At 48.3% G+C, this 57,671-nt stretch carries 52 protein-coding genes and 1 pseudogene (1 of these 53 running past the window's edge); 33 read left to right on the top strand and 20 right to left on the bottom strand.

The features are described 5' to 3' along the window. Window positions 1-120 precede the first annotated feature (120 nt). Window positions 121-1,014 (bottom strand): annotated as a pseudogene (locus EWH91_RS08535) (sugar porter family MFS transporter); the annotation flags it as partial. A gap of 465 nt (window positions 1,015-1,479) precedes the next feature. Here EWH91_RS08535 and EWH91_RS08540 point away from each other — a divergent pair. Then, complete coding sequence (locus tag EWH91_RS08540) at window positions 1,480-1,851, top strand: ArsR/SmtB family transcription factor (protein ID WP_129929624.1); 372 nt, start codon at window positions 1,480-1,482, stop codon at window positions 1,849-1,851. After that, window positions 1,844-3,967, top strand: coding sequence for a heavy metal translocating P-type ATPase (locus EWH91_RS08545; protein WP_129929625.1), 2,124 nt, complete (start codon window positions 1,844-1,846; stop codon window positions 3,965-3,967). The genes EWH91_RS08540 and EWH91_RS08545 overlap by 8 nt, the downstream gene beginning before the upstream one ends. A gap of 64 nt (window positions 3,968-4,031) precedes the next feature. On the opposite strand, the gene pdxR is transcribed toward EWH91_RS08545, so the two are convergent. Next, window positions 4,032-5,426 (bottom strand): MocR-like pyridoxine biosynthesis transcription factor PdxR, encoded by a 1,395-nt coding sequence (pdxR, locus tag EWH91_RS08550; protein ID WP_129929626.1) that lies wholly within the window; start codon window positions 5,424-5,426, stop codon window positions 4,032-4,034. Window positions 5,427-5,533: 107 nt separating this feature from the next. On the opposite strand from pdxR, the gene EWH91_RS08555 reads away from it, so the two are divergent. After that, the gene (locus EWH91_RS08555) at window positions 5,534-6,085 is read left to right on the top strand and encodes a pyridoxamine 5'-phosphate oxidase family protein (protein WP_129929627.1); all 552 of its coding nucleotides are present in this window, start codon (window positions 5,534-5,536) and stop codon (window positions 6,083-6,085) included. A gap of 68 nt (window positions 6,086-6,153) precedes the next feature. Here EWH91_RS08555 and EWH91_RS08560 read toward each other — a convergent pair whose 3' ends face one another. The 3 genes from EWH91_RS08560 to EWH91_RS08570 form a co-directional block, all read right to left on the bottom strand. Beyond that, complete coding sequence (locus EWH91_RS08560; protein WP_206184313.1) at window positions 6,154-6,816, bottom strand: DNA-3-methyladenine glycosylase; 663 nt, start codon at window positions 6,814-6,816, stop codon at window positions 6,154-6,156. A 148-nt stretch (window positions 6,817-6,964) separates the two neighbouring features. After that, window positions 6,965-8,593: an ABC transporter permease gene (locus EWH91_RS08565; RefSeq protein ID WP_129929628.1), complete on the bottom strand. Its 1,629-nt coding sequence runs from the start codon at window positions 8,591-8,593 to the stop codon at window positions 6,965-6,967. Between the two features lie 6 nt (window positions 8,594-8,599). Further along, window positions 8,600-9,517, bottom strand: a complete 918-nt coding sequence (locus EWH91_RS08570; protein WP_240697307.1) for an ABC transporter ATP-binding protein — start codon at window positions 9,515-9,517, stop codon at window positions 8,600-8,602. A 179-nt stretch (window positions 9,518-9,696) separates the two neighbouring features. On the opposite strand from EWH91_RS08570, the gene EWH91_RS08575 reads away from it, so the two are divergent. Then, entirely contained in the window at window positions 9,697-10,329 is a 633-nt protein-coding gene (locus EWH91_RS08575; RefSeq protein WP_165364282.1) for a TetR/AcrR family transcriptional regulator, read from the top strand. A 183-nt stretch (window positions 10,330-10,512) separates the two neighbouring features. On the opposite strand, the gene EWH91_RS08580 is transcribed toward EWH91_RS08575, so the two are convergent. Beyond that, the gene (locus tag EWH91_RS08580; RefSeq protein WP_129929631.1) at window positions 10,513-11,037 is read right to left on the bottom strand and encodes a DUF6944 family repetitive protein; all 525 of its coding nucleotides are present in this window, start codon (window positions 11,035-11,037) and stop codon (window positions 10,513-10,515) included. Between the two features lie 534 nt (window positions 11,038-11,571). On the opposite strand from EWH91_RS08580, the gene EWH91_RS08585 reads away from it, so the two are divergent. Then, window positions 11,572-12,885, top strand: a complete 1,314-nt coding sequence (locus EWH91_RS08585; protein ID WP_129929632.1) for an MFS transporter — start codon at window positions 11,572-11,574, stop codon at window positions 12,883-12,885. A gap of 228 nt (window positions 12,886-13,113) precedes the next feature. Here the strand turns inward: EWH91_RS08585 and EWH91_RS08590 are convergent, their stop codons facing one another. Both EWH91_RS08590 and EWH91_RS08595 read right to left on the bottom strand, forming a co-directional pair. Then, on the bottom strand, window positions 13,114-13,965 hold the full coding sequence (locus EWH91_RS08590; protein ID WP_240697308.1) for a hypothetical protein: 852 nt from the start codon (window positions 13,963-13,965) through the stop codon (window positions 13,114-13,116). Continuing rightward, entirely contained in the window at window positions 13,958-14,893 is a 936-nt protein-coding gene (locus EWH91_RS08595) for a WD40/YVTN/BNR-like repeat-containing protein (protein ID WP_240697309.1), read from the bottom strand. The genes EWH91_RS08590 and EWH91_RS08595 overlap by 8 nt, the downstream gene beginning before the upstream one ends. 207 nt (window positions 14,894-15,100) lie before the next feature. Between EWH91_RS08595 and EWH91_RS08600 the strand changes: the two genes are divergently transcribed. From EWH91_RS08600 to EWH91_RS08610, 3 genes are all read left to right on the top strand, one after another. Beyond that, a complete protein-coding gene (locus EWH91_RS08600; protein WP_129929634.1) occupies window positions 15,101-15,667 on the top strand; it encodes an NAD(P)/FAD-dependent oxidoreductase in 567 nt (188 codons plus the stop codon). A gap of 179 nt (window positions 15,668-15,846) precedes the next feature. Then, window positions 15,847-16,068: a helix-turn-helix transcriptional regulator gene (locus EWH91_RS08605; protein WP_129929635.1), complete on the top strand. Its 222-nt coding sequence runs from the start codon at window positions 15,847-15,849 to the stop codon at window positions 16,066-16,068. Beyond that, window positions 16,049-16,483 (top strand): branched-chain amino acid ABC transporter substrate-binding protein, encoded by a 435-nt coding sequence (locus tag EWH91_RS08610; RefSeq protein WP_129929636.1) that lies wholly within the window; start codon window positions 16,049-16,051, stop codon window positions 16,481-16,483. Before EWH91_RS08605 ends, EWH91_RS08610 begins: the two co-directional genes overlap by 20 nt. Before the next feature lie 24 nt (window positions 16,484-16,507). On the opposite strand, the gene EWH91_RS08615 is transcribed toward EWH91_RS08610, so the two are convergent. Further along, window positions 16,508-18,040: a multicopper oxidase family protein gene (locus tag EWH91_RS08615; protein ID WP_129929637.1), complete on the bottom strand. Its 1,533-nt coding sequence runs from the start codon at window positions 18,038-18,040 to the stop codon at window positions 16,508-16,510. 274 nt (window positions 18,041-18,314) lie between these two features. On the opposite strand from EWH91_RS08615, the gene EWH91_RS08620 reads away from it, so the two are divergent. Further along, entirely contained in the window at window positions 18,315-19,676 is a 1,362-nt protein-coding gene (locus EWH91_RS08620) for an aspartate kinase (protein ID WP_129929638.1), read from the top strand. 91 nt (window positions 19,677-19,767) lie between these two features. Here EWH91_RS08620 and EWH91_RS08625 read toward each other — a convergent pair whose 3' ends face one another. The 6 genes from EWH91_RS08625 to EWH91_RS08650 form a co-directional block, all read right to left on the bottom strand. Further along, complete coding sequence (locus tag EWH91_RS08625; RefSeq protein WP_240697313.1) at window positions 19,768-20,265, bottom strand: shikimate kinase; 498 nt, start codon at window positions 20,263-20,265, stop codon at window positions 19,768-19,770. 5 nt (window positions 20,266-20,270) lie between these two features. After that, window positions 20,271-21,386, bottom strand: a complete 1,116-nt coding sequence (locus EWH91_RS08630; RefSeq protein WP_129929640.1) for a prephenate dehydrogenase — start codon at window positions 21,384-21,386, stop codon at window positions 20,271-20,273. Beyond that, complete coding sequence (gene aroA, locus EWH91_RS08635) at window positions 21,383-22,693, bottom strand: 3-phosphoshikimate 1-carboxyvinyltransferase (RefSeq protein ID WP_129929641.1); 1,311 nt, start codon at window positions 22,691-22,693, stop codon at window positions 21,383-21,385. Before aroA ends, EWH91_RS08630 begins: the two co-directional genes overlap by 4 nt. 289 nt (window positions 22,694-22,982) lie before the next feature. Further along, on the bottom strand, window positions 22,983-23,519 hold the full coding sequence (locus EWH91_RS08640) for a hypothetical protein (protein WP_129929642.1): 537 nt from the start codon (window positions 23,517-23,519) through the stop codon (window positions 22,983-22,985). Between the two features lie 15 nt (window positions 23,520-23,534). Then, entirely contained in the window at window positions 23,535-24,701 is a 1,167-nt protein-coding gene (gene aroC, locus EWH91_RS08645; protein WP_129929643.1) for a chorismate synthase, read from the bottom strand. A gap of 35 nt (window positions 24,702-24,736) precedes the next feature. After that, the gene (locus EWH91_RS08650) at window positions 24,737-25,948 is read right to left on the bottom strand and encodes an MFS transporter (protein ID WP_129929644.1); all 1,212 of its coding nucleotides are present in this window, start codon (window positions 25,946-25,948) and stop codon (window positions 24,737-24,739) included. Between the two features lie 473 nt (window positions 25,949-26,421). Between EWH91_RS08650 and nagZ the strand changes: the two genes are divergently transcribed. Both nagZ and EWH91_RS08660 read left to right on the top strand, forming a co-directional pair. Continuing rightward, the gene (gene nagZ / locus EWH91_RS08655) at window positions 26,422-28,116 is read left to right on the top strand and encodes a beta-N-acetylhexosaminidase (RefSeq protein WP_165364283.1); all 1,695 of its coding nucleotides are present in this window, start codon (window positions 26,422-26,424) and stop codon (window positions 28,114-28,116) included. 253 nt (window positions 28,117-28,369) lie between these two features. Continuing rightward, window positions 28,370-29,071: a YczE/YyaS/YitT family protein gene (locus tag EWH91_RS08660; protein WP_483315830.1), complete on the top strand. Its 702-nt coding sequence runs from the start codon at window positions 28,370-28,372 to the stop codon at window positions 29,069-29,071. 59 nt (window positions 29,072-29,130) lie between these two features. On the opposite strand, the gene EWH91_RS08665 is transcribed toward EWH91_RS08660, so the two are convergent. Continuing rightward, window positions 29,131-29,451 carry a helix-turn-helix domain-containing protein gene (locus tag EWH91_RS08665; RefSeq protein WP_129929646.1) on the bottom strand — a complete coding sequence of 107 codons (321 nt, stop codon included), beginning with the start codon at window positions 29,449-29,451 and terminating at the stop codon, window positions 29,131-29,133. Between the two features lie 115 nt (window positions 29,452-29,566). Here EWH91_RS08665 and EWH91_RS08670 point away from each other — a divergent pair, with 115 nt between their 5' ends. The 9 genes from EWH91_RS08670 to scrK all read left to right on the top strand — a co-directional run bounded on the left by EWH91_RS08670 (window position 29,567) and on the right by scrK (window position 40,620). Further along, window positions 29,567-30,556, top strand: a complete 990-nt coding sequence (locus EWH91_RS08670; protein WP_129929647.1) for an asparaginase — start codon at window positions 29,567-29,569, stop codon at window positions 30,554-30,556. Between the two features lie 470 nt (window positions 30,557-31,026). Then, complete coding sequence (locus EWH91_RS08675) at window positions 31,027-33,642, top strand: sigma 54-interacting transcriptional regulator (protein WP_129929648.1); 2,616 nt, start codon at window positions 31,027-31,029, stop codon at window positions 33,640-33,642. 144 nt (window positions 33,643-33,786) lie between these two features. Further along, window positions 33,787-34,209, top strand: a complete 423-nt coding sequence (locus EWH91_RS08680; protein WP_129929649.1) for a PTS sugar transporter subunit IIA — start codon at window positions 33,787-33,789, stop codon at window positions 34,207-34,209. A 21-nt stretch (window positions 34,210-34,230) separates the two neighbouring features. Continuing rightward, a complete protein-coding gene (locus EWH91_RS08685) occupies window positions 34,231-34,725 on the top strand; it encodes a PTS sugar transporter subunit IIB (RefSeq protein WP_129929650.1) in 495 nt (164 codons plus the stop codon). An 18-nt stretch (window positions 34,726-34,743) separates the two neighbouring features. Next, window positions 34,744-35,556 carry a PTS sugar transporter subunit IIC gene (locus tag EWH91_RS08690; RefSeq protein ID WP_129929651.1) on the top strand — a complete coding sequence of 271 codons (813 nt, stop codon included), beginning with the start codon at window positions 34,744-34,746 and terminating at the stop codon, window positions 35,554-35,556. Further along, window positions 35,553-36,374, top strand: coding sequence for a PTS system mannose/fructose/sorbose family transporter subunit IID (locus EWH91_RS08695; RefSeq protein WP_129929652.1), 822 nt, complete (start codon window positions 35,553-35,555; stop codon window positions 36,372-36,374). Before EWH91_RS08690 ends, EWH91_RS08695 begins: the two co-directional genes overlap by 4 nt. Window positions 36,375-36,452: 78 nt before the next feature. Next, on the top strand, window positions 36,453-38,606 hold the full coding sequence (locus EWH91_RS08700; protein ID WP_129929653.1) for a glycoside hydrolase family 125 protein: 2,154 nt from the start codon (window positions 36,453-36,455) through the stop codon (window positions 38,604-38,606). Further along, window positions 38,603-39,721, top strand: coding sequence for a glycoside hydrolase family 172 protein (locus tag EWH91_RS08705; protein WP_129929654.1), 1,119 nt, complete (start codon window positions 38,603-38,605; stop codon window positions 39,719-39,721). The genes EWH91_RS08700 and EWH91_RS08705 overlap by 4 nt, the downstream gene beginning before the upstream one ends. A gap of 8 nt (window positions 39,722-39,729) precedes the next feature. After that, a complete protein-coding gene (gene scrK, locus EWH91_RS08710; RefSeq protein ID WP_129929655.1) occupies window positions 39,730-40,620 on the top strand; it encodes a fructokinase ScrK in 891 nt (296 codons plus the stop codon). A 364-nt stretch (window positions 40,621-40,984) separates the two neighbouring features. Here the strand turns inward: scrK and EWH91_RS08715 are convergent, their stop codons facing one another. Beyond that, window positions 40,985-41,578 (bottom strand): TetR/AcrR family transcriptional regulator, encoded by a 594-nt coding sequence (locus EWH91_RS08715; RefSeq protein ID WP_129929656.1) that lies wholly within the window; start codon window positions 41,576-41,578, stop codon window positions 40,985-40,987. Further along, complete coding sequence (locus tag EWH91_RS08720; RefSeq protein WP_129929657.1) at window positions 41,571-42,293, bottom strand: MBL fold metallo-hydrolase; 723 nt, start codon at window positions 42,291-42,293, stop codon at window positions 41,571-41,573. The genes EWH91_RS08715 and EWH91_RS08720 overlap by 8 nt, the downstream gene beginning before the upstream one ends. 197 nt (window positions 42,294-42,490) lie before the next feature. Between EWH91_RS08720 and EWH91_RS08725 the strand changes: the two genes are divergently transcribed. Both EWH91_RS08725 and EWH91_RS08730 read left to right on the top strand, forming a co-directional pair. Next, window positions 42,491-43,408, top strand: a complete 918-nt coding sequence (locus EWH91_RS08725) for a ketopantoate reductase family protein (protein ID WP_129929658.1) — start codon at window positions 42,491-42,493, stop codon at window positions 43,406-43,408. A 54-nt stretch (window positions 43,409-43,462) separates the two neighbouring features. Next, window positions 43,463-44,497, top strand: a complete 1,035-nt coding sequence (locus tag EWH91_RS08730; RefSeq protein WP_129929659.1) for a DUF1835 domain-containing protein — start codon at window positions 43,463-43,465, stop codon at window positions 44,495-44,497. A gap of 81 nt (window positions 44,498-44,578) precedes the next feature. On the opposite strand, the gene EWH91_RS08735 is transcribed toward EWH91_RS08730, so the two are convergent. After that, complete coding sequence (locus tag EWH91_RS08735; RefSeq protein WP_129929660.1) at window positions 44,579-45,328, bottom strand: NADPH-dependent oxidoreductase; 750 nt, start codon at window positions 45,326-45,328, stop codon at window positions 44,579-44,581. A gap of 186 nt (window positions 45,329-45,514) precedes the next feature. Between EWH91_RS08735 and EWH91_RS08740 the strand changes: the two genes are divergently transcribed. The 4 genes from EWH91_RS08740 (at window position 45,515) to EWH91_RS08755 (ending at window position 47,697) form a co-directional block, all read left to right on the top strand. After that, a complete protein-coding gene (locus EWH91_RS08740; RefSeq protein WP_129929661.1) occupies window positions 45,515-45,841 on the top strand; it encodes a PadR family transcriptional regulator in 327 nt (108 codons plus the stop codon). A gap of 2 nt (window positions 45,842-45,843) precedes the next feature. Then, entirely contained in the window at window positions 45,844-46,617 is a 774-nt protein-coding gene (locus EWH91_RS08745) for an HAAS domain-containing protein (protein WP_129929662.1), read from the top strand. A 180-nt stretch (window positions 46,618-46,797) separates the two neighbouring features. Beyond that, window positions 46,798-47,469: a type 1 glutamine amidotransferase gene (locus tag EWH91_RS08750; protein WP_129929663.1), complete on the top strand. Its 672-nt coding sequence runs from the start codon at window positions 46,798-46,800 to the stop codon at window positions 47,467-47,469. A gap of 72 nt (window positions 47,470-47,541) precedes the next feature. Further along, entirely contained in the window at window positions 47,542-47,697 is a 156-nt protein-coding gene (locus tag EWH91_RS08755; protein WP_129929664.1) for a DUF1540 domain-containing protein, read from the top strand. Between the two features lie 192 nt (window positions 47,698-47,889). On the opposite strand, the gene EWH91_RS08760 is transcribed toward EWH91_RS08755, so the two are convergent. Then, complete coding sequence (locus tag EWH91_RS08760; protein ID WP_129929665.1) at window positions 47,890-48,522, bottom strand: NADPH-dependent F420 reductase; 633 nt, start codon at window positions 48,520-48,522, stop codon at window positions 47,890-47,892. 298 nt (window positions 48,523-48,820) lie between these two features. Here EWH91_RS08760 and EWH91_RS08765 point away from each other — a divergent pair, with 298 nt between their 5' ends. The 7 genes from EWH91_RS08765 to EWH91_RS08795 all read left to right on the top strand — a co-directional run. Then, window positions 48,821-49,804: a quinone oxidoreductase family protein gene (locus tag EWH91_RS08765; protein WP_129929666.1), complete on the top strand. Its 984-nt coding sequence runs from the start codon at window positions 48,821-48,823 to the stop codon at window positions 49,802-49,804. A gap of 406 nt (window positions 49,805-50,210) precedes the next feature. Further along, window positions 50,211-51,404 carry a pyridoxal phosphate-dependent aminotransferase gene (locus EWH91_RS08770; RefSeq protein ID WP_129929667.1) on the top strand — a complete coding sequence of 398 codons (1,194 nt, stop codon included), beginning with the start codon at window positions 50,211-50,213 and terminating at the stop codon, window positions 51,402-51,404. Beyond that, the gene (locus EWH91_RS08775; protein WP_129929668.1) at window positions 51,401-52,411 is read left to right on the top strand and encodes a D-2-hydroxyacid dehydrogenase; all 1,011 of its coding nucleotides are present in this window, start codon (window positions 51,401-51,403) and stop codon (window positions 52,409-52,411) included. The genes EWH91_RS08770 and EWH91_RS08775 overlap by 4 nt, the downstream gene beginning before the upstream one ends. A 181-nt stretch (window positions 52,412-52,592) precedes the next feature. Then, window positions 52,593-53,627 carry a Wadjet anti-phage system protein JetD domain-containing protein gene (locus EWH91_RS08780; RefSeq protein WP_129929669.1) on the top strand — a complete coding sequence of 345 codons (1,035 nt, stop codon included), beginning with the start codon at window positions 52,593-52,595 and terminating at the stop codon, window positions 53,625-53,627. Next, the gene (locus EWH91_RS08785; RefSeq protein ID WP_129929670.1) at window positions 53,597-55,111 is read left to right on the top strand and encodes a replicative DNA helicase; all 1,515 of its coding nucleotides are present in this window, start codon (window positions 53,597-53,599) and stop codon (window positions 55,109-55,111) included. Before EWH91_RS08780 ends, EWH91_RS08785 begins: the two co-directional genes overlap by 31 nt. Further along, window positions 55,098-55,841, top strand: a complete 744-nt coding sequence (locus EWH91_RS08790) for a DUF6063 family protein (RefSeq protein ID WP_129929671.1) — start codon at window positions 55,098-55,100, stop codon at window positions 55,839-55,841. Before EWH91_RS08785 ends, EWH91_RS08790 begins: the two co-directional genes overlap by 14 nt. Further along, window positions 55,825-57,671, top strand: the 5' end (the start) of a protein-coding gene (locus tag EWH91_RS08795; RefSeq protein ID WP_129929672.1) for a coiled-coil domain-containing protein. It continues 2,566 nt past the right edge of the window; only the first 1,847 of its 4,413 coding nucleotides appear in the window; the start codon lies at window positions 55,825-55,827; the stop codon falls past the right edge of the window. The genes EWH91_RS08790 and EWH91_RS08795 overlap by 17 nt, the downstream gene beginning before the upstream one ends.

The raw sequence follows: 57,671 nt of genomic DNA on the forward strand, positions 1-57,671 counted from the left end.
AGAAAGAGTTGGAACAAATAGCCAAAGAACAAAACAGATCATTTAACAATTTAGTGATTACAGTATTGAAAAGATACGCCGATTCATCTCATGACTGAAGTCACGAGTGTTCTCGGCTAATAATAAAGTGGCCAGTACAGAAACGACACCGTTTGCAATATTGGCAATCAGGGCAGCTTCCGTATTAAATCCTGCATTCCGGAGAATTTGCGTTCCATAATACATAATCGAGTTAACGCCGGTGATTTGCTGAATGACAGCAAGTCCGATGCCGATGAAGACAATTCGCCGGATCCACGGCGTATTGAGGTCTTTGAATGTCGCTTTTTGGAGTTGACGGTCTTCACGGATGGATTTTTTGATCGACCTCAGTTCGGGTTTGACATGATGTTCCAAGCGTATTTCAGAAAGAACACGTAATGCCCTTCCAAATTTTCCTTTAGCTGCATACCACCGTGGACTCTCCGGGACAAACATCATGCCAATCCATAAAACGACAGCCGGGAGAGTGGCCAGTACCAGCATATATCTCCATACATGTGAGGCATCACCGAACAGGTTGGCAAGAAGTGCGTTGAAAATGTAAGCCAGTAATTGTCCGGTCACGATCATTAATTCGTTTTGAGTCACCATGCGGCCGCGTTTTCCAACAGGTGCCATTTCCGCTAAAAAGGTAGGAACGGTCACTGAAGCGCCACCAACCGCCAGACCCAGCAGGAATCGAAAGAAGACCATGACTCCGGCAGTGGGTGCTAAAGTACAGCCAAGCGTTGACACAAGGAAAAGGACAGCGAGAGAGATAATCATCCTTCGGCGTCCTTTTTTATCAGCAAGTCTGCCGCTAAAAACCGCCCCGAAAGCAGCACCAAGCAGTAAAGAGCTGGAGACAACCCCTTCAGTGAAGGGATTCAAGTTCAGCTGATCCTCCCGGGACATAAACGGAAGGGCACCATTAATGACGCCTGTGTCATACCCGAATACAAGCCCCCCGAATGTAGATATGACCGTAATCATTTTCAGAAACTTACCAGGGTTGCGACGAAAGCTGATATGGGCATCGTTACTGTTTTCGTCTGATAACTTCTCTGATTTTTTTATCAAACTAATAAGTTATCTCCTCCCTTTAAAAATCAATTCATGATTCAAACCAGAAATGAGATGAATAAATAAATTATTTTGAGAATCAGAAGGTATATCAAGGGTAGTGTATCTTCCGAATAACACGCGGAGTGCTAAAAAATCTGAAAATACCGGAGACAGAGGACAGAGTCAGTGACTCACGCTGCTGAATAACGGATCATTTATGGGTCTACTTATCAGTCTAGCATGAAATAAATATGACGTCAAAGAAGGTTAAAGAATCTGAAAATAAAATCAACGATAGCCTCATCGCGGATATATTCAAATGCTCATTTGAATAATGGACGAAATAGATTATAATATAATCAAACAATCATTTGAATGAGGAGATGAGAAGGGTTGGCTGACGATACATGTGACATTTATTGTTATGACGAAGAAAAGGTAACACGCATACAAGGGAAGCTGAAGACTGAGAGGGACGACCTGTCCCGCGTCGTTCAGTTATGCAAAGCGATGGCGGATGAAAACCGGACTAAGGTTTTATTTGCACTGTGTCAGGAAAGGGCACTGTGTGTCTGTGACGTTGCCAACATCATTGGGTCTTCTGTCGCAACGGCCTCACACCATCTTCGTACTTTAAAGAGGCAGGGTCTTGTCACTTGCCGGAAAGACGGGAAAATGGCGTTTTATTCACTTAAGGATGCGCACGTAAGACAATTATTCACCCTGGCCCGTTCGCCCGGAAAAGAAGAAAAGGTTCATGTCTGATCAAGAGGTATCGTCCTATCGCGTACAGGGCTTTGATTGTATGGGCTGTGCATTAAAATTCGAAAGAAATGTGAGAAGGCTGGAGGGCGTTTCTGAAGCCAGGGTCAACTTCGGTGCTTCAAAGATTACGGTTATTGGCCATACAACAATCAAAGCTCTGGAAAAAGCCGGGGCATTTGAAAACCTGAGGGTGTACAATGAGTCGGAACAAATTGAAGAACAGGAACCTTTCTGGAAACGAAAAGAAAACAGGAAGGTCTTTCTTTCAGCCGTTCTGTCCGCTGTCAGCTGGATCATCGGGACTCAGATCGGAGAGCAGAGCCTGATTCCCACAATCGGCTATCTTGCTGCTATCCTCACAGGTGGTTATTCCCTGTTTATCGATGGTCTTAGAAGTCTGATCCGTCTGGATTTTGATATGAATACGCTGATGACGATTGCCATTATTGGGGCAGCAGCGATTGGTCAATTTGAGGAGGGCGCCGTTGTTGTTATTCTCTTTGCCATAAGCGAAGCTCTGGAGAGTTATTCGGCAGTTAAGGCCAGACAGTCGATTCAGTCTCTGCTGAAGATGGCGCCAAAAGAAACACTGATCCGTCGCGATGGTCAGGAATTGATGATGCCTGTTGAAAACGTTCGAATCGGTGACATCATGATCGTGAAGCCCGGACAGAAGCTGGCGATGGATGGCAGAGTCGTCAGAGGGACGTCAACGATCAATCAGTCGGCTATTACAGGTGAATCTGTTCCGAAAGCCAAAACCATGGGTGATGAAGTCTTCGCCGGCACGCTGAATGAAGAAGGATTACTGGAAATCGAGGTGACGAAGAAAGTCGAAGACACCACACTTTCCAGAATTATTCATTTAGTGGAAGAATCCCAGGCAGAAAAGGCGCCTTCGCAGGCTTTCGTTGACCGTTTTGCAAAATATTATACGCCGGCCGTCATTATTTTCGCTTTGCTGATTGCCCTTGTTCCGCCACTTTTTACAGGCGCGTCGTGGGGGCACTGGATCTATCTTGGTTTAGCCATGCTCGTGGTCAGTTGTCCCTGTGCATTAGTGATTTCAACCCCTGTAGCCATTGTAACGGCAATTGGAAACGCCGCCAGGAATGGGGTGATTATCAAAGGCGGCATCCATCTGGAACAGGCCGGTTCGCTGAAAGTCATTGCATTTGATAAAACAGGGACGTTAACAAAGGGGGTTCCGGAAGTTACAAATGTTCTGGCGATAAAAGGGAATGAAGCGGATCTGTTAACGTTAATGGCGGCACTCGAGAAGCTTTCGCAGCACCCGCTTGCCACTGCCGTTTGCAGGGAGGCAGAAGCGCGCGGACTTCATTTCCATGATCAGGTCGTGACTGACTTTCAATCATTAACAGGTAAAGGTGCAAAAGCAGTAATAAATCAGAAAACCTATTATGCGGGCAGTCCAAAGCTTTTTGAAGAAGTTCTCCCCGATGGCATACAGCCGCCTGTCCGTGCCCGGATCAATACCTTTCAGAAACAGGGGAAGACGGTACTGGCCTTTGGAACAGCCGGCAGCCTTCTGGCAGTCCTTGCTGTGGCGGATCAGTTAAGGAATTCAGCAAAACCGGTGATCAGCGCACTTCACCGGTCCGGGATTGAACACACGGTGATGCTGACAGGAGATAATAAAGAAACAGCCGGCTCGATAGGAAGAGCAGCCGGTGTTACGGACATACAGGCAGAACTATTACCGGAAGACAAGCTGAATGTCATTAAGTCGTTTCATAGAAAGCGGCAAAATATCGCAATGGTTGGTGATGGTGTAAATGATGCCCCGGCACTGGCAGAAGCCACCCTGGGCATTGCGATGGGAGGGGCCGGGACAGATGCTGCCCTGGAAACTGCCGACATTGCTCTGATGTCTGATGATTTAACAAAATTGCCTTATACGATCAGGTTAAGTCGCAAAGCACTGGCGGTGATCAAGCAGAATATTTCATTTTCACTGGTAATTAAATTTTCCACGATCATGCTCGTTTTCCCCGGATGGCTGACGCTGTGGATTGCCATTTTAGCGGATGTGGGCGCAACGTTAATGGTGACTTTGAACAGTTTACGGCTGACCAGAGTCCGAGACAAGCGATGACTGACAGAATGTTGAAAAAAGTGGGAGGAAAAGTGACAGGCTTTTTCTCTTTTTTTCTGCCAATCTATCGATAATAAGGCGACCATATCTTGTTCAGTTGCTTTATTCCCTGCTTTGCCTCTTCGGTGGACAGGCCGCCGAATCCAAGTAAAAGAGGCAGCTTCTGCATGCTATCGCGTTGAATCAGATAGCCGGATGTGCTCTGAACCCTGATTCCGGATGCCCTGGCCATCGCAGCGAGCTTATCGACGGGAACCGTACTATTGACATAGAGCACAATGTGCAGTCCGGCAGCCTGACCGCTGACCGTGACATGTCTTCCCATGATGCTTTTGATCGACTCCAGCAGTAACTCCTGTTTTTTCCGATAGTGTGTCCGCATACGGCGGATGTGTTTTTCCCATTGCCCGGATTCTAGAAATTGTGCTAAAGTTTGCTGATGCAGGCGTGAAGCAGTTTGCCGCCACTCCAGACGATGGTAGCGGTCGAGAAGCGGGAGGGGCAGGACCATATAAGCCACTCTGATCGCCGGGGTCAGTGCTTTTGAAAATGTACCCATATAAATCACACGCTGATAGCGGTCCATTCCCTGCATGGAAGGAATCGGTTTGCCGCGGTAGCGAAATTCACCATCGTAATCATCCTCGATGATCCAGCTGTGTCTGTTATGGGCCCACGATAATATCTGAAGACGCCGGGAAACCGGCATGATCATACCCAGCGGGAACTGATGCGACGGTGTGATATAGACAGCGTCGGCAGCGGTTTTTTCTAATTCACGGATTGAAAGTCCTTCTTTCTCAAGAGGAATGGGGAGCAGGTGAATGTTTTGATCTCTCAATGATCGCCGGACACCGCGATAGCCCGGATCTTCCATGCCCAGTACCCCATTTTTCCATTCAATTAACTGATAGATCAGACGCAGAATACCTTCTGTCCCGGCAGCAATCACAACTTGTTCGGGCCGGCAGTTCACACCGCGGGAACGGTGCAGATAAGAGGCTAACAGTTCTCGAAGATGCGGCTCACCCTGTGGATCGCCGTAGTTGAATATGGACGGGGTAAGCCACCTGTCGGCGCATTTCTTCCATTGAATGAGCGGAAAATGTGCGGTATCGATTGCCGAAATGAAAAAGTCGCAGGCAAATTGCGCTTTTTTATCAATCGGATGGTCCGGATGATGAGTGGATGGTGCAGCGGCAAACGCCCTGCTGTCCAGCTCGGCAATATAGTAACCGCTGCGTGGCCGGCTTGTCAGATACCCTTCGGCAAGTAGTTGCTGATAGGCGGTTTGGACGGTTGTACAGCTAATATGTAATCGGTCGGCCAGAAATCGGATCGATGGCACTCGCGAACAGGCCGGCAAAGAGGCTGACTCGATCTCACGTTTAAAATAGTTATAGAGTTGAACATATAACGCCTCCGGCAAGTGTTCGTCGAGAATCGGATAAATTTCCATTGCTTTCATCTCCCGTCTGTACTGGTAAAAATAATTGAATCTGTATCTTCTTATCAGTACACGGATTTTTATAATGAGTATATACGAAAAACAGTGAGGTGAATACAATGCAGGAGATGCGGAAACACATGCTGGCATGCCACGATCAGAAAAAAATAGATTGCTTTCTGCAGCAGATGCATGTCGGTTTTCTAGGTTTGTCCGACAGCGACGGGCCTTATGTCGTTCCTGTGAATTTTATCTGGAACGGGGGAAAAATTTATTTTCATGGTGCAGAAGCAGGGAGAAAAGCGAAGATCATGAGTGGCGGTGCACCCGCCTGTTTTACAGTCTGCGAGGAACAGGCAATCATGACGGATCCTGTGCCTGCACACACGAGTACAGCTTACATGAGCGTGATGCTGTTCGGCCGGGTCCAGCCAATTGACGATTTGCATGAGCGGACTGAAGTCATGCAGCAGATGCTGAACAAATATGTACCCGGCTATTTTCGCCGTCCATTAGCTTCGTCCCATGTGGAAAAGTATCGGTCGAAACTCGGAAGCCGGACCGTTGTTTATTGTTTGAGTCCGGATGTACTGACAGCTAAGGAAAATCCACTTGATCAGAAGCGCAGATTTATCTCTGGTCAACAGGCAGGGAAAGGTCGGAATGAATAAGGTGACCTGAGATCCTGTCTGGTGGCAGGAGGGCGTCCTGTGCGTCCGACCCCTCACGGATTGAAGGTTCACTGGGGATTTCCGGGTTTCGTCCGCCATCCGTATGTGATCAGGTCCATCTGGCTTTTTTTCATGCCGGAGACGTACGGGTTTCCCTTAACGAAAAAGCGAAAGGGATCAAAGGTGCTGCCGCCCCTGCGGCTGACACCAATACGGGCAGAGGCGGCAATCTCTTTTGGCGCGCGGCCACCTTCCAGCTCGATATACAGTGGTGAGTCGGCCATCGGTTTTAAATTGAGCGACTTATCACATATGCCGTATGCCGTCGTCAGTTTTCCCGGGCCGCTGGTCAGGCCGAAGCCGCCTTTACCGCGATTCTTTTCCATGATATCCATGCCCTTTTCCGGTTCAACGGCGCGGATCAGAATCCCCTGTGGCACGCCCCGATCCTGAGTGATGACATTCAGCATTGGGTAGCCGCGCAACATAAAGATATAGATGATACCGGCGGGCCCGTACAGCGCCTCATTTGCTGCGGTCCGTCTGCCTTTATAGGCATGGGCTGTTGAATCGTTCTCGCCGAGATAAGCTTCTGTTTCGACAATAAAACCGCTGAGAAATCCCTGACTGCTGCAATAAATCAGGCGTTTCCCGAGGATTGACCGGGCGATCTCTTCAGTCGGACGGTGATTGAAAAAATCACTCCAGCTGTGCATGTGATGTTCAACCATTTTTTTCACTCCATTGACGGGAATCCATCTTATAGTAGCACAAAGCGGGGAGCGGGCGCACAGGCACGATGACCGGAACTTTTTGCCGGACGAAAAAAAGCCTGACACCCTGAAGGGAATCAGGCGGAAATCAGGTATGATCAGTTCCTTATCCCATATTCAGATCCCGATGCCGGTAACCGATTAAACCGGCGATGACGAGAACGATGGATAGTGCAATCATCCACCAAAACGTCGCCCCATTGACGTCATGCACCGGAACTTCCGGTGGCCAGCCGAACGGGACAAGCTGTTTGGCCCAGTCCGGCAGCTGGAGCAGGTTACCCAGGTACAGGGCAATGAATCCGTAGGCCAAATATAGCCATAGTACACCAGTGAGTCTCGGAAGCCAGCCAACCAGAAGAGCAGCACACGCCACCATGACCAGGATGGCAGGCAGCATGCCCCAGAAGGCCGTCCAGAATTCTGATCCCGTAATCCGTTCGGCTTCGGACTTAAGCACACTGTTACCCGTTACCACTGTTCCTCCGAGACCGGCCAGAAACACAAGTGCTCCGGATACCATGCCTGTGAGCAGGCAGGTAAAAAATTGTCTGGTACGGGACACCGGTTTGGCATAGATGACCTCGAGCAAGCCTTTAGACTCGTCTTTTTTCAGCCTGTTCATCATTTGAATGGCCGGAATAGCTGCGAGTACGGCGAAAATGATCGTCAATAGGCCGAGAAAGTTAAGTAAAATCGTATGGTTGGCGCTGTTTACGGCTGCTTTACCGAAAACCTGCTGCATGGTGGGGTTGGTTTTTAAAATATCACCGATGGTGCCGAAGATGGAGCCGTACATCGCACCTACAGCAAATACGCCCAGAATCCATGCTATGACAGTCGTCCGCACCAGACGCAGAAACAGGGTAGCAGGTCCGGCAAGAATCGGAGAAGCGGTTCGGCGTCCGGGTCGTGTAGAAAGCGCACCGGCACCCATGTCACGATGCAGATTAGCATACAGGGCAATCAGAAACAGAGCTGCTGCCGCGAGTGCCATATACCCCACCGGTATCCAGTTGTTATCCGTGTACGGCAGCGTTTTTTCAATCCATCCGAGCGGTGACCACCAGGTATAGTCCGGATTTTCCACATCCGTGATCATCCGGACGAGGAAAGTGATTCCAAACAGCATATAAGCTATTCCAGTGGCAGATCCGGCGTGATCTGCCACTTGTGCGACAGCCAGTGCCATCATGCCGAACATCAGACCGCACGCGGCCAGCGCCAGACCCATCAACCAGTTTCCACTGGGATCTGCTCCCGGCAGGTCTCCGGCTGAAAGACCCAGTCCATAGAGAACGCCGATCAGCGAATTGACCAGCAGTAACTCGAACCCGGCAGCCGCCAGTGGCGCCAGTTTTCCAACGGCATGGGCCCGGATCATTTCAGTGACACCGCTGTCTTCTTCAGCGCGGGTTGCCCGGACAGCCAGGGTAAAGTTCATAATGATTTGTGCCAGAGCCATAAAAAGAAGCATTTCATTTGCGAAAACCTGAGCTGTTGAGACGCGCCCTTCTAAAGCAAACGCCCCAAAGAGTGATACCATTCCCGGGCTTTTCAGTGTATTGACAATGGCCTGAATCTCATTCTGAGTCCCATAAACTGTATCAAGCTCGGCAGCTGCGGTTACCATCAGCCCGGCGAGAATAATGATCCAGACAACAAGGCGCATCCGGTCTCTTCGCAGGCCAAATCGTGTCAGCATCCCGGTACGTGCAAAGTTCGTGTGATTCATCTCCCGTCACTCCTTTGTATCCGCAGTATGATCGGATTGTTCATAATAACGCATGAACAGATCTTCAAGAGCCGGAGGATTACTCTGAATCGCCTGGATGCCACGTGAAGCGAGATAATTCATAATTGATTCCGTGTTTTCGGATGCCACTGAGAAGGAGACCTGGTTTGGCTGCCTGCCGGCTTTCACACTGTATACACCGGGCTGGTTTTCCAGGCCATCCGGCGCTTCCCGTGTGGTTACAGAGATGACGGTACGGGTCAGGTGACGCATCTCGGCCAGTGTTCCGGTTTCAATGATTTCTCCCTGACGAATAATCGCGATCCGGTCACACATCTTCTCTACTTCAGAGAGAATGTGACTGGACAGCAGAACGGATTTTCCCTCTTTTTTCAGTTCCATAACCAAATTTTGAAAGATCTGTTCATTTAGCGGGTCGAGGCCGGAAGTCGGTTCATCAAAGATATAAAAATCGGCATTTGACGAAAAGGCGGCAATGAGTGCCACTTTCTGCCGGTTGCCCTTTGAATAGGTACGGGATTTTTTACCCGGATCCAGTCCAAACCGTTTGATCAACTGGTCTGTCCGGGCTGAATGCTTTTGTCCGCCCAGTTTAAGAAACAGGTCGATAATTTCGCCACCTGTCAGATTGGGCCACAGGTACACATCACCGGGAACGTAGGCCAGTCGCCTGTGAATGGATACGCTTCTGGTCCAGACATCCTGCCCAAAAAGCTGAGCTGAACCGCCACTTGCTTTAATGATCCCCAGCAGGGTCCGGATGGTGGTTGATTTACCGGCCCCGTTCGGTCCAATAAAACCGAACACTTCTCCGGGGTAGACATTGAATGTGATGTCTTTCAGTGCCTGGAACTTGCCAAATTTTTTCTGCAGATGGTTGATTTGCAAAACAGGAGCTGTCACAGCCATCTCTCCTTCCGTTACGGACTTCATCCTGAATCATAGAACGATACGAAAGAAAAATCAACAAAAGCTGAAATATAAATATTAAATATTTCAGTTTAAAAAACTTATTTAATCAAAAAATATATGATAAAATGAAATGAATGTGAATAATAATTCATTTATAAACAGGTGATATGATGGCAACGAATGAAGAGAGGCATGCTGAGACCCACAGGCGGATTCTGGCAGCTGCAACGGATCTGTTTACGCATAACGGTTTTACAAAAACAAGTATTACGGCCATTGCAAAACAGGCAGGGGTGTCTCCGGTCACTTTATACAAGTACTTCGACAGCAAGATGACTCTCGGTCATCAGGTTATGCGGCATATCGTCGTAGAGGGGTATGGTCGGTTTCAGAAGCTGGTTGACGATACATCGATCGATTTCACCACTCTGGTAAGAAAAATGATTCAGAGTAAGCATGATTTTGTGAAAGAGATGAATAGCGATTTTTACAAATTTGCTTTAAAAGATTTGCAGGGGGAATTTGGCAGTACAGAAGTGATGCAGGCTAATCAGGACTGTAAAGCCAGATTCTGGGGAACTTTAATCCGGCGCGGGAGAGAAGCCGGACTGATTCGACCTCAGATTTCCGATCAGGCTCTGATGGTCTACATCGACATGTACATGCAGTATGCACAGAATCCGAAAAACGGAACCCTTCCGGCAGAACATCCGGTGGCGATGAAAATACTCACCGACGAACTGGTCTATCTGTTTTTTTACGGATTTATCGGTTGTGAACCCGGGGATCAGTCAGGTCAGTAACGCCCCGGAACGATTGAACCGGATCAAAACAGTAACAGAACGATCAATTGGGTCGCGAGCCCAATGCGGACTGATCCGAAATTTCAAGATCTGCTCAGGCGTGTATCCCCATCATCATATAACAGGCGCGGACTTTACAGAAGCAGGAAGGGATCAGGACCGGCGGGTTTGACGTTTGAACAGTTAAGTGGTCGCAGAGAGATAGGACAGGGAGGCACCCAGGGCCTGGACCCAGCCTCCTGCCAGGTTGATCTGATCGGCGTTTGTTTTGCCCGTTCTTTGAAGAGCAACCGAAGCCGCCTGCAGCGAATTGCCGGCGATTTGCAGAAGATTACCGATAATCGAAAGGATAGTCGCCCAATCCCGCTCTTCATCAACAAGAGGCGCCTGCAGCGTAAGCGTGCCGCCGAGGGCCTGCAGCCAGTTACCGATCATGATGGTGCGAAGGCCGTCCTTCTGAGTGATCAATCCATGGATGACCAGACTGTTGCCCAATGCCTGCGTCCCGTCTCCGACTGCGTCCAGACCTGTACTGAACCCGACTTCCCCCGTGTTGCCTGCTGCCTGCAGGGCGTTTCCGATGATACTGAAATCATTTTTCCATTGATCGGGAATAATGGCGTGGCCCGGTGTTGCGCCAATTGCGGCAACAATAGTACCCAATGCATTAATCCCCAGGTAGCCCGCTTCCGTCATCTGCTGGTCCATCACAAATTCCTCCGTTATGATCCAGTCTATTCATTGAAAAAAAATATGACGGATCATATGCACACGGCTGTAAAATTAACGGCTCGTTCAGGATCTGTTCAGTCAATCAAACATTTATTTAACTGTTACGCGCTCGTTTAAATGTGAGGGCAGTTCCCGGTTATTGCCAGAAGGAAATGGTTGTACAGAGAAAAGAAATTAGTTTACAGTTAAAACATAAAATAATAAAAAATATTTCATCAATTGATAAATAATACTGCTATATTATGATCTTTATGTTATTGTAATAATAACAAAAAGGAATTATTTCCGGATCAGAGCGTATCGATGAGCGGGCGATCATGACCACGGATGAAAATAAATTTATTGGCTGAACAGACTGACTGAATGAATATTTCTCGAGAAACAAAGCGGCCGGATCCGGTCTGACTTATATTTTGGAAAGTGAAAATTTTACGAAAAAAGAAAAACAATTCGGCAGCGTCTGCAATGGGCCGGCCGGCAAGCTTTTTTCATGCAAAGGAGAGGTTCAACATGACTGAAAGAACATCTGAAGAGCGCGCAAAGTCGCGCCATATTGCCTCTAACATTCTTAAAGGTTCCCTTGGAAACATGATTGAATGGTATGACTGGTACGTTTATGCAGCCTTTGCCGTTTATTTTTCAACAGACTTTTTTCCGTCAGAAGACCCGACTTCTCGGTTGCTGAACACGGCTGCGATATTCGCTATCGGTTTCCTGATGCGGCCAATCGGCAGTCTGATTATGGGACGCTACGCGGATCGGCATGGCCGGCGGGCGGCTCTGACACTCTCGATTTCGATCATGGCGAGCGGCTCTCTGATTATCGCTGCAACGCCGGGATATCAGACGATTGGCATTTTTGCCCCGATCATTCTTGTTCTGGCCCGCCTTTTTCAGGGGCTGTCGCTTGGCGGAGAATACGGGACATCAGCAACGTATCTTTCCGAAATGGCAAGCAAGGGACGCCGTGGATTCTATTCCAGTTTTCAATATGTGACGCTGGTCGGCGGTCAGCTGGTTGCCCTCGGCGTTCAGATTGTTCTTCAGCTGAACCTCAATGAGGAACAGCTGAATGTGTGGGGCTGGCGCATCCCGTTTGTGATCGGCGCACTTGGCGCACTCGCTGTACTCTGGCTGCGGCTGACTATGGATGAATCCGAACAGTTCAAAAACATGTCCGGAAAAACGAAGAAGCATGCCGGGACCCTGAAGGCGCTGTTGAAATATCCACGTGCCGTTCTGACCGTCGTTGGTCTGACACTCGGGGGTACCGTAGCATTCTATACTTATACCACGTATATTCAGAAATTCATGATTAACTCGGTCGGACTGGATAAAGAAGTCGTCAGTGTGATTAATTTCGTCGCCCTGCTGATTTTTCTGATCCTGCAGCCACTCGCCGGATTATTATCCGATCACATTGGCCGCAGACCGCTTCTGTTTTTCTTTGGCATTTGCGGTACGCTTGCGACGGTTCCGCTGATGTTTGTCATGCGTGCGTCCCACAGTGCAGTTGCCGCGTTTTTCTTGATGTTAGCTGGCCTGGTGATTGTCACAGGCTATACGTCAATAAATGCGATCGTTAAAGCAGAGCTGTTTCCCACCGAGATCCGTGCGCTGGGTGTTGGCCTTCCTTACGGCCTGACCGTAGCTCTGTTCGGTGGAACCGCTGAATTCGTCGCACTGTGGTTTAAAAGTATCGGGATCGAACCCCTTTTCTTCTTTTACGTGTCTTTCTGCATCTTTATCAGTCTCATCGTCTACTGGCGGATGCAGGAATCATCAAAAACGTCATATATCGATGCAGAACCAGAGAAAGAATAATATTTTTGTAGCAAAAGGCACCTGCTCCGAGCCATTGGGAGAGGTGCCTTTCTGACAGGCTTAAGAGGAAAACGGTTCGGAATGACTGAACCTCTGGCTGAGCCTGTGCTTGCCGGCCGGCAGGTGTTCTTCAGCTGATCAGTGGATACACCTCTTCCATGTGTTATGTTCGTGGGGGGATCTGCCAATTCCATACGTGGGACCATAATTGATGAAATATATATCTGTTTACTTCTCCGATATATAATTTAACGTCAATGGCTGATTTTTCATCATGCTCGCCTTGAAAAGACGGATGTTTCCAACCGTCGGTGCAGCCGCATTCGACCGCACCTTAAAATTTTCATTCAGGGAGAGGGTCCAGACCGCTTCATTGTTTCGCTTTAAAACCACGGCCAGTGTGCCGAACTGCTCCACATCATCCCAGCTAAAGGTTTCCGTCGCTCGGTTTTCGCTGACAGAAATCCCCTTCGTACTGCTGACTACTTCGGTATGGCCGGCCCGCCAGCGTCCATGAATTTCAGCTCCCACATAATAATAGGAAGTTCCGCCTCCACGGTCCCCATATGTCCCAATGAACTGCTGCAACTGATGATTCTCCGTTCTGTAAGTCACCGCTGCGATATCATTTGCCAGCCACTGCACTTTTAAAGGCCCACTGACCTGATCAGGCATTTTTTCTCTTGGGCGAGCCAGTATGCCATAATAGGAGCGATAGTAAATGGCCTCGCCCGTTTTCACACGTTCTTTTATGACCAGCATATGTTCCCAGTCAGGTGACAGACTGATGAGGTTTTTGATTTCCCGGTTGCTTTGAACAAACAGAACGCTGTTAACGATGATAAAAAGAACGGAAATACCGGAGATGATCCATTTGATCATCACCATCCGTTTCAGCAAAAATATGATAGACAGGGCGAAAAAGAAGACACAGAGTATATTCACGATGAAGAAAAGTCGATTGTCTATATATTCCATTCCAAACCGTCTGTATAGAAGTAAAAAGCCCATTTGCAGGAAGAAAAGGCCGGCGGCGAAAAGGAAGCAAAGCCAGCCAGTGATCGCTGCCCATCTATTCATGCTCTGTTTCATCCTGCTGTACCTCCATTGAGAATGTCCATGTTCGGCCGTTATCTTTTGAAATAAACTTCCCTTTTAATTTGCCGCCCTGATAGTCACCGTTTGGCCCCTGGCTGACGAGAACAGATAAGTGGTCTCCCTCAATCTTTGGGACCTCCGCTGTAACAAAGATCTTCTGATATTTTTCCGGTATATGGATACTCGCCTTCTCCCAGGACTTTCCTCCGTCACGGGTGACATAGAGATCCGGTTTCTCAGGGTTAATCGTTCCGTAAGACAGAAACCCGGTGGACGCATTAACAAATCCACCATCCGAAATTAATCGTGTGACCCCCGGATCTGATACGTTTTTCCAGCTTTGACCGCCATTGTGAGTCAGATAGACACGTGAGACTTCCTGAGACATGGTTCGATCTCCGGATAAAATGACATAGCCGGACTGAGCATTGATAAAAGCGACCTTTCTGAAACGTAAAGAGGGAAAATATCCTGTGACAACGGACTTTCTCCATGTTTTTCCCTGATCGGGGGTCCAGGTAAAGACCACTTTTGTGTTTTCCCCGTCAGCTTCATCAAAAGTTAAAAATCCTGCCCGGTTTTGTGTAAGAATGTAGCTGCCTTCAATCAGTTCCTCTCTGTTTCCATTGTATTCTCCGCCAAATAATGCATCTGTTTCTACTGGGACCTTTATCCAATTATGGCCTTTATTGAACGTGATGTGAATCGCGTGATTTTGCAAGGTATAGCTGACCGTATCATGATTCACCGGCCATAAAGCATCAGCCTTTGTTTCAGGTGCTGTCTGCATCTTTCCTGGATGATTCAGCTGCAGCCGGGCGGCGGGTCCCTGATTCTGGTAATAAAAGACAGTAAGGATCAGAGCGATGAAAATGAGTCCAAAAAGGGCAGGGAGGATGATCTTTTTCACAGGGAAAGCTCCTTATTAAAGAATGACGGCAGGACCAGCAAATGATTCCCGTCATCTTCCAGTCATTTTAGCATAATCCCATCTTCCTGCCTATCTGTCCGAAAAGATGTCAGTCTCTCTGCTATAAGCATGATCCGAGCGTTCACCTGTGAAAATAGTTATGATAAAAGGGGAAACAGGATAATTTCCAAGATGGAGGGATTTAATATGTATGATGTTGCGATCATTGGTGGCGGACCTGCCGGACAGAGTGCAGCCATCTTTACAGGCAGGGCGGATCTGAAAACACTGCTTCTTGATAATGAAAAGGGATTAACGCGGCGTGCGCTTCTGAAAAACCATTACGGTATTGAGGAGACCAGCGGAGCGAATCTGGTCGAAACCGGAAGGAAGCAGGCAGCGCTGGCCGGTACCGAGTTTGTAAAAGCTCAGGCAACAAATATTGAGAAAAAAGACGGGACTTTTGAGATTCAAACGGAAGACGGCACGACTTATTCGGCCGGACAGGTGATTCTGGCAACCGGATCGAATACGAAACTGGCACAGGCCATTGGGCTGAAGACAAAAGACGGCCGCGAAAAATACGTGAAAACCGTGATCAATGTGGATGAATATGGCCACACAAGCATAGACGGCATCTGGGCGGCCGGTGTGGCGGCCGGTGTCAGTGTCCACACGATTGTGACGAGCGGCGATGGAGCAAAAACGGCGATTAACCTGATCAGCGAGCTGAAGGGCGAGCGTTACGTGGATCACGACAAACTGCCACGCTGATCTCGCCACTAAAGTGATGCCAGAGCCAGTTTTATAAAGTCAAACAAATGTACGGATGATCCAACCGGATTGAAAAATAATCACCTTTCAATCCGGTTTTATTTCAGGGAAATGTAATATATATATTGCATAATATGTAATGTATATGTTACAATCGGGACATGAGGTGATCCAGTGTATTGAAAAATCATGTAAAAACCGCCCGGGTCCGATCCGGGATGACTCAGCTGCAGCTGGCTGAGAAGACCGGAGTGACGCGGCAGACGATCAGTTTGATTGAAAAAGGGAAATATAACCCGACGTTAAAATTATGCCTTGAGATTTGTTATGCTCTTGGAAAATCACTTAATGAGCTTTTCTGGATTGCGAAGGAGGAAAACGATGAAAAGAATCAAAGATGAACGACTGATACTTGTCACTTTAAAAAATATTCGGATCGCCTTCGCCACGCAGACGCTGGGCATTCTTGCCATTATCATCTATACAGCTGTTTCCAGCGGACCTGATGCGGCTTTTGCATCGCCGTTAAATTTTGTCATGCTGCTGTCAAATATTCTTCTGCTTGTTTTACAATTGAACGTATCTGCTGATGTTGAAGAAACAGATAAAAAGCAGAGAAAAGGTCTTCCTTTTTATGCAATCCTGCTTATCCCGGCAGGTATCGGGATCCTTATGGGACTGATTACTTTTCTTTCAGATCGGCAGCATCCGGTCAGCAGCCTGATTACCGGAACCGTCTTTTTCATTTGCTTCCTGGCCAGTTTCTCACTCATGTACTATCTCAGAAAAAAACGGAAAAACGATGACGGGGATTAACAAAGCGGCAGAAAACGCAGGCCCTCACCTGAGAATCAGATACGGGCGCATCATTTCATAGTCTTCATGTTCCAGCATATGACAGTGCCAGACATAGAGTCCGGTAAAGGTAGAAAAATGCACAATGATCCGCGTGACCTGCCGGGGATCGGCACGGATCGTATCTTTCCACCCGCATTCCTGCGGATCCGGAGGGAGGACCGGACCTGTATAATAGATTTTTTTCTCCTTCTTAAATGCCTCCACATCAAAGTCTCTTCGGTCGAGAATCTGAAAATGAACCAGATGCAGATGAATCGGATGGGAATCAGCTGTTGTATTAATCAGAGACCAGATTTCTGTCGTACCGAATTTCGGTGTTTCCGTGACAGGAGCCTCCCACCCCCTTTGATTTAACAGCAGACGTTCGCGTCCGTACCGGTCCGTCGCGTCGTCCAGCGTCAGAAGGCGGACCTGTGAAGCGGCCCGTTCACTGATTTTGTGGAAGGGCGCCAGACGCGCAGGGATGACACTCGTATCAATATGGGAGAGAGGCAGCGTAATCTGGAACTGCATCACCCTGCCCGTCGATTCATCGACCGGTTCCCCGTCCGGAAAGGGTACGGGCGCATCATTAGTCATCAGGATCTTTTGTCCCTGAAGGTTAGAAAAATCGATAATGACGTCAGCCCGTTCCGCAGGTGACAGCAGGATTTCCGTGACGCCGACAGGCTGCTTCATCAGACCGTCGTCTGTTGCGATCTGATACATCAGCTGTCCCGAATCAAGCTTCAGCCTGAAAAAACGGCTGTTGGCGGCATTCAGCAGCCGAAAGCGATACTTGCGCGGTTCAACGCGGAGACAGGGGTGTACTTTTCCGTTGACCAGAAGGGTATCGCCAAAAAATTCAGGGACAATGGATACATCCAGACCGGCTACCGGTTGTTCGGGCTGTCTGGGATAATAAAGGGAACCGTCCGCATTCAGCTTTTTATCCTGAATCATCAGAGGGACGTCATATTTCCCGGAAGGCAGGTTCATGGCGCGTTCCCGTGAATTGCGAATCAGGTAAAATCCGACAAGTCCTGCATACATGTTGAGCCGGGTGATCCCCAGAGCGTGATCATGATACCAGTGCGTACTGGCGGGATTACAGTTGGCATACTGATGAATTTCTTTTCTGAAAAAACGGCCGGTTTCCGCAAATCCCCGTGTAAACCAGGCTTCCGGATAGCCGTCGCTTTCCCATTCCACACAGGCACCGTGGACATGGACGACTGTTCGGACGTCAGGGACGTCACGATGGGCGCCATGGACCGTGTGATCAATGGGCAGGAGATGCTTTGATGGCAGGGAGTTGATCCATTTGATCCATACCGTCTCGCCGCTTTCGACCTCGATGGTTGGACCCGGATAATTCCCCTGATAACCCCAGACGGTCGTGTCGGGCAATTCGCTGTGAAGGGATTGTCTGAATTCTGTCATGGAAACCTCGTAATAGGTCCCATGTGTGTTTTTCCATTGCGGTTTGAGTACTGAGGGAACCGGCAGTTCATCAATAAAAGGAGTAAGTCTCATCTTATTTTTTCCCTTCCCCGGACGGTTATTTTCTTATTTTTATTCCAGGGACCGGCAGTCTATGCCGGAAAAGAGCTGATGTTGCCGCTCGAGCCCCGGAACCGCGTGGCCGCTCGTATAAAAAAACTGAAAAGTCTCTGATTTTCTCGAATAAAAGCCGGGCTTGTGCTACACTAGAGAAACCAATCCTTATTGATCTGTCTGACAGATGGAACGGATGGTTGTCTGAAAATATAAATAATGCAAGCGACAGAACAGGTGGGAATAACGAAGCATGAAGGTAGTCAAGTTTGGCGGCAGTTCACTCGCGACTGGCGCCCAGGTTGAAAAAGTTTATCATATTGTTGTCTCCGATCCTGAACGGAGAATCGTTGTGGTTTCGGCTCCCGGGAAACGCTTTGCGGATGATATGAAGGTCACAGATTTATTAATCAGGTGTGCAAAGTCGGCGCTGGAAGGGGGAGAGACGGAGACTCTTTTGCAGACGATTGTCGCACGCTATCAAAGTATAGCGGATGAACTTCATCTTCCGGATGATATTATCCGGAAGATTGAAGATGACCTCTTGACGCGGCTTCATCATGATAAAAGCCGCCCGGAGGCCTTTATGGAAGCCATGAAGGCAAGCGGCGAAGATAATAACGCCAAACTGGTTGCCGCCTTTTTCCGTTACAAAGGTCTGGATGCACAGTATATGTCACCGAAAGAAGCAGGACTTCTCGTCAGTGATGATCCGGGGAATGCACGTGTTCTGCCTGAATCCTATAAACGGCTGCGTGCGCTTAAGGAAAAACCGGGGATAATCGTCTTTCCGGGCTTTTTCGGTTACAGCGAATCGGGCGACGTCGTCACCTTCTCCCGCAGTGGTTCAGATATTACAGGGTCCATTCTGGCAAATGGTGTGCAAGCGGAGATCTATGAAAATTTCACCGATGTGGATGCGGTTTGTGCCGTCAATCCGCATTTTGTCCGCCATCCAAAAGAAATACGTGAAATTACATATCGTGAAATGAGAGAACTGTCTTATGGCGGTTTCTCTGTCTTTCACGATGAAGCGCTGATTCCGGCGTTTCGTGCCGGGATACCTGTGAACGTGAAGAATACGAATAATCCCGATGCACCGGGCACCCGGATTGTAAATAAGAGGGAACACAAACATGGCCCGGTAGCCGGAATTGCGAGTGACGAAGGATTTTGCAGCATTTATGTCAGCAAATATCTGATGAATAAGGAAATCGGTTTTGTTCGCAAAATCCTGATCATCCTCGAACATTTCGGCATCTCTTTCGAACACATTCCATCAGGCATTGATGATATCACCATTATTCTGAGACAGAATCAGATGAACGGCGAAATTGAACGAAAGATTGTTGAAAGGATTATGGACGATCTGCATGTCGACCAGATCAAGGTGGAGCATGATCTGGCTCTGATCATGATTGTAGGAGAAGGGATGCGCCGGGCAATCGGTACGGCAGCCAGAGCCTCGCGGGCCCTCGCTGAGGCACACGTCAATATCGAAATGATCAACCAGGGTTCGTCGGAAGTCAGCATGATGTTTGGCGTCAAACAGGCGGTTGAAAAAAAAGCCGTCCAGGCGCTGTATGATGAATTTTTTCAGAAGGTGATGGCCTGAAGCTGAAGCCTCCGGAAAAAAGGACAAAGTATGAGAAAGCCGGTTCCCTGTGCCTGAGTAGCGAGGAACCGGCATTTCTGTGATCCTGTTTTCATCGAGACGCCGCCGTCTCGATGATCTCCCTGACGATCTTCTCTGGCGTTTTGTCATCTGTGACGATTTCGATGTCTGCGGTCTCGTGATAGTAGCCCTCCCGCTCCTGAAAAAGAGTGATGAACCGGGTCCTGTTCATGTTTTTGAGCAGCGGGCGGTCAGTGTCCCCCTGAAGACGCTTCAGGATGCCCTCCGGCGAAGTTTTTAAAAAGATGACCAGCGCGTCAGATCGGATCAGGCGCTGCCGGTTGATTAAGCTCACCGGGGTGCCGCCACCGGTCGACAGAATACCTTCCTGAGTCAGAGCGGCTGCCAGCCTGTCCGACTCCAGTCGGCGAAAACAGGCTTCCCCCTGTTCGGCAAAAATCTGGCTGATTGACTTGCCGGTTGACGCAACAATCGACTGGTCCAGATCAATATGCGGACAGTTCAGGGCTGCGGCAAGCAATTGCCCGACCGTGGTCTTGCCGCTTCCCATAAATCCAATAAGCACCATACGGGTCAACTGACATCACCTTCTACTCGTTTCAGTCCGTGCCGGGACAGTTCGCTTGCGGCCTGTTCCAGATCTTTCCGGCTGGCAAAGGTTAATTGCAGAATTCCGTCAATTTCTTCTCTGATTTCCAGAATATGCAGATTAACCAGATTAATCTGGGCCTCTGCCAGAATCCGAGTGACTTTAGCGATGGCACCCACCTGATCAGGGATATTGATCAACAGATCGTAAAAGTTCGGGGCTGCTTTTCCAGTGTGGGCTTGGAGATTGTCCCGGGTCAGCTTGGCCTGATTAAAATAATTGCGAATCACATCATGATCAGCATCAGTAACAGCCCGCTTAACCCACTTCATCCGGCTGATGAACTGATCAAGGAGTCCGGACAGTACTTCACGGTTGCTCAAAAGAATGTCTGTCCACATATCGGGATCGGATGAAGCGATGCGGGTCATGCTGCGGAATCCGCCGGCCGCGACACGCAGTGAAAGTGGTGAGTGGCTGAACTGATCCTGAGACATATTAACCAGTCCGGAGGCAATGATATGCGGCAGGTGACTGATCTGCCCCATCATCTGATCATGCAGTTCGCCGGTGACCGTCTGCCATTTGACGTCAAGTCCGGAAAGTAAATCCTTCAGATCCTTCACGGCCAGGTGGTAACGCTCATCCACAAAGGTATCCGAAATCAGAAAGTAATAGGCGCTTTGAAACAGATCTGCCCGCGCGGCGTGCAGGGTTGTCTTATGGGATCCGGCCATCGGGTGTCCGCCGATGAACAGGATCCCTTTTTTCATCAGATGCCTTGCCTGTTCTATGATCTTTTTCTTGGTACTGCCGACATCGGTGACGAGCACGCCAGGCTTCAGTTCCAGACTGGAAAGCCGGATCAGATGGCGGATAATGGTTGCGACAGGTGTTGCAAGAATGATCACATCGGCCAGCGGTGCGGCATCTTCGAGACGATCAAAACCCTCATGAATAATGCCCCTTTCTTCTGCCAGAGCCAGTGAACCGGCATTCACGTCCACTGCAAGAATCCGTTTTTCCGGCCACTTTTTCCGGATGGCAAGTGCGATGGATCCGCCAATCAGCCCCAGGCCGTCGATAACAATGGTATTCACAGGCGGACAGAACCTTTCGCTATGAGCTGATCCAGATCGGAGAAAAAGCCGGGATAAGAAATAGAAATGGCCGAATCATTCAGCAGTTTCAGTTCCCCTTTAAGGGTTAAAGCGGCCACGGCAAGCATCATCCCGATCCGGTGATCACCATGCGAATCGACCTTCTGATCTTCCGGAAGATGCAGCGGAGTCGGTCCGTGGATCAGCATGCCGTCAGGTAATTCAGTGATTCGTGCACCGAGTTGATTCAGCTCTTCGGTAACCACGGTGATCCGGTCGGTTTCCTTCACCCGGAGTTCCTCAGCTCCCGTTATTTCGGTCACCCCCTGAGCCTGAGTGGCGAGGAGGGCAATCAGCGGTAATTCGTCGATGACGCCGGGGATATCCGGGCGTGACAGCCGGATCGCCCTCAGTTCTGAGCAGCGCGCCGTAAGGTCAGCAAATGCCTCGGTCTGATGTACGGGACGCTTCACCTGAATGTCGGCGCCCATGCGTTTCAGAACATCGAGAAAACCGCTGCGTGTCGGGTTGATGCCGACCTGTTTTAATGTGATCAGGCTGCCGGGAACCAGAAGGGCGGCAGCGATGAAAAAGGCTGCCGATGAGATATCGCCGGGGACGGTCAGTTTCCGCCCGGTGAGATGGGGTTTTCCGGTTACGGTAATCGTCAGGCCGCTCTGCTCTATGTCACCCCCGAAGGCTTTCAGCATCCGTTCGGTATGATCCCGGGTCTGCTGCTTTTCTATGATCGTCGATTTTCCATCGGCCTGGAGTGCGGCCAGGATCAGTGCACTTTTCACCTGAGCACTGGCAACCGGGAGAGGGTAGCGGACCGGGCGGAGATTCGGGTTTCCATGTACTGTAATGGGTAATGTCCCGCCCTCTGTCAGATCAAACCGGGCGCCCGCCTCCGACAGGGGATCGGTGACCCGCCGCATGGGCCGCCTGCTGAGTGACTGATCGCCGGTTAACTGTGCAGAAAAAGGCTGTCCGCTTAACAATCCAAGCAGCAGCCGGGTGGTCGTTCCGGAATTACCCATATTAAGTGGACGCCGGGGCGCCTGGAGCCCGTTCAGGGTGACGCCGTGGATGAGCACCCGGTCCCGGGTGTGTTCAACAGGGACGCCCATCGCCTGAAAAGCACGAATCGTGGACAGGCAGTCATCAGAAGGCAGAAAGTGGGTGACTTCCGTTTCCCCGCTGCTGATGGCGCCGAATATGATGCTGCGGTGAGAGATACTTTTATCACCGGGTACACGGAGCTTGCCATGCAGACCACTTCGGATGTTTGTTCGTAATATTTTCAAAACTGGTCACCTCCGATTTCTATAATTCAGGCCAGGTGAACATGGCCTGTTGATATTACCCTTTTACTGGTTAAGTGAGGGACACGAGACTCCTGCGGAATCAGCGCGCCCGGTGGGGAACCCGCTGCGAAACGCACGGGGCGAACGCGGAAAGCGGCACCCGGCGCGAAAAACAACAGATCCGTTTCACAGGGCCTGCACGTAAAGAAAGTATAAAATTTTGCGAAATAAAGGTTCAGAAAAACCCGGGCTCCGGCGGCACCCGCACACCCGGTCCGCGCGTCTGTCCTTAAAGGATTTCATAGACACACCAGACCATATCCGGCGTCCAGGTCTGTTCAATGCTTTCATCCGGATCCAGCCGGACAATCCGGAGGCTGGTGATCACATAGCGGGCTTTTTCTCTGCGGTACATCTGATAAGCCAGGTACTTGCTGTCTGCATACCGGATCTCACAGTCTGACGCAGTGTCGCCGAGATAGTGCCTGAGCAGAGTTGTCGTTGCCGGATGCGTGCAGGCGATCCCGTTTGAAGCCCCATTCCGACGGACCAGGACAAGCGGATTCAGCGGATGACGGAAACAGGCCACAAGCCTCAGCCCCCTCAGATGGCTGTAATGAAAGTCCGCCCAGTCGATATGATCACGAAAGGATTTGTAGGCGGCGGGCATGATCAGAAAATCGCTGCGGTAATCGGTCAGATGATGCGTAATGTCTTCGAAACAGTCATGCAGGACAATCTTTCCGGCTGTCTGCCTTTTTTTCAGATAATGATAGGCGGCGCTGCTGCTGTCTGTTTCCTCAGGCCCCAGAGTATGAATAATCAAGAGAGAAGGTCCCCCTTAATAGTTTTTCAGTTCATCACAGTAATCATGATACTGGCGCTTCAGTCGCGCCAGGCTGCTTGAATCAAAGGTATCCAGAATGGCTCTGCACAGTTCGATGGCGACAACAGATTCGATGACAAGGGAGGCCGGGACAATCGCCGTGACGTCAGAGCGTTCGATGCTCGCTTTATGTTCTTCTTTCGTATCGATCGACACACTGTGCAGCGGTTTATACAGTGTCGGGATCGGCTTCATCACGGCGTTAACGATCAGCGGCATACCGTTTGTCATGCCCCCTTCAAATCCGCCGAGGTGATTGCTCTTTCTGTACCAGCCCCGGTCTTCATTCCAGTAGATCGGGTCCATGACCTGACTGCCCGGCCTGGATCCTGCATCAAAACCGGCTCCGAATGAGACCCCTTTCATGGCGTTGATCCCCACCACTGCCGCTGCAATTTTCGCATCCAGTTTCTCATTCCAGCTGGTATAGCTGCCGAGTCCGGCAGGGACATGTTGTGCGACGACCCGGATGATGCCGCCAAGTGTATCTCCTTCTTTTTTTGTCTTGTCGATCAGGTTGTGGATGGGAGCGACTTTTTCCTGATCAACAATCCTCAGATCGTTCTTGCTGATTTCTTCTTCAATCTGTTCAGGGGACAAAAGGTGATCGGTATCCGCTTCAATCGGTCCCACCTGCCGCACGTAGCCGGCAATTTCAATACCCAGCTGATGCAGCAGCTGGATACAGAGCGCACCGATGGCCACCCGCATCGCCGTTTCTCTGGCTGAGGATCGTTCGAGTACATTTCGCAGATCGCGGTGTCCGTATTTCATCCCGCCGACCAGATCGGCATGACCGGGCCTGGGGTTCTTCACTTCCCGCATCGCAACCGCCGGATCAGGCTGTCCGACTGGTTTCATGACTTCACCCCAGTGTTTGTGGTCGATATTGGCAATTTTCAGCGTAATCGGGGAACCGAGGGTCACGCCATGCCGCATGCCTGATGTGATCCTGACTTCGTCTTTTTCAATTTTCTGCCGGTAGCCGCGGCCATAACCGGTCTGCCTGTCCCGTAATTTACGATTGATCTGCCCGACAGACACATGAAGGCCGGCAGGGAAACCTTCAATCACGCCGGTCAGTTCCGGCCCGTGTGATTCTCCTGCAGTGAAATAGATCATGGTAACCTTCCCTTTCTGAATTTAATAAGTAAAAATCAAGCATGACTCGATTGTGTTTTTGCCTTTTCGCCGGCAGCTGAAAGTAATCTTTGTCCGATAATCCAAATCGTAAAGGATACAAGGGCAATAAGGAGGTCCGCCCGCAGAGCCGCGGCCGTACTGATATTTGACAGCATACCGGTGAAAATCGGAACGGTGAACGAGGCGAGGCTGCCAAAGGAAAAATAAATCCCGGTAACGCGCCCTTTAGCCTGCGGAAACAGGGAAATAAAGATATTCAGTCCGATCTGCATGACACCGCCGGCAGCGGTCACACCGAAAATAAACGAACCGATGCTGACCAGCAGCGGCTGTGTTGAAAAACAGACAATGAACAGGGTCAGAAGGGACAGACCGTTCAATCCGACGATCAGGTTCATATCCTGAATCAGCCTCTTCTTCATTATAGTGAAGATCAAAAGAACCCCGGTGATTGAACCCACGCTGTACAGAGAGAGCATAAAATGGGCGCTCATGTTGCTCATATGCAGGATGTCTGTTCCATAAATCGTAATCCACTGAGTGAACAGGATCATGGTGGCCATAGAGGTGTATCCATAAATGGAAAGGATAATCATTAATCCGATTTTCCGTCCGGACAGATTCTGCCCGGCAATCAGGTGATGATTGGCTGATTTATCCGGCTTTGACTGTCTGGGAAAGGGCGTCCGCATGATCAGAAGAAAATTGATCACCAGAATGGTGCCTGCAAAGATAAAACTCAGTCCGTACCAGCCGCCCAGGTTTTCATTCAGTCCGATAAATATAGGAAGAACAAATTCTCCGACAGACATGGCTGCCTTAATCAGAATATTTGCTGCGCCATTCCGGCTGTCCATTTCCAGAAATGTCGGGTAAGTACCTGAATCAAGAGCGGAATTGGCGACACCGGCTAGAATAGCAAGCAGGTAGGCTACCCTGAAATCCGTCGTGACGATCATACCGATGAAGAAGATAAAGTAGCTCAGCATGCCAAGGTATACAAAATTTTTTCTTCCATAACGGTCTGACAGACTGCCGAGAAGATAATAGGCCAGAAGCCGGCCGATACCGACCCCGGAAATGACATACGACACGGTGGCGAGCGGTGTGCCCCATTCGCCGCTCAGGGCTTTCATATTCTGTGTGAGAATGAGCAGCCCGATTCCATGAACAAAGTAATTAAGGTAGAGCGTGAAACTGAGTCTGATTTTATTAGATCGTGACACGTGCGGCTGCACTCCTTCTGAAAAATAAAATAGCCAGTCAGATCAATAGATCCGACTGGCCGGTGATTGCGATTCACGAAAGAAAGAGAGATTACAGATGATGGTGGCGGCCAGTCAGATCGGATTTTACGTATCCTGCTGGTTCACCATTATAGCTTCCAGCTTCAGATACAAACGTTTTTACCCGTCCGTATCCGAAGTGGACACGAACGCTATCTAAAGTAATAGAAGCTATAATAGCCGATCTGGCCCTTAAACCACCGTTTCGTCATCATCATGGATCCCTTCGATTGGATTAGATTTCATTTAATCACTTCAGACGGCATTTGTCAATCTCTTATTTAAATTTTATACTCTTAAAGGTATACTAAAGTCTGTAACTATTGACCGGACCTGACCAGACAGATAGAAAAAAATGCATCATGAGCTCAAGATCTGGTGTCATGTTGCCTGAAACAGAGGGGTTAGAATTGTTGAATCACAGATTAATGAAGATCATTTTCGGTGTGTTCCTGGCACTGCTTCTTTTAGGCCTGTCCCTGTTTTTCCTGATTAATGGAAACCCGTCGAAAGAGACGCATAATGCAGCGGCTTCACAAGGTAAAGCGTCCAGTAAGAAACAAGGTTCAGATCAACTGATTGACCGGATTTTTACTCTGGCGGATAAAGGACAGACGCTCCATATCCCTTTTACGGCAGGAAAAACAGACATCGAGGACGTCAGAGGGGCCTGGGGCAGTCCGGATTCATCAACGAAAACAGATCATGGACAGTATGAGACCTATCCGGACAGAAACGGTGTGATCGTGCATCAGAATCAGAGTGTTTATGATATCCGGTCGTATGATCCACAGGTTCGCTCGCTGCGAATCAGTCAGATAAAAAAAAGTAAGGGTCATCCGGATGAGGTGAAATTTTTTAAGCATGAGGGAGCCGATCAGGTCATTCTGATCTACCATCTTCATGGGCGTGTTGATTTGAAGTGGGTGGCACCGCGCCCGACGGACAGGCAGTCTGACCCGCATATCGACTATCTTTCCGTATATACGGATCCGAACCGTCTCATTGATCCGGAGCGTCCTGAAGCGATCCTTTCAAAAATGAGTCTGGATGAGAAAATCGGACAGATGATTATCGCCGGCGTTTCGGGAACTTCACTCGACGCCAAGACCCGTGGCCTGATCAGGCAAAATAAAATTGGCGGATTCATTTTTTACGCGCCAAACCTGGTCAATCCGGACCAGAGCGTCAAACTATTAAATCAGATCAAAAAGGAAAATGAGGGGAATCGTCTTCCTCTGCTGCTCAGTCTGGATCAGGAAGGCGGTCGGGTGGAGAGACTGCCCGGTCTGGAAAATACATTAGCGGCTCTGAGAATCGGGGCAACCGGACAGCCGCAGCTTGCCCGGCAGAATGCCTCCATCATCGGACTGGCGGATAAATCTTTTGGATTCAATCTTGATTTTGCCCCGGTTGTCGATGTCAACAGCAATCCTGACAATCCAGTCATTGGAGATCGCTCGTTCAGTAGTGACCCGCAGACGGCCGCGGCATTCGGTACTCAGGCGGTGAAAGGTCTGATGGATCAGAAAGTGATTCCGGTGATCAAGCATTTCCCGGGTCATGGGGATACCTCTGTTGATTCACACCTTGCCCTGCCTGTCGTAAATAAAAATATGTCCGAACTGAAACAGCTGGAACTGATTCCTTTTGAACAGGCGATAAAAGATGGGGCGGACGTTGTCATGGTGGCACACATCCTGCTTCCGAAACTGGATAAAACCTATCCTGCTTCTATGTCCGATCGGGTGATGACAGATCTTCTCAGAAATCAGCTTCACTTTAATGGCGTGATTGTGACTGATGATATGACAATGAAAGCCATAACGAATCAGTATTCACTCGGGCCGGCGGCGGTCCAGTCTGTGAAAGCAGGAGCCGATCTTGTTCTTGTCGGTCATGATTATACACAGGCGAGAGAAGCGATATCTGCGATAAAAGCAGCTGTGCAGAATGGAGAAATTTCTGAAGGCCAACTCAATGCCAGCGTCACACGGATCATTAAATTAAAGAAAAAGTATCAGCTGACTGACGAAATGACAGGGAACGTTCCGCTTAATGAACTGAACCGGGAAATCCGCGATTTTAATCGAAAACTCGCGCATTAAAGTGAAACGTCAATCAGTGGGGGTTCTCAGGCGCACAGGACGTGCTCGTGCAGGTGTTTCCGACAGGACCTCCTCTTTTTTAGTCTGCGTCATCATCACTGAACCCATCGGGCGGCTGCGGGCAGTGATCCCCCACCCGGGGTCAGTTCGTTTACCCTCATGACTTTGAGGTGGGAGTCTTACTGCCCGTTCAAGTGGGTAAAGGTATAGAGTGAGCTGTTAATTTAACGAAAAACTGTTTAAAGAAGGTATTGTGTTGCAAACGCATCAGAGTCAAACTGGTCCACTGAAAATGAATCAAAGTCTGACCTACTTTTCTATTTCCATCTTTTTTAATGCCCTTGGAAATGCCCTGACGGTCGCCCTGAATCTTGGAAGTGCTTTATGGACAGCCTCCTCGGTCAACATCACCCAGTGGACAGGAATTCACCTGGATATCATCCTGTTTTTAACCGGGGCCGCCGTAGTCGTTGTCAATACCCTGATCGTTGGAAAAATAGACTGGCACCGGATCATTGGCAACATCATTTTCATGTTTCCGTTCAGTTTCCTGGTGGATGCGTTCAGCTATGTTCTAGTGAATCTGGGGATCATGCACCTGCCCCTGCTGCTTCGCATTGTCCTGGATCTGGCAGGAATCTGCCTTATCGCAGCAGGCATCTCCATTTACCAGCGGGTTAATCTGGTGCTTCATCCCTGTGATGATCTGATGCAGATTATTCGATTTAAGTACTTTAAAGGCAGCGCCGCCATAGCCCAGCTTGTGACGTTCATGCCGCCGGTACTTATCATTCTCCTCAGCTGGGCCATAACCGGAAAGATTTACGCCATCAATATCGGTACCGTTTTCGCCCTGCTGTTTCAGGGCGCACTGGTTGGCCTTTTTGACAGGACAATTTTCCCTTCCCTGAAACACCAGCATCTGTCCACTGATCCGTCACATATACGGAACTGAGAAGGCATCATCCGGTTTCTAAAAAAGCGGTTATTCGCCTGACAGCGGGTAGATTGGTTTCATGGTAACCTGCGTTTTACTTTAATAAAGGCAATCACCTCTTTTTGCTCTTCTTCGGTTAACGTCCTGCCATCAATAAATAAGCGGCCGTGCGCCTTCTCAGGCTGATCAAGATAGAAGTCCGGGAAAAAATGTCGATCCACTAATTGATCCAGGGAAATGGAGAAAAAATCAGCTATTTTGATCAATGCGTCGACGGGCGGCTGTCGATAGCCGGTTTCGTAGCTGGCGTATGTACTTTTAGCGATTCCGAGAGCATCTGCCATGTTCTGAATCGTTAATTTTTTTTGCTTTCTCAAAGTAATTAATTGCTTAAGCATAAGTCTACCTCCCCCGCCAGTTTAACCGGCAGTACACACTAAGTAAACAAATCATTGAAAATAAGGGGTAAAAAGTTATAATAATTGTATCATTTCTACAAGACGGGGAATTTCCATGAAAAGAATATTAGTTGCAGCAACTGGTGGAACGATTTCGTCAACACCGCATCAGGATGGGCTGGCGCCTGGACTGAGTATCAATCAGATGGCGCACTATTTTGAACATAAGCAGGATGTAGCCGTTGATTTTCATGTGCTGATGAATAAGGACAGTACGAATATGCAGCCAGAAGACTGGCTGGCCATCGCCCGGTTTATTCATGAAAATCAGGACCGCTATGACAGTTTTATCATCACGCATGGAACGGATACCATGGCTTACACGGCGTCAGCACTATCCTATTTATTATATAATCTGCAGAAAACCGTTGTTCTTACAGGATCTCAGGTCCCGGTCAGTTTCAGACGCACGGACGCCAAAAAGAATATTAAAGATGCCCTGACGTTTGCAAAGCGTGCGAATCTTCCCGGGGTCTACATTGTCTTTGATGGGAAAGCGATACTCGGCACACGGGCGGTTAAAATGCGAACGAAAAGTTATGATGCGTTTGAAAGCATCAATTATCCATACATCGCAACTATTGACGGTGAGAGGCTTCGAATCGATTTCAGACCGAAATCGCAGGTTTCTGTATTCCCCCGGCATTTCGGGATTTGTCCGGATGTGTTCCTGCTGAAGGTATTTCCGGGCCTGTCACCTGTATTTTTTGATTTTCTCGAAACACATGTGAAGGGACTAATCATTGAAAGCTTCGGTAATGGAGGCTTATCTTTTGAAAACAGGAATCTGACAGCGGGCGTGAAGAGGCTGGTGCAGAAGGGCATTCCGGTCATCATCACAACGCAGTGCCTTGAAGAGGGTCAGAACATGGAACTCTATGAGGTCGGTAAACGTGTAGCGGATGCCGGCGGAATAACTGCCGGAGACATGAATACAGAAGCCGTTGTCACGAAGCTCATGTGGGTGCTCGCACAGACGTCCGACCCTGCAGTTGTTAAACAAATGATGCAAACGCCAATAGCGCATGATCTGGATGATATATGATGTTTTACTGACAGCGATTAAGTTTTCAATGTACACTATTCGGCCTGTGCTGATCATCACATGATTCATTCTTTTCTTTCAGTCTGCGGAGGAAGGCAGACAGAATCCTATACACAAACCACTAGCCCATGTCCTGATCAATGAATTAAAATTTCTTCTGGATAATTAAACATCTAAAATAAGTTACTCTTAATCCAAATCTTTATTGGGCGATCATCGAGGTACCTGACCTATCTGACTCCGACTTTAAAAAACAATCAAACCGTCTGCTGGCCTTTTTGCTTCAAATTCTGCGTGTTCATGCGGTTCGGAACCTGCGCGTAGCAGCATTCATGGATTCATCAGCCTACGGTACCACCATCGATTCAACATGCATTTACCACTTCAACCTAATCTGTCTAAAATATAATAGACACATTTCCACATCTGTTTTAAGATACTCTTTAGACAGATTGGGAAGAGGAGATAAAATGAAGAAAACTGCCAAAGATAAAGTCTTTGTGGCTGTCAAGCAGCTGACGCAGACTCAAGAAGCGGTCACAGCCCAGGAGATTGCAGATGAATTGGCTATTTCCCGCCAGAATGCCAGTCATTATCTTTCACGCCTGATGAAAGACGGTAAGCTGAAAAGGTTGAAGGGTAAACCGGTATTGTGGAAAGTCAGTGAAAGTGCTGATCCGCCACGGGCTGAAGAAGCCATTGCGGATTTCTCCGAAATCGTGGGTTATGATGGCAGCTTAAAAGAAGTCATTCAGCAATGTATTTCGGCCGTTAAATATCCGCCTCATGGTTTGAGTATTCTGATCAATGGGGAAACCGGTGTGGGGAAAAGCTTCCTGGCCCAAAAAATCTATGAGTATGCCAAGGAAGAACAGGTGGTCACAGAAAATGCGCCGTTTATCATCCTGAACTGTGCTGACTATGCTGATAATCCTGAACTGCTTTCAGCTACTTTATTTGGGTATAAAAAAGGGGCTTTTACTGGTGCGGAGAAAGATACACCGGGACTTCTGGCCAATGCCGATAACGGCTATCTTTTTCTGGACGAGATTCATCGACTCTCCAATGAGAACCAGGAAAAACTATTTTTATTTATGGATTCGGGACAATATCGCCCTTTAGGTGAAAATAGCAAGTGGTCACATGCCAACGTACGTTTTATTTTTGCGACCACCGAAAAAAGTGAAGATTTCCTTTTAGACACATTTGCCCGCCGTATCCAGATCAATGTAGAACTGCCGGCATTTTACGACCGGCCATTAGGAGAAAAAATTGAACTGATCCAGCTTTTTTTTCAAAACGAAGCCTTGGTGCTGAATCGAGATATTTTGGTGTCCAAAAAGGTTTTGTCTTTATTATTGAGTCATTCGTTCAGCGGTAATATCGGTCGCTTGAAAAATGTAATCAAGATCAGCTGTGCCAGTGTTTATAGTTGCCAGACTGGCAAACAGCTGTTAGTCAGCGAGCAAGAGATTGCTCAGCAGCTAGACACTTTGACAAATGTCGAAGAGAACTTGCCGATAGAAGACCTGTTGATCAAAGCTGATGATCATATCCATCTGCAGAGGTTGCAACTTGTTGACTATGATCAAACGCTCGCCCGTATTAGTGAATGGATCGTCAATGGTAATTTGACAGACAACATCACCAAGGTGCAAAGGGAAGTCCAACAATTGATGCATACTATTGAACAAAATACGTTGTTGTCTAAAGCCCAGAGGTTGACCGCCAATATGTATCGAAGACTTTGGAGTCAAATCCTGATTAAAAAGTATGGGTTAATCACCAGCGGACCGACTGCCCAGATCAGCAGCCAACTTTATGCCAGTCAGTTCAGCAGTAAAATCGACTTGGGCCAGGCGATCCGTATTTTACGGAGAACTTATCCGCGAACCGCTTACGTCACCGATCAGTTTATCAGCCAACTGCCTCATCTATCAAAAAGCGAGCGGCAGATTCTGCAGATGCTGGTACTGGTGGTTTTATTGGATTATGTCGATGAGACCATCGAATTGAAAGGCTTGCTGTTAGCTCACGGTGACAGTACCGCGAGTTCCATCCAGGGGGTGGTTAACCAACTGTGTGGAAATTATATTTTTGAAGCCCTGGACATGCCTGTGGAAAGCAATATTTCTGAGATTGTGGAGCGCACCAAAGCTTTTGTCAATAAACAGGTCTATACTGACAGTCTGGTGTTGATCGTGGATATGGGTTCTTTGAACCAGATCTATACGCAGATCAAAAATGATCTGAAAGGCGAGTTGTTGCTGATTAACAATTTGACGACTTCGATCGCACTGGATATCGGGTTGAAGATGTCCAATAATTCTCCCTTTAACCGGATCGCCGAAGATGCATCGAAAAAATATTCCATTAATGTGCAGTACTTTGAAGGCTTCGCACCAACCAGTAACATTATCATTTCTTGTATGTCAGGTATTGGTATCTCCGATAAGCTGCGAGAGATCTTCAGTAATCATCTGGACAGTAATCGTATCAAAGTCTTCACTAAAGAATATCGGGAATTGCGTTCCTTAATCGATCAAAATGACGAGGACTATTTTGACAAAACCAAACTAGTCATCACGACTTCTGATTTACCAAAATCCTTCACTATCCCGAATGTAAATATTTACAATATTCTGGATGGTGAGGGCAATCGTTATCTGGAAAATACCTTGAGTCAGGAGATGACTCATCAGGAATATCTGGAGTTAATCCAGGAACTGGTGAAATTCCTCTCTCTGGAAGGCGTGGCCGACCGGCTGACTTTTCTGAACCCGGCCGTCGTCATGGGCGAAGTCGAAACGATAATCTCCAAATATGAAACCTACTATCACATTACCTTGAATGGTAAAGTGAAATTGAACTTGTATATGCACACAGCTTTGATGATGGAACGGCTCTTTTTAGCCCGCACCGGAAAAGCCGAAGAACCCGTTCATGAGATGTCACCGGAAGAAGATGAATTTTATTACGTTTCCCGCAGCATCTTCCAGCCCATGGAAATGAAATACAACTTTAAAGTCAATGCCTATGAGCTGTCGCTGCTTTACGAATTAATAGGTCCTTTTATCAAACGCTGAAGTGTTTAAAAAAGTGTCTGATTTCCAGTTTGGAAAATCAGACACTTTTTTTATGGGCTGGAAAGGCTGATGTGATAAGCACTTTGAAAGTTGGCACGGATCTTGCTTGATAGAAAAGTGAAAACATAGAAAGGAAGAATGGTGATGAAAAGAATACTCATTGCGACTCATGGCCGTTTAGCAGATGGCATGCTGAACAGTATCGAACTTTTAGCCGGTACCACCAAGGGCATTGCCACGATTAATGCTTATACGAATGACACAAATTTGGATGCTGAACTGGAAAAATTTATTGACAGTCTCGCTGCCGATGATCAGTTGTTCGTTTTCACCGATCTTTATGGAGGCAGTGTCAATCAGAAAGTGACCAAAACGTTCCTGGAGCACAAGATTCCTGTGACAATTATCACCGGTTTCAACTTTCCAATCATTCTGGAGATCTTGCTGAGTGGAGATGATCTGACTCAAGAAAAAGTTGCCGAGTTAGTCGACAAATGCCGTCTTGAATTGAAAGTCAGTTTTTTAGCAGAAGCCCATGTAAAAGATGATGGAGAAGATTTTTTCTAATTTAATAAGGGGGAAAACAAAATGATTAAAGCAGTACGTATTGATGAACGGCTGATCCATGGACAGGTAGCGATGACCTGGACCAAGGCTTTGAATTTGACCGGTCTTGTGGTGGCAAGTGACGAAGCTGCCGGGAACGATATTCAAAAAATGACCTTGAAAATGGCAGCACCATCTCATGTCAAAAGCATTATTAAAACGGTAGACGGTGCGATCCAACTGTTAAAGGATCCCCGTGCCAGCAAGATGAAGCTGATGGTTCTGGTACCAACTGTAAAAGATGCGGTCAAAGTAGCCAAAGCTTTCCCTGATCAAATTGAAATGATGAATGTGGGCAATGCCGGAAAAATGACACCGCCTTCACCAGATAAGAAAATGTTAACTAAAGAAGTGATGTTGACACCAGATGAGATCGAGGCATTGAAAAAGTTGGTCGAACTGTATCCAGATACTTTTTTCCAGGGTACTCCAGCAATGGAAAAACGGTCGGCTAAATCTGTATTGAACGATTTATAAAAAAGGAGATGGAAATAAATGTATGATGCTCTTGTCGTTGCCTTTGCGGTCTTTGTCGGTGTTGCAGGGCATGAACTGTTTGGGATGGCCATGCTCAGCCGTCCGATCGTTGTTGCACCGTTAGCCGGCTTGCTGCTAGGTGATATTCAGACCGGCTTGATTGTTGGTGCCTCCCTTGAAGCAATTTTTATGGGGGTCGTGAATATTGGGATCTCCAGTACTGCCGAACCTTCATTGGCGGCTGGTTTAGCTACTGTTTTTTCAATCAAAATGGGCGGGAATATCGATGCGGTGATTCCGCTCGTCTTTCCATTAGCGGTTTTAGGATTGCAGCTGATGAATATGATCTTTTCATTTGTTTGTGGACCAATGGCTGCGAAATTCTTTAGATTTGCGAAAGAAGATAATCAAAAAGGAATCATCAGCCTGCATTTTTTCATGTGGTTCATCCATTATGCATTATATGCCTTAATCCCATTTTTTGCCGTCCTGTTCGGTGCTGATGTAGTGGAATCGGTGTTAAACAATATTCCGAAAGTGATCATGAACGGGTTGACAGTTGCCGGAAACTTACTGCCGGCTGTCGGGATGGCGATGCTATTACAAATGCTTTGGAGTAAAAAAATTGCAGTCTGGTTCTTCGCAGGTGCAGTGCTCATGGCTTACTTTAAATTGCCGCTGATCTCGATTGCTGTTATTGGTGCGATTATTGCAATCGTAATGGCACAGCGTGATCTTCAGTTGAAGAAAATGCAAACAGCCCCTCAAGCAAACACAATGACAGCAGGTACACGTGCAACCGATAACGAAGAGGAGGATTTCTTCAAATGAAACTAGGCCAACAAATTTCCAAAGAAGAAAAAAAGTTAGTACGTAAAATGTTCTGGCGTTCCATGACCATGTATGTGTCGGTGAATCCGGTAACGATGGGCGGCGGTGGTTTCGCCTACTCTATGATGCCGTTTATCAATCATTTTTATAAAGATAAAAAAGACCGGGCAGCTGCGTTAGAACGACACTGTCAATACTTCTCAACCACAATCCCATTTTCGTCATTCATCATGGGGACCGCAGCCTCAATGGAAAAAGAAAATTCCAAACAACCAGGCTTTGACGTGGGAAGTATCAACGCTATCAAGACCAGTTTGATGGGACCGTTGGCCGGGATTGGGGATTCCTTGTTTTGGGGTGTCTGGCGTGTCGTATGTGCAGGCCTAGCCATTAACCTGGCGCATGCCGGCAATATCTTTGCCCCAATCATCTTTTTGATTATGTTCAATATCCCAAACTATTTGTGTCGTTATTATGGCGGGATCTTAGGCTATTCACTGGGTTCTAAATATATCCAAAAACTGTATGCTAACGGTTGGATCGAGATTTTGACTAAAGCGGCCAGTGTTCTAGGCTTGATCATGGTTGGTGCTATGACCATCAGCATGGTGAAATTTGATACGATCTTGTCTTTCTCTATGGATGGTAAAGAGATTCTGAATGTCCAGAAAATCTTAGACAGTATCTTCAAAGGGATTGTGCCATTACTGGTTTCATTGGGTTGCTTCAAATTGTTACAGAAAAAAGTTGGCGTGATCAAACTTATCTTCGGCATAGTCATTTTAGGCATTGTTCTGTCTTTATTGAGAATCGCATGAAAAAGAACTGCAGCAATCCTCTGATGGTCTTGCTGCAGTTTTTAGTCCTTTTAGGTGTAAGCGAAAGGAAGTGAACATATGACTATCAAAACGCTTTTGCAACAACCGTTACACCCTTTTTATAATATCCGCTATGCGAATGGCCAATTTACGACTGCGAATCTACGAAGTTTTTATCGCAACCTATTGCCTCCGGAAGGGCTGACCTTTGATGTCAGTAACCAAAAAGTGTTGGCAAATATTGATGTTTTCGGTACCATCAGTCGTTTAACGTTTTATCAAGATAATTTTTTGACGGAAGAAAAACCCGGCGTCTGGGTGAATAAACAATATACCCAGACGCAGCAGCTCAAATTCAGGCTGATTGTTGACGGCAAAAAGTACGATCTGTCGGCACCAGATCATGATGTGACGATCGATCTTGTGGAAGACAGTTTACCGAGGATCATTCATCGCTACCATGGCTTTACCGTCTATTGTATTCCGTTTTGCCCAATTGTTGATAATCACCGTTATAGTATGCTAGTTTATCAAACCTATGTGGAAAACAACTGCAGACGTCCTTTGCAAGTGAGCTTGCCGCAAATCTCTTTATTTCAGCAGAAATATTCAGATCAGCAAAATGTGCTGATTTATCAAAAAGGAGTGCAACAAGAAGTTGCAACGCAGGGGTTGGCGTCGCTTAGTATTGGGTTATTAGATCCGAATGCTTATCAGGAAGCGACAGCTTTTCAAACAGCTGATCTGGAGCGGTGGCTGACAGAAACGTTGCATTATTATCAAGCGATGTATGGTGATCTGAAGATGGATGATCCGGTTGTTGGACATCTGTTCAATCGGGCATTGTATCAAAGCTTTGCCAGCTTCAGCATGAATAGCCATGAACAGATTGTTGGCAGCAACTGGGGCAGCTATCCGGCAACGAATCGGATCTGGAATAAGGATATGTACTATGCATCGCTCCCGTTTTTGTTCTTCGATGCGGCATTATGTCAAAAAACCATTTTGTGGTTTGACCACTATGGGGTGAAATTCCCGGGAACGAAATTTCCGGGTGGGATTAATCATTCCTTGAGTAATTCATTATCCTGTCTTTTACTGTGTGCAATGTATTATGAATATACTAATGATTTACAGTTTTTTCGCAAACATCCGCAAATCCTGGCTCATGGGCGAAAAATCGTCGACACGGTTTTGGCCCAAAGAACCACTGATGGGCCGATGTTGTTCACATCCGTATGGATCAGCGATGCCTTTGCGTTAGGCAAATACCATACGGGGAGCAACCTGTGTATGTGGAAAGCCTGTGAAGGTTTATCTCAGTTATATCAGGGTCTTGCGGAAACAAAACTGGCGGAAAAATATCAAGCGGTTGCCGCAAAGATCAAAGATGCAATTTTAGAAAATATGACAATAGAAGGACCTTATGGCGAGCAGTTCTTAGAAGGTATCGGTGACAAGGAGAAGGCCTTTTACGAGGTTAAACATTATCAAAAACCGATTGTGGAGCAAGGCTTGATCTTTTTGAGCAATGTCATTCAAAACGGCAAGATCCAGCTGCTGATGCATGATGGGGAAGAATCGGATACGACGCTGATCCCGTTTTATGGTTTTCTAGAAAAAGACCACCCTCTTTATACGCAAACATTGCGCTTTGCTGCAAGTCGGGCAAATCCGACCTACAGTGAAGAGATTCGTGGCATCACCTGGGGTTTGGAATCCGGAGCGACATTCCCGGGTTTCATCACGGTTTTGATGAGTGCGTTAAATAACCCGGGGATGTTTGAACAGCGCATTCAAGAGTTGGTGCAGCTGACAGACCTGGATGGTTCCTGGTGGTGGTGGCCGTATAAATTGGGGGCAAGTCATGGAGAAGTCGTCCGTAATTTCGGCTGCGGCAAGTGCGGCTGGGCTTCCGGGATCTTTGTCAGTCTTTTTGTGACGCAGTATCTGGGTTTGCGTTTGCAGCACGACGTATTAACGGTGACACCCGCCGATGATGTGACCTACACATGGAATGATTTGCATTTAGGCAGTGTCTTTGTTGATGTCAGCTGCATGCATCACCAGATCACTGTCACCAACCGTAAAGGCGAACCACAATTCGTTCGTTTAAAAATCAATGATCCTGCAGATACAGAGCTTTCGTCGATCCGGGACGGGGGTGCCTGGTATACCGAGGTCATCCTGGCAAGCAATCAAAGTTACACAATAGAAAGGAAATCAAAATGAGCATTTTAAAAGATATTACACAATTTAAAAAGTTCCAAAGTCGTGCCATCACACCAGAGAATCCTTCCGGTGAGAAAGGTAAGGCGGCTATGCTGCCGAGTGCTCTAGGCCCAAGCCGTAAAGGCCGCGGTGCGGTCCCTCTAAAATCTGGCGAAGAAACGGTGATCGCAGAAATCAAAGGACCGGGGATCATTCGCCACATGTGGATGACGAGCCGTGACAGGACCGAGTTCGGCAGTTTCGTTTTACGGGATCTGGTTTTCCGTATTTATTGGGATGGCGAAGAATATCCGGCAGTGGAAAGTCCGCTGGGAGACTTTTTCTGTAACGGGTTTGGCGAACGCTGTGATGTCAATTCGTTGCCAATCGTTGTCAATCCAACTGGTGGTTTCAATACCTTTTTTGAAATGCCGTTTCGAAAATCAGCCCGGATCACCATCGAGAACCAGCATCCGAAAGACATAACTTCTTTCTTCTACACCATCAACTATGCCTTAGTGGATGAGTTGGCAGACAATGCCATGTATTTCCATGCCAACTGGCGGCGGGAACGGATCACGACTAGGCAACAAGACTATAAATTGATCGATAACTTAAAAGGTCAAGGATACTATGTTGGCACTTATCTGGCACTAACTTGTCTGGAACGTTATTGGTGGGGCGAAGGCGAATTCAAATTCTATATTGACGGAGATACTGATTATCCGACCGTTACTTCCACCGGTTCCGAAGACTATTTCGGTGGTGCATGGGCTTTCCACGAATATGATGAATCTGGTCGCCCGCATGCGAAGAACTATTGCACGCCGTTTTTAGGTTATCCGTTCCAATCCAATCGGGATGCGACTCGCGATCGCTTTGAGACTGGCAAATTGAATGCTGTTCACGCCTTTGGGGATGATGCGTTACCACGGCATGGGCTGTATCGCTGGCACCTGCAAGATCCGATCTGCTTTACCAAAGATCTGACCGTTACCCTGCAGCAAATAGGCAATGACGATATTCAATTATTTGAACGCCAGGATGACGTTGCCAGTGTAGCTTATTGGTATTCAACGGATCCAAATGGGTTGTCCACGCCGATCTTAAGTCGTCAGGAACGGCTGCCGCGCTAGGGGGGATCATGGTATTAGGTTCAATCGAAGCTGGCGGGACGAAATTCGTCTGCGCCATTGGCAATAACGATCTTGAAATCATTGAAAGAGCCAGCTTTCCGACCACAAAACCAGATGAAACGATGAAATGGGTGGTCGATTTCTTTAAGCAGTATGAAAACAAACTGGAAAGCATTGGTGTGGGATCATTTGGCCCGATTGATATTCATCATGAATCCGACACTTACGGCTACATCACTTCAACGCCGAAATTAGCATGGCTGAACTTTAATTTTGTTGGAACGTTGAAGAATGCTTTCAACGATATTCCAGTAGCATGGACGACTGATGTAAATGCTGCCTGTTATGGGGAATATGTGGCAGGGCGCGGTACGGGTCTTAACAGTGTCGTTTACTACACGATCGGTACTGGTGTCGGCGGTGGTGCCTTGCAAAGCGGCATCTTTGTGGAAGGCTTCAGTCATCCGGAGATGGGGCATATGCTGGTATGTCGTCATTCGAAAGACAAGTTTGAAGGCAACTGTCCGTTTCATCACGATTGTCTGGAAGGCATGGCAGCAGGCCCGGCCATAGAACAGCGTGTAGGCAGGAAAGGCCAGGAATTGAGTGAAGATGATCCGGTTTGGAATATCGAAGCTTTCTACATTGCGCAATGTGCTTACAATACTACTATAATGTTATCACCGGACGTAATTATCTTCGGTGGCGGTGTAATGAAGCAGGAACACTTGATACGTAAAGTTCGCAAGTTGTTTAGTGACATGATTAATGGCTACGTAGAAACACCAGTATTGGATCAATATCTGGTGACACCAAAACTGGCAGATAATGCCGGTACAGTGGGTTGTCTGGCACTGGCAAGGGATGTTGTGCTGCACTATAGGCGTCAATTTGTTTAAATAAACGGAATGTTCGAGAATACGATATACTGCTATCGTTTCTCGAACATCTTTGTATATGATTAAGTGCGTTGGATGATACATAACTTAATATAGGATCTGCGAATCATGTTGATCAATGCAAGGAGAAACAACAGATTTCCAGATGATCCCGAATAAATCATACTCTGGAACTAATTCAAGATCAGGAACATCAACGCATGATACCAGAAGAATGCCTTCTTCCTCTCGAAATTACATTGACTGGTGAAGAACGTTGAACAGCTATTTAGGAGGGTGTGAAACAAATGATGCAAACGCCAATAGCGCATGATCTGGATGATAGATGATGTTTTGCTGCCGGCGATTGAGTTTTCAATGTTCACTATTCGGCCGATTGACCGGCTCCGTCACATGATTCATTCTTTTCTTTCAATCCGCGGAGAAAGGCAGACAGAATCCACTTTAATGATTTTTCCTGATCATAATGCATATTGAATCCATGGTGAAGCTGCAGGCTGGTGAATCCATGAATGATGCTGCGCAGTCCCCGAACCGCGTGAACACGATCTTCCTCGCTCAAAACGTAACCTTCCAGAATGTGAAACAAAAAGGCCAGCAGACGGTCTGAATGTTTTTTAAAATCGGCATCAGATGGGTCAGGGGCCTCAATGATTGCCCAATAAAGATTCGGATGGGTTTTAATAAAAGTGAGATAAGCATCTGAGATCGCAAAGAGTGCGTCGTCCCGTGCTTTGCCCATTGCAGACCGGATCAGAGCCTCGGAAAATTGAGCGAGACTGAAGCTTGCCAGCCGGTTCTTCAGATCGCTCATGTTTTTTATATGATTGTAAAGAGACGGGGTCTTAATATGGAGCTGGTCAGCGAGAGCCGTGAGTGTCAGGTTGTGCAGCCCATCTTCCTCAACCTGCCTTGCTGCCTGCTCAATGATTTGCTGCAGGGTTAATCCTTTATGCATGGTCCATCATCCCCAGCTTCTGTTCTGCCTGAGTCAGGGCACGGGCCATTGCCTGTTCAGGATATTCAAGGACATTCCCGTGGCCGACAGCTAAATACCGCGGCTTTAACTGACTCAGTTTTCTGGCACTGACGCAGGCGGCTTTTTTGTTCCAGGTAGCAAGTGCCGGAAAAGGAAAAAGCGGTCGGATCTGGCCGCTCACCGCGATACCTGCACGAGTTTGAAAAGCATCGCCGGCAAACAGAGCGCCGCTTCGTTTATCGAAAAGAGCCATGTGACCGGGAGTATGACCGGGACATGAAACGACCTGCAGGGATCCGATCGTATCCCCGTCCTGTACGAGTTGATCCGGTATCGTCTTCACATTCTTTGGGATCCCGCCGCGAATCGGCATCTGCGGTTCATCCGGATCCAGATCCGTTTTGCCCGCCAGGAGCCGGGCATCGCGTCTGGATACAATCACGGCAGCATCCCTGAACTTCTGTTTTACGGCATCCAGTGCACCGACGTGATCACTGTGCGGATGGGTCAGGACAATGCGTGTAACGGGTTTACCAAGTTGCTCTGCAGCCTGAATGATACCCCGGGAACTAAAAGGAAGGGCGCAGTCAATCAAAGTCAGTGCTTCTTCATCTTCAACCAGATAACTGTTCACGGGAAACCAGGATGGGAAAAAGGTGAGCTGGTGAAAGCGATCAAATGTTAACAGGCGCATGTATGAACCCCCTAAACTAATACTATTAGTATTATAGCTAATGATATTAGTTTTGTCACACGTTTTGAAAAAAAGATACAAAGTGAGGCCCCGCTGTTCCCGGTTTCGGAACCGTACGCCTTCCAGAAGGGAAAGAGAACCGTTATACTAAAGAAAAGTTCATCTTACAGAAAATTGAAACGAATTGAGGGAAGCGTATGGAGATCAAGACAGTTGCCATCATCGGGCTGGGAGCACTCGGGATAATGTATGGGAAGCGTTTCGTGGACCACCTGGGAAGAGATGCTGTACGGATTATTGCCGATACCCGCCGCATTGAACGCTACAAAAGGGAGGGTGTGTACTGCAACGGCGAGGCCTGTGATTTTCACTATGTGGATGCAGGCGAGCAGGTGGAACCGGCTGATCTGCTGATTTTCACGGTCAAATATACCGGGTTAAAGCAGGCTATCGAGTCTGCAAGAAATCAGGTCGGGCCGCGTACAATCCTGATCTCATTTTTGAATGGGATCAGCAGTGAGCAGATGATCGGTGAAGCATTTGGTTTTGACCGGCTGCTCTACTGTATTGTTGCCGGCATGGATGCATCGAAAATCGGTAATAAACTGACCTGGACGAAAATCGGTTTTGTCAGTTTCGGTGAGAAGGACGATACGCGTACGGAAAAGACGGCTGCACTTCAGCGCCTGTTTGAGAAAGCGGAAATTCCCTATGAAATTCCGAAGCATATCCTGCACAAAATGTGGAGCAAGCTGATGGTGAATACGGGAGTGAACCAGTCAACCGCAGTTTTCAAAACCAATTATGGCGGCATTCAGGTTCCGGGCAGACCCCGCGAGACGGTGATTGCGGCCATGAAAGAAGTGATCCGCGTAGCTCAGGCAGAAGGTGTGCCATTGCGTGAGGAGGAAATTGACGGTTGGCTGAAAATTAATGATACGCTGAATCCGGAGGGGATGCCGTCTATGCGTCAGGATACGCTGCAGCATCGCCCGACCGAAGTCGATCTGTTTGCGGGAACGATTCGCAGACTCGGCAGGCGGCATGGGATCCCGACACCGGTAAACGATTTTCTTTACACGCATCTGCGTGAGATTGAAGCAAGCTATTCATAAATCAGCGGATCCTGGCCGCGTCATATTTTTTTACCAAAGGGAGGCAATTTTTTCGTGTATGAGAAACTGGCAGAAGCAATTAGCCGGCTGAATGAACGTGAGAGCAAGTGGATGCTGCTGCACCTGTTCCAGGAAGCGGCAGTTGCCGAACAGGTTCCGGATGAGCAGCGGCTGGCCAGGCGGATGCGCCGAATGTATGAAGATCTGATCTGTCTGCAGCCGGAACAGCCGCTGACGGAGGCTGCTTTGAATCACTGGCATATTGTCTTCGGCGATTCGGCGGCCGGGAGTCTGAAGTTCGGGCTGAGCAGTATGAAGGCCTGGCGCAGGCAAGTGGTTACCGTATCCACAGACCTCTCAGTCGGACCGTTAATCAGACTGAATGATGCGCACGATTTGCACCGGCGGACGACATGGATGAAGGAAAATTTTAACGGCTATTTTTTTGATGAGGATAGTAACGCGGCACTGATCGATCAGCTGAATGCGATCAAAGCCATTCCTGAACAGGTGCCGATCACCATTTGGGCATCGGACAATGCCTGGGAGCAATGCGGACTCTGTCTCGTTGTCTGTCTGCTGCGCAGCCGGACAAATCCGATTCAAGTCATCAATCCTTCTGACTTTGAAAAAAAGAGGCTTGAGATGTTCGGTGAAGGAACACTCACCGCGTACAGCGGCCAGCTGGCTCCGGAAACCCTGGCGATGCTGTATAAAAAAAAAGTACAAGATCCGCCACTGACCGTTAATGAGCGGAACCGGCTGGAAAACGAATGGCTGCGCCTGTCCCGCGCACCCTCTGAACTGAGGATCTGGGTGGACGGCCGGGTGCAGCCCGCCGCACCGGACTATTTCGATGCAGAGATCCTGCGACTGGCACGCCGGCTTTCCAGACAGCCGGAACACCGAAACGGCTTTCTCTGCCTGCGGCTGATTGGTGAAGCCATTGGCGAGTTGCAGGAGAAGCAGTGGGTCAGCGATGTATTTATATTCTGGCGCATTAGAAAACTGATTGAAGCAGGAAAATTGACGACAGGAGCGCCTCCCGGTCAGATCTTGCACGCCCGATTAACGGTGCACAAAAATTAAGCGCCGGACCTCACGCCTCAACGTACGTGCAGGTCCGGCAAGGATCAGGCAGTTGGCGAACGTGGCGGGCGGGTTATCCCGTCAGTACTGGATCAACCCCTGTGCTTTCAGGGTTTCTAACATGTTCTTTTTGCTTTCTGACTGGGTCCCGGAGACCGCCTTTGCGATCTGATTGGTGAACGTATCCACGCGGCGGTTCGCATCACGCAGGTCGTAGTACTGGTTGACTTCATGGTCGTAGTCCTTTAACGCGTCGAGAGGTTTCGTCATCGAATGGTATTCATTTTCAAAATAAACGGCTTCCTCAGGCAGGCGTGGTTTGAGCTGCGGTGATTGATTCGGATAGCCGGTCGCGACACCAAATGCGGGGAACGTCAGCTTTGGTAGTTTCAATAAATCAATGACGGACCGAGGGTCATTCAAAATACTGCCCAGGTATACGGCGCCCAGTCCCAGACTTTCAGCCGCGGTGACGAGGTTCTGCGCGGCGATGACTGTATCGCTGAAGGCGCGGAAGAAAAAATCGGTTGAGCCGAGTACATCTGTTTTCTGTCCCTTTGCTTCAGCAATAACCGAGTTGCGGTGCATATCAATGATGAAAACGAACAGTCCATCGGCTTCGGCTATGTAGTGCTGGTTGCCGATTCGGGCAAGGGCCCTTTTCTTAGCCGGATCAGTGACGCGTATGATCGAGTATTGCTGATAAAAGTTACTAGTTGAGGCATGCTGTGCGGCGCGAACCATCAGATCGATATAGTCAGACGGGATCTTTTGACCGGTAAAACTGCGTATGCTGCGGTGGTTTAAAAGGGTATGGATTGTGTCATTCATTTCAGGCCAGGCTCCTTATATAAAGTAAGTACTTGATTTAATTATAGCACGTGCAAGGGGGAGGAGAGTGCTTGAAAAGAATCCGAAGCTGTGCTATCTTGTATAACAAGGATGTCGGGCAAGCGTTTTTTTATTTACCCATCTATATTGCAATACAAGTCAGTTTTTCCTCATGAGGTGAGCGTTGTGTCGTCGAGCCAGATGCTTAAAGGAATTTTAGAAGGATGCCTGCTGGCCATTATAGCGAAAGGCGAGATTTATGGCTATGAAATGATGGAAAAGCTGAGTGATTACGGGTTCACCATGGTCCGTGAGGGAAGCATTTACCCTTTATTGATCCGCATGCGAAGAGAGGGTCTGGTCACAACCCACTCGAAAAGACTGCCCTCGGGAGGACCACAGCGGAAATATTACACCTTAACCGATACAGGGAAGAAGGAACTGGATGTGTTCAAAAAAAGCTGGCGTCAGATATCCAGTAGCGTGAATCATGTGCTGGAGGAGGAAAAATGAAAATGGAGGAACTGTCTGAAGAAAGCCGTGAATTTCTGAAGAATCTGCGACTTTATTTATTATCGAGCGGGAAAAAAGAGACGGAAATTGAAGATATTGTCGGTGAACTGGAAGATCATTTGTCTGAAGCCGAAAAAGATGGAAAAAGTGTGGAGATGATTATCGGGAGGACCCCCAAAGCCTATATGGATCAATTAGCCGGAGAGATGTCCTTTGATCCCCGAAATCTGCTGGTCTATGGACCGATGATCCTGCTGGGGGTGATTTGCTTCGATATACTCAATAAGGCAGCGGACGGCATATTTTCCTGGTCGTTACTCGAAATAACAGGAAATCTCCTGATCACCCTTCTTGGACTTATTTTGATCATTCTTCTGTTTAAGTATGTTGCCAGTCGTCAGATATCAAAGATCAGGGAACACCTGTTTTTTTACGGCTGCAGCCTGACCCCGATCGTTCTCTTTGTCGGGCTGACCTATCTTGATCGAGCTGTTGTTTCTCCTGTCATACATCTGGGTACGGCGGGGCAGATCACTTCTGTCACTCTGGCCTGCTTATTCCTGATCGGCGTCGCTATCTGGTCGAAAACATGGGTCTCTGTTCTCATGCCGGCCTTTCTCATCGTTCCGGAACTGCTTCTCAATCAAACGGGTATGGATGCAGCAACAAAAAGCGTGCTGAGTCTGCTCATCACTTTTTCCGGCATTGGCATTTATCTCTATATCGTGATGCGCAGTGAGAGGAAGAAAGCACAGGCAAAACAGAGTCAGATCTGAAGACCATCTCTTCAGTCTCGTCACCCGTTTCAGTCAGGATGGATGACACTGTTACAGCAAGCAAGAATTTTTTTCGGATGTGAATGATGTTATTATATCTCTAAATGCTGTTTGCTTATGACAGACATGATGGCACGAAAAAAGGTGTAAGCGTAAAATCTGGTTCAGAGGTGACAGGTAGTGAAAATTGATGTTCTGCAGCATATTTCCTTTGAGAAACCGGCGGCAATCGGTGAGTGGGCGAGTGACAGGGGACATGAATTACGTATTCATAAACTTTATGGGCGGGACCCCGTTCCCCGGCCGGAGGACATTCAGTTTCTGATGCTCCTTGGCGGGCCGATGAGCGCTAACGATAAAGAAAGCTGGCTTGAGGAGGAGCGCTGGCTGATCCGCAACGTGATTTCCCGGGGCACTCCGGTATTCGGCGTGTGCCTCGGTGCGCAGCAGATTGCGAAGGCATTAGGGGCAGCGGTGACTCCGGGACCGAAAGAAGTCGGATGGCATCCGGTACAGGCGACGTCCGGCACCGGGTCTTTTATTCCGGATCAGCTGACTGCCTTCCACTGGCACGGGGAGCAGTTCGCCATACCTGATCAGGCTGAACGGCTGTTCAGCAGCGCGGCCTGCAGGAATCAGGGTTTTGTCTTTCGGCAGCATGTGATCGGCCTGCAGTTTCATCTGGAAACCACACCGGAGAGTGTCCGTCTTCTGCTTACCCATGACGGGGATTATATCGATTCATCCCGCTATGTGCAAAGCGCTGAAGAGATTGAAAACTTTCCCGTTCCTGAAGAAAACCGGGCGGTCTTATTTCATCTTCTTGATGACCTGGTGAGTCACGTCAGCTGACGCTACAGGAACACCGCTGAAGCATTGATTTCCCCGGACAGGCAGATACTACAGGCCGAGGGGGTGAAAGCTTTGGCTAAAGATGTACTCTGTGAAGTGAATAACTGCTCCTATTGGGAGACAGGGAATAAATGTTCAGCAGACGCCATTTACGTGGTCAGTCATAAAGGCAGACAGGCGAAACGAACCGAAGAGACAGATTGCAAAACTTTTGAGCCTGAAAAATAAAGTGAAACTTCACGCAGCGGGGGACTTATTCCCCACTGAGTGTTCATTGAATCCATCGGGCTGCCGCAGGTAATCAATCGAGTCAGGGGAGGGAATAGCCTCCTCTGACTCGATTGATTTTTAACTGATCAATGCTTTGATCCTTCTATTTGCAATAATCTATGATCAGCCGCGGGTTGAGTACAGCTGTGTTCAGTCAGCTGCCTGCTTCAGCAGTTGAATCAGTTCTTCTCGATTTGCCCGGGCACAATAAGCCGGCGTGCCATTCTGAAAACGATAGCCTTCGTGCAATACTCCAGCATCATAGACATCAAAGCCGATGGCATTCAGCAAGTCGGTCACGTCCTTTTTTGCTGCGGCGCTGTCACCGGCAATCGGCAGTGCCCGGCGTTGCGGATCCCCCTTCGGCTTTCCAGTTGTGACAATTTCACCGGCAATGATTGAATTAAAGGCTTTAACGACGTGAGCTTCGGGGAAGTGCTTGGCCGTCAGTTCGCTCGTTGTCGTCGAGTTACTGTCGAGTGACGCAATCCGGCCGTCGCGTCCCGGGTAGTAATTCATTGTATCGATCAGCGTTTTTCCGGCTGTTCCGTCAGTTGGAAGTTTCGGCAGAGCATAGAGGGGAACGGTGACAACAACCATGTCTCCTTCGCGTGCCGCCTGTTCAGCAGTCGCCGCTTCAGCTTTCGGGCCGAGTTTCCGAATGAGTCCCTTCAGCGTTTCCGGACCACGGGAATTCGACATCACAACCGAATAGCCGGCGCGGATTGCACTTGTTGCGACGGCCTGTCCGATATTTCCACTTCCGATAAATCCGATTTTCATTGGACGTTACCCCCTTTTTGAATTCAGCTACAGTCTAGCATGCCCCTCCGGCTGTGTCTATTCATGGGCATCGTTCCCGGAGATCGCTTTTTCACGTCCTGTACCCATGCGTGTAACATCTGTTTTGGGTCTGGCAGCCATTTTTCAGCCGGAGAAAAAGAGGCAGGCGGCGGCATCTGTCCGATCAATGCCGCTCCGGATTCTGCTCTTCAGCACAGGGCTGATGCACATGCTTCGCTCTCTCTGTTATCCGGGTCTATAATAGATCGTAAAGTATGGTAAGGAGCGGGTGATTATAGTGAAGGCTGTCGTCGTTTCTGATTTTGGTGATCCGGGTGTTTTGAAGTATGTCGACAGGAAGCTGCCTGAAATTGGACCGGGGCAGGTGCTGATCCGTGTGACAGCAACAAGTGTCAATTTTGCGGATATCATGTCCCGGCAGGGGAGATACCACTCCGGCGCTAAACCGCCCTTTGTTCCAGGGCTCGACGCTGCCGGTATCATTGAAAAAACGGGTTCAGAGGTTCAGCATCTCAGACCCGGTCAGCGTGTCATTGCCCTCTTGAAACAGGGTTCTTACTCTGAATATGTGACAGCGGATCAGGATCTGACATTTCCGATCCCGGACCACATGGACTTTGAACAAGCGGCGGCCTGTCCGACGGTTTCATTCACATCGTACAAGCTTCTTGCCGATGTCGCCCGCCTTTCCCCGGGTGAAACGGTGCTGATTCATGCGGCTGCAGGCGGGATTGGGACGACGGCTGTCCAGCTGGCGAAAATTCTCGGGGCCGGGCAGGTTATTGGGACGGTCGGCAGTGACGGGAAAAAACAGATTGTCCGTGATGCAGGTGCGGACGCCGTGATTAACTACCGGAAGGAAGATTTTGCTGAAGAAGTCAACTCGTTAACCGGAAGCAAAGGTGCCGACGTGATTCTCGATTCCGTTTCGGGCGAAGTGGCTGAGAAGAGTCTCACATGCCTTGCCATGTACGGCCGTCTGGTGAATTTTGGAAATGCAGGCGGCGCGGCCGGCCATTTCAAAACGACGGATCTTCATGCCAGTTGCCGCGCCGTACTGGGTTTCAGCCTGGGCACGACAATCAGAAACCGGCCGGATGCGCTCCGTGATGCGGCGGATCATCTTTTTCACTATTTTGAGGGGGGCCGTCTGAACATGAAAGTCGGCCGTCATTATCCACTGAAAGAAGCGGCCCAGGCGCAGGAATGGATGGAAAGCCGGCAGAGTACAGGCAAGATTTTGCTTGATGTACAGAATTAAAGTGGCCTCTGGTATGGGTTTTTGATCGAAACGTGACATCATTCATGGACTGCCCGGATTGACAACAGCACTTTTTTCTGATTTAATAAAACCACAAAGTCAAGGGAGTTTTCACTGATGAAAAGTCAGAGCAGGCATGAACTCCAATTAAAAAACTATTATTACTGCTTTCGTCTCTTTCGTTAGTGTTTGCATTCGAATCAGCGGGTGCAAACACTTCATTACCGGTTTGCATCCATGCGGAAGACCGAAAGTGGTCTGGTAAAACACGTAAAAAACAACCACATGGATGATTCAATAGTCCGTGTGGTTTTTTAATGGATCTGATGAAGAGACTTAAATCATCCACCGGCTGTTGAAGCCGTGGGTGATTTTTTTAAGTGATCGAAAAAAGGGGAGAATCATGATGACACATGTACTGGCAGACAAAATGAAGAAGGAGCTCAGCCTCCTTCAGCCTTCGGACATCTTAAAATTTGATCAGGAAACATCTTCGATACCGGGGATTATCAAACTGACTCTGGGTGAGCCGGATTTCAATACGCCGGAACACATTAAAGAGGCCGGAAAGAAAAGTATTGATGCAAATCGGAGCCATTATGCTCCATCGGCCGGAACGCCGGGGCTGCGCCGGGCAATCAGCCGGTTTCTTGAAACCAAATATAAACTCCGTTACAATCCGGACACTCAGCTCCTTGTAACCACCGGCGCGACGGAAGCGATTTTTGCTTCACTGACGTCGATCATTAATCCGGGGGATAAGATACTGATTCCAACGCCAATTTTTCCGCTTTACATACCGATCGCGCTGCTCAATGGGGCTGAACCGGTCTTCATGGATACCTCCGATAATGGTTTTGTCCTCTCTCCTGAAACCCTGGACCAGGCGCTGAATAAGCATGGAAAGGCGGTAAAAGCGATTATCTTTAATTTTCCCACCAACCCGACCGGCGTCACCTATCGCAGGAGCGAGATTGAAGCGCTGGCGGACGTGCTGAAAAAGCACGACATTTTTGTCATCTGCGATGAGATCTACAGTGAGCTGACTTACGGTGAGCCGCATGTCTCGATGGCAGAATATCTGCCGGATCAGACAATTCTGATCAACGGCGCCTCAAAATCACATGCGATGACCGGCTGGCGGATCGGATTCCTTGCAGGTCCTGAGGAAGTCATGCGGAAAATGGGCACAGTACACCAGTTTATGATTACTTCGGCCACAACGATGGCACAGGACGCAGCGCAGGAGGCATTTGAAAACGGGATGAATGATGGCACGCAAATGCGGGCGGAGTATGAGAAGCGGCGTGATTTTGTTTATCAGAAAATGACAGAAATGGGTTTTTCCTGTCCGAAGCCTGAGGGAGCTTTTTATCTGTTTGCGAAAATTCCCGAAGGTTTTCCGCAGAAGAGCATAGATTTCTGTGTCGACCTTGCCCGCAATGCGAAAGTTGCGGTCATCCCCGGCGATTCGTTCGGACCCGGCAGTGCCGGCCGTATCCGAATCAGCTATGCAGCCAGCATGGATGTACTGAAAGAAGCGATGCGGCGGATTGAACACTATGTCACTGAAAAAAAACAAAGGAGCGTCCAGGCATGAAGATTTTGATGTTGACAGTCAGAGATGATGAAATTCCGGCGATCAGGGAATGGGAGAAACAAAACGGTGTTCAGGTCGATGTCAGCGGTGAGGAGCTGACTGCCGATACGGTGAGTCTCGTGAAGGGCTATGATGGAGTGGTCATTCAGCAGCGGACACCGATCACGGACGATGCTGTTTTCGCAGCACTGAAGCACTACGGCATCAGGCAGCTCTCGTCACGGACAGCGGGCTACGACATGATCGATACAAAAAAGGCGTCTGAATACGGCCTGATTGTAACCAATGTGCCTGCCTACTCGCCGAATTCGGTTGCCGAACTCGCTGTTACCCAGGCGATGAGACTGATCCGTAACCTGCCGCTGTTCGAGGAAAGAGCCAGGCAGCAGGACTTCCGCTGGAGCGGGCTGATGGCCCGTGAGATCCGTACGCTGACCGTCGGCATTATCGGTGCCGGAAGAATCGGCGGCACGGCCGCACGACTTTTCAAGGGACTTGGCGCAACGGTGATCGCAAGCGACATTGTCGAACGTGAGGACCTGAAAGATATTCTGGTGTACGTATCGAAAGAAGAATTACTGCGGCAGGCCGACATCGTCACACTGCATGTCCCACTGATGGATACAACCGTCGGACTGATCGGAGCGGATGATCTGGCATTAATGAAGCCCGATGCCTTTATTATTAACGCATCACGCGGGCCGGTACTCGATACGGATGCACTGATCAGGGCGCTGCAGGAGAAGAAGATAGCCGGGGCCGCCCTGGATACGCTGCAGGGTGAAGAAAAATTCTTTAACCGGGATCTGCGCGGGAAAGACATTCCGAGCGACGCCTTAAAAACGCTGCGCACCATGCCGAATGTGCTGATTACACCGCATATTGGCTTCTACACGAACATGGCGGTGAAGAATATGGTGGAAATCGCATTAAATGATGCCCTGTCCATTTTGAAAACCGGGAAGGGTGAGCATCAGGTTAATGATGTGGCAGTAAATGAAAAATGATCTGCCGGCATGGCCGGGAAAAGTGATAAGTACCCGCTGATTGATTTGTTCAAACAGCGGGATTTTTTTATATCTTCCATATAGACTGTCTGTAATAATTCAAAATCATTCAAATGAGGACAGACGGTCTGAAAATTTAGTACAATAGAACTAATTATGGGAGCTGACGGGGTGGAAAGAATTGAATGACGTAAAACAGCAGCTCGCTGAATTTCAGAGGAAAACGATCGATCTGGATCAGCTTGGGCATCTTTTTGGATCACAATTCCAGACTTATGAAGCATTCTCCAGAGCTGTTCTCCGGCTTGAAGAAGAGCAGGTGCTGATTATGGTGCGTTCCACCGGCCGGACGATCCGCAGCCCGTCGCTTGCCCTCAAATATCGTATTAACAGGAGCGCCATAACCGGCGACTATCACAAAGAGTTGCAGAAATATCGGTTGAAGCTGCACACAGCAATTAATCTCGACAGTTATTATCGCACTGATCCATCCATCTGGAGGCGACATCTTCCCTACCTTTGGAAAATTGATCGTTATTTGAGAGAAAAGGGTTTTCCCGAAGATCAGGTACCGGCACCGGAGCGGAGTTTCGAGCTGGTAGGCGATGAGAAATGGATCGACGAAAAAGGCGGCCGGGAGATTCTGGAAAAAATCCATCTGTTTGACCGGTTAAAGATTATTCCGGTTTCAGATCCCCTGATGTTTGCTGTCAATCCCCTGAGCATTCATGATACGGATCAATTGCATCTGATCGTTGAAAATAAAACCACTTATCAGGGCCTGCTGCCGATCATTCGAGAGACGGAATTTGCAACTCTGATTTATGGCTCCGGAAAAGCGGTCATCAAAAGTATCGGACAATTTACGATGCAGTATCCGGTTCATGCTGAGCACCACTTTCTGTACTTCGGCGATCTGGACAAAGAAGGCCTGTCGATCTGGTATTCTCTAAATCAAAAACAGAAGGCGGAGCCGGCCCTGCCGTTTTATCAGGCATGCCTGGGGAAACAGCCGGTACCCGGAAAAGCATACCAGCGTCTGAGAGACACGGCAGTGGACCGGTTCCTGTCCTGCTTCCCGAAACAGCAGGCAGAGCGGATACGCCAAACACTTCTTAAGGGACAATACTTCCCGCAGGAAATCCTCAAAATGAAGGAATTACAACAGATATGGAGGAATTCGGATTGGAAGGGCTTGAACTTCACGACATCCTGAATGGTTATAAAGAACGTATGCGTCGCCTTGCTCTATTTGATCCGCTTTATGAGCTTGATCGCAAAAGAGAGCAGGATCAGAATCATAAAGAAATCGATATGAAAGGGCTGGGTCTCCTCACTTTACTGTTCTTTTTTGAAGAGAAACTGATGCGAGAGTACAAAGCGGGCGCAAGACAGCTGGCTGCTTTTCTTGAAAAAGCCTCTGCATCGCAGTATCAGCTTGACAGATCCGAGTATGAACGTCTATCGAGATCGATCATTCAGACGTTCCGGCCGACCACCGGGAAAAAACGACGCTATGCTTTTTTTAACTGGGAGACAGGTGAAGCAGACGGTATCGACTATTCAATATTGAAAGCCAACAGCTTTGAAGTGAAAACGAACACACAGTTCTACACACTCGATGAGGACGGGCTGGAACTGGTCTTTGCAACAAAGGAATTTTACAGTGAGTTCCAGCTGTCGATTAATCAGCTGATGCTGCGTAAACAGCTGGAGAAAGGTGAATTCAAAGGTGCTCTGAGGCAGATTAATGAAATGCGTATCAATGTAGAGAGCCTGGAGGAACGGATAACGCGTCTGAAACACGAGATTCAGCGCAGTATTGTTTCGGAGGAGACGTTTGAACGATACAAGCAGCTTCTGGAAGATATCAATGAACGGCTCAAGCGTGAGGATGATGAATTTAAAGCATTAAGGCAGTTTGTTGAGGAGACGCGGGAACGCCTGTACTCCGGAGATGTACAGAAAAAAGAAGCAAGGACGTATGATCTGATTCTGACAATCGCCCGTGAACTGGAGTCCGTTCATTATGACCATTCACGGCTTCTGAAGCAGACCTTTAATTTAAAGAATACGACACTGGTTACAGCCCGGGAATCGCTGTACTATACAGGTATTCAGGCATTCAATTTCGATCAGGATCTGGCTGCCAGAATTATAGCAACACCACTTCCGCCTGAAGCCATGACCGGTGTGCTTCAGCCCTTTTTCAGGGTAGAGGAGAACAGGAGCTGGTCACCGCTTGCTGTTTTTGCAGATCAGAAGATGATGGAAGAACGGGAGGAACGGGAAGATCAGGGATTCCCTGAAGTGATTGATGAAGAAGGAGATCCATCGTACCGGAGGGCTCTGGCGGGAAAATATAAAGAGTTGATGCACCTGTATCTAATTGCCGATGAAGCCGGAGAGGGACGAAAGCTATCCCAATTTCTCGATTTTCTTGAAGCACGTGGTGAGTCTGAATGGTTTGAGAAACGTTATTTTTATCAATTCTGGCTGATACTTCATCAGCGTTTTCCGGTAAGAAATGAGGATAAAGAGGATGAAGAAGGGAAAACAATTCTCGATCAGGCTCTGGCGCTCCTCGGCAACCGGGTGATGACTGTCCGTGAGGGAAAAGGCATTGTCCACAAGTCTGAAAGGTTTGCCATACAGGAACTGCTGATCGATCTGGAGGATGATACGGATGAACTATCCTGAACAGAAAGTGATCCAGGCGTTTCAACTTTATACGGTACTCGCCAGAGATGCTCAGACAGGAATGGACGGAGTACAGCTTTACCGCGCGGATGACGCGATACGCGGGCTTCTTGATCTATTTGCAAAACAGGTAGACTGCGTGATCATTGTAACGAGCGAACAGCTCTTTCTTGTACCGGAGACGACATTATCTCCCTTTCATGTCAGTAACGATTGGATAAAGCGCCATTATCTACGGACCGGAGCAACCAACGGCGATATTTATTTACTCTATTTTGCCACACTCATCCTGTTCGGCAGCTTCTATGATACCTATCAGAGTCAGGAGCCGACACGTCTGTTTCTGCGGCTTGACGAGTGGGTGCATGTTATTCAGGAACGTATCGAGCAGCTGAAGACACATAGTGAAGAGGAACTGAAGCAACAGGAGAATGAATTTTCCTGTAACTGGCGCCTGATTATTGAAAAATGGGAAGACATGGACGACATAAAGGAGACAGCGAAGAAACAGAGCGGGAATACGATCAGCCGGATGAGCTTTATCGATACGGTAAAACGGTTTCTGAGTGATCAGGGTCTTGTGCAGGATATCGGGAATGAAGAAATCAGACTGACAGAGAAAGCGAAGACGATTATTCAGCGTTATTTCATGGAAGTCGAATACAACAAGGGTATTCTGGAATTCGTATATGGTTTTGAAGGGGGTGAGCAGCATGCCGACCATCAGTAAGATCCGTTTAACCAACGTGATATATGAAGAGGGTAACAAGCGTTATAATGATGAACTCTTTCTTTTTGACGGACATAATGGTGCGATTCTGATTGAGAACGGCGGCGGGAAAACAGTATTTATCCAGACCGTTCTCCAGGCTATCCTGCCGCACACAGATCTGGCGGATCGTAAAATTAAAAATACGCTGATGCTGAATGATGCACCGGCACATATTGCCATTGAATGGGTGATTCATGAACGGCCGCGTCGCTATGTCGTGACCGCGGTTTCCCTGTTTATGGTGAAAAACAGTCTTGATTCGCTGCGTTACGTCTACGAGTACAATGAGAATGATCCGAATGGTATTGAACATATTCCGTTTGTCCGGGAGATAAAGGGAGGTCAGCGCCCGGCAGAACGGGTAGAAATACAGGACTACTACAGCGGCATGAATGAGAGAACGCCGAGTGCGCAGACATTTAAGACGATCAAAGAGTACCGGGCATTTCTGGAAGATCAGTACAACATCATTTCCAGCGAATGGGAAAGTGTCGTTAAGATAAACAGCTCTGAAGGCGGCGTGGAAGCCTTTTTTGACGAATGTAAAACGACTAACCAGCTGTTCGACCGTCTGTTGATACCGACGGTGGAAGATTCCATTGTCGGACACGACCGGCATCTTTTTTCCGGTCTCTTTGAGGAGCAGCTTGCGAGCTTAAGAAACTATAAAAGACTGAATGAAACACTTGAGGAAAATAAAGAAATCAGTGCAGAACTGGAGACCTACAGCAATACCTGTGAAAAGCTCCACGGCATGCAGGCAGACTATGACCGGACAAGATCCCGGGCAAAAGGCATCTGGAACGAACTGGTTCGGGAACAGCATCACTGGGAGAGGAATCAGGAAAAAACGAATAAAGATTTTCAGAACTGGCAGGCCGACAGTCATACGCATCAGGTCAAAGTTGATTCCTGTACGATCTTCACCGAACGTCTGGCACTGGATGACTGCGTATCGCATTTAAATCAGGTGCGATCTGCTCTGGCCGGGACGCAGGATGCGCTCCGGAAAACCAGTCAAGAGTACTACACGCTGAAATGGGCCAGAGCAAAGAAAGAGAAACAGGAACAGGAGGAGGCTCTGAGTCTCTATCAGCATCAGCTGGATCAGTATGACCGGAAAGAAGATGTTCACGTCCTTAATGAACAGCTGATTCATGCAAAGCGGGAATTGCTGGGCTGTTATGAAAAAGAGTTTGAGACCCTTGAAGCGCAGTTAAAGGACATCGATGCACGGCTTCATCCGGTTCAAAAGCGAATATTGGAGCTGCACGACAAGAAAAAATCCATATCCGAGAAGGAAAAAGGCGTCAGCCGGCGCCTGTCCGAGCTGCGGGGCAGTATAAAAGTACAAAAGACGCAGCTCGATAAGTTAAAAAGGGAGCTGCTTGCTGATCCGGCACAGGAAACGGTAGGCGGACAACTGGCGCTCTGGCAGGAACGTGTGCAATACCTGGACGAAGCGATCATCAGTCTGGTGAAAAAACAGAAAGATGACAAAGCACAGAGCGAAGAAGCACAGAAGGAGAAGGAACGCCGCCAGGAGGAGCAAAACGCGAATACCCGGGAAATCGATCGGTTGAAAGATGCACTATCCAATATGGAAAAAGCGAAAAAAGATGTGATCATTCAGCTTGCTGATCTGCGTCCGCAGTGGGCGGCACTTGAGGACGTCTACCTTAACCCGGAGTCGATTGAAAAAAGGCTGACCGAAAGCATCAATCGTCTGGAACAGGATCATGAGGATCTGCTCTTTAAAGAGCGTGCAGCGCTGCGATTCGTAGATGA

The sequence above is a fragment of the Sporolactobacillus sp. THM19-2 genome, assembly GCF_004153195.1.
Classification (GTDB): Bacteria; Bacillota; Bacilli; order Bacillales; family Sporolactobacillaceae; genus Sporolactobacillus.

What these genes read in the sequence shown, in the direction of transcription:
- EWH91_RS08715 (WP_129929656.1), bottom strand. Translation starts at nt 41,578, where the DNA reads ATGCATAAAGGATTAACCCTGCAGCAAATCATTGAGCAGGCAGCAAGG.
- EWH91_RS08745 (WP_129929662.1), top strand. Translation starts at nt 45,844, where the DNA reads ATGGAGGAACTGTCTGAAGAAAGCCGTGAATTTCTGAAGAATCTGCGA.
- EWH91_RS08690 (WP_129929651.1), top strand. Translation starts at nt 34,744, where the DNA reads ATGTATGATGCTCTTGTCGTTGCCTTTGCGGTCTTTGTCGGTGTTGCA.
- EWH91_RS08620 (WP_129929638.1), top strand. Translation starts at nt 18,315, where the DNA reads ATGAAGGTAGTCAAGTTTGGCGGCAGTTCACTCGCGACTGGCGCCCAG.
- EWH91_RS08585 (WP_129929632.1), top strand. Translation starts at nt 11,572, where the DNA reads ATGACTGAAAGAACATCTGAAGAGCGCGCAAAGTCGCGCCATATTGCC.
- EWH91_RS08560 (WP_206184313.1), bottom strand. Translation starts at nt 6,816, where the DNA reads ATGGTTGAACATCACATGCACAGCTGGAGTGATTTTTTCAATCACCGT.
- EWH91_RS08705 (WP_129929654.1), top strand. Translation starts at nt 38,603, where the DNA reads ATGAGCATTTTAAAAGATATTACACAATTTAAAAAGTTCCAAAGTCGT.
- EWH91_RS08610 (WP_129929636.1), top strand. Translation starts at nt 16,049, where the DNA reads ATGAAAAGAATCAAAGATGAACGACTGATACTTGTCACTTTAAAAAAT.
- EWH91_RS08580 (WP_129929631.1), bottom strand. Translation starts at nt 11,037, where the DNA reads ATGGACCAGCAGATGACGGAAGCGGGCTACCTGGGGATTAATGCATTG.
- EWH91_RS08680 (WP_129929649.1), top strand. Translation starts at nt 33,787, where the DNA reads ATGAAAAGAATACTCATTGCGACTCATGGCCGTTTAGCAGATGGCATG.
- aroC (WP_129929643.1), bottom strand. Translation starts at nt 24,701, where the DNA reads ATGATCTATTTCACTGCAGGAGAATCACACGGGCCGGAACTGACCGGC.
- EWH91_RS08725 (WP_129929658.1), top strand. Translation starts at nt 42,491, where the DNA reads ATGGAGATCAAGACAGTTGCCATCATCGGGCTGGGAGCACTCGGGATA.
- scrK (WP_129929655.1), top strand. Translation starts at nt 39,730, where the DNA reads ATGGTATTAGGTTCAATCGAAGCTGGCGGGACGAAATTCGTCTGCGCC.
- EWH91_RS08735 (WP_129929660.1), bottom strand. Translation starts at nt 45,328, where the DNA reads ATGAATGACACAATCCATACCCTTTTAAACCACCGCAGCATACGCAGT.
- EWH91_RS08555 (WP_129929627.1), top strand. Translation starts at nt 5,534, where the DNA reads ATGCAGGAGATGCGGAAACACATGCTGGCATGCCACGATCAGAAAAAA.
- EWH91_RS08695 (WP_129929652.1), top strand. Translation starts at nt 35,553, where the DNA reads ATGAAACTAGGCCAACAAATTTCCAAAGAAGAAAAAAAGTTAGTACGT.
- EWH91_RS08770 (WP_129929667.1), top strand. Translation starts at nt 50,211, where the DNA reads ATGACACATGTACTGGCAGACAAAATGAAGAAGGAGCTCAGCCTCCTT.
- EWH91_RS08670 (WP_129929647.1), top strand. Translation starts at nt 29,567, where the DNA reads ATGAAAAGAATATTAGTTGCAGCAACTGGTGGAACGATTTCGTCAACA.
- EWH91_RS08685 (WP_129929650.1), top strand. Translation starts at nt 34,231, where the DNA reads ATGATTAAAGCAGTACGTATTGATGAACGGCTGATCCATGGACAGGTA.
- EWH91_RS08790 (WP_129929671.1), top strand. Translation starts at nt 55,098, where the DNA reads ATGAACTATCCTGAACAGAAAGTGATCCAGGCGTTTCAACTTTATACG.
- EWH91_RS08615 (WP_129929637.1), bottom strand. Translation starts at nt 18,040, where the DNA reads ATGAGACTTACTCCTTTTATTGATGAACTGCCGGTTCCCTCAGTACTC.
- EWH91_RS08565 (WP_129929628.1), bottom strand. Translation starts at nt 8,593, where the DNA reads ATGAATCACACGAACTTTGCACGTACCGGGATGCTGACACGATTTGGC.
- EWH91_RS08720 (WP_129929657.1), bottom strand. Translation starts at nt 42,293, where the DNA reads ATGCGCCTGTTAACATTTGATCGCTTTCACCAGCTCACCTTTTTCCCA.
- pdxR (WP_129929626.1), bottom strand. Translation starts at nt 5,426, where the DNA reads ATGGAAATTTATCCGATTCTCGACGAACACTTGCCGGAGGCGTTATAT.
- EWH91_RS08600 (WP_129929634.1), top strand. Translation starts at nt 15,101, where the DNA reads ATGTATGATGTTGCGATCATTGGTGGCGGACCTGCCGGACAGAGTGCA.
- EWH91_RS08545 (WP_129929625.1), top strand. Translation starts at nt 1,844, where the DNA reads ATGTCTGATCAAGAGGTATCGTCCTATCGCGTACAGGGCTTTGATTGT.
- EWH91_RS08625 (WP_240697313.1), bottom strand. Translation starts at nt 20,265, where the DNA reads ATGGTGCTTATTGGATTTATGGGAAGCGGCAAGACCACGGTCGGGCAA.
- EWH91_RS08760 (WP_129929665.1), bottom strand. Translation starts at nt 48,522, where the DNA reads ATGAAAATCGGATTTATCGGAAGTGGAAATATCGGACAGGCCGTCGCA.
- EWH91_RS08575 (WP_165364282.1), top strand. Translation starts at nt 9,697, where the DNA reads ATGGCAACGAATGAAGAGAGGCATGCTGAGACCCACAGGCGGATTCTG.
- EWH91_RS08700 (WP_129929653.1), top strand. Translation starts at nt 36,453, where the DNA reads ATGACTATCAAAACGCTTTTGCAACAACCGTTACACCCTTTTTATAAT.
- EWH91_RS08775 (WP_129929668.1), top strand. Translation starts at nt 51,401, where the DNA reads ATGAAGATTTTGATGTTGACAGTCAGAGATGATGAAATTCCGGCGATC.
- EWH91_RS08675 (WP_129929648.1), top strand. Translation starts at nt 31,027, where the DNA reads ATGAAGAAAACTGCCAAAGATAAAGTCTTTGTGGCTGTCAAGCAGCTG.
- EWH91_RS08590 (WP_240697308.1), bottom strand. Translation starts at nt 13,965, where the DNA reads ATGAATAGATGGGCAGCGATCACTGGCTGGCTTTGCTTCCTTTTCGCC.
- EWH91_RS08665 (WP_129929646.1), bottom strand. Translation starts at nt 29,451, where the DNA reads ATGCTTAAGCAATTAATTACTTTGAGAAAGCAAAAAAAATTAACGATT.